Genomic DNA, 55379 nt, shown 5'->3' on the forward strand with positions numbered 1-55379 from the left:
GGGGGGGGGGCGGTGGGGGCCGCGCGCGGGGGGGGGGTGGCCGTGGGGGGCGCGGTGCGCGGGGGGGGGGGGGGGGGGGGGGGCGGGGGGCCGGGGGGGGGGGGCCCGCCCCCCCCACCCCCGCTCCTCCATCGCCGGAGGGGCTCGATCCGGCCGCGCGGTCATGGGCGGGGGCCAAGGCCAGCCGCAGGCGCCCCCGCCCACCCCGTATCGTGATCCTCACCCACCACACCCACGCCGCTCCACCGCCGCAGCGGCCCGCGCACCCCGCACCGCCCGAGGAGCCCGCACCACCATGGCCGAGCACGCCGATCGCCCCGCCTACCCCGTCGGACTGCGCCTCAACGGGCGCCGCGTAGTCGTCGTCGGCGGCGGCCAAGTCGCTCAGCGCCGCCTCCCCGCCCTCATCGCGGCCGGCGCCGACATCGTCCTCGTGTCGCCCTCCGCCACCGCCTCCGTCGAGGCGATGGCGGACGCCGGCGAGATCCGCTGGGAGCGCCGCAGGTACACCGACGGCGACCTCACCGACACCTGGTACGCGCTCATCGCGACCGACGACGACGCGGCCAACGAGGCCGCGTCCGCCGAGGCGGAGCGCACCCGCACCTGGTGCGTCCGCAGCGACGACGCCGAAGCGGCCACCGCCTGGACCCCCGCCACCGGCCGCAGCGAGGGCGTCACCGTCGCCGTGCTCACCGCGGGCGCCCACGGCCGCGACCCGCGCCACTCGGCCGCCGTCCGCGACGCGATCGTGGAGGGCCTGCGCGACGGCAGCATCGCCGCCCCGCACCACCGCACCCGCACCGCCGGCGTCGCCCTGGTCGGCGGCGGCCCCGGCGACCCGGACCTCATCACCGTCCGGGGCCGCCGCCTGCTCGCCGAGGCGGACGTCGTCATCGCCGACCGCCTCGGCCCCCGCGACCTGCTGGACGAACTGCCGCCGCACGTCGAGGTGATCGACGCCGCGAAGATTCCGTACGGCCGCTACATGGCCCAGGAGGCCATCAACAACGCGCTGATCGAGCACGCCAAGGCCGGCAAGGCGGTCGTCCGGCTCAAGGGCGGCGACCCGTTCGTCTTCGGCCGGGGCATGGAGGAAGCGCAGGCGCTCGCCGCCGAGGGCATCCCGTGCACCGTCGTGCCCGGCATCTCCAGCTCCATCTCGGTCCCCGGCGCCGCCGGCATCCCCGTCACCCACCGGGGCGTCGCCCACGAGTTCACCGTGGTCAGCGGGCACGTCGCCCCCGACGACGAACGCTCCCTGGTCGACTGGGCGGCCCTCGCCCGGCTGCGCGGCACCCTGGTGCTCCTGATGGCCGTCGACAAGATCGGCGCCATCGCCCGTACCCTCGTGGAGCACGGCCGGTCGCCCGAGACCCCCGTCGCCCTCGTCCAGGAGGGCACGACGGCCGCCCAGCGCCGCGTCGACGCCACCCTCGCGACGGTGGCCGAGCGGGTGGCCGCCGAGGACGTCCGCCCGCCCGCCGTCGTCGTCATCGGCGCCGTCGTGGAGGTCGGCGCGGACCTCGCACCGAGCGACGGGTAACCAGGCGCGGCGAGCCCCTGGACCCAGACAGTCGGCACCCCCCACCGGACAAGGCAGCAGCAGAACCGTGGCTGAACTCATCACCATCGACGCCCCCGACGACCCCCGCCTCAGCGATTACGTCAGCCTCACCGACGTGGAACTCCGGCGCCGGAAGGAGCCCGCGGAGGGCCTCTTCATCGCCGAGGGCGAGAAGGTGATCCGCCGCGCCCGGCAGGCCGGATACCGCATGCGCTCCATGCTGCTGTCGGCGAAGTGGGTCGACCAGATGCGGGACGTCATCGAGGAGAGCCCCGCCCCCGTCTACACGGTCGCCCCGGACCTCGCCGAGCGCGTCACCGGCTACCACGTGCACCGGGGCGCCCTCGCCTCCATGCAGCGCAAGCCCCTCCCGGACGCCGGCGAACTCCTCCGCACCGCCCGCCGCGTGGCCGTCATGGAGGCCGTCAACGACCACACGAACATCGGCGCGATCTTCCGCAGCGCCGCCGCCCTCGGGATGGACGCCGTCCTGCTCTCCCCGGACTGCGCCGACCCGCTGTACCGGCGCTCCGTCAAGGTCTCGATGGGCGCGGTGTTCTCCGTGCCGTACGCCCGCCTCGGCACCTGGCCGCAGGGTCTCGGGACGGTACGCGAGGCGGGGTTCACGGTGCTCGCGCTGACGCCCGCCGAGAAGGCCGTCAGCATCGAGGAGGCGGCGCCGCACCGGATGGACCGGGTCGCCCTCATGCTCGGTGCCGAGGGCGACGGCCTGTCCGCCCGCGCGCTCGCCGCCGCCGACCGGTGGGTGCGCATCCCGATGGCCCACGGTGTGGACTCGCTGAACGTCGGCGCGGCGGCCGCGGTCGCCTTCTACGCGGTGGCCACGGGCCGCCCGGAGAGCTGACTACCGCTCGATCTGGGTCTGGCTCCGGCCGTGCCCGAGGTCCACACCGAGCCCCCGGGCCGGACCCTGGCAGCCCTGCGCCGCCGCGATGCCCAGCGCCACCAGCAGCGTCACCACCACGAAGACGACGAGCCGCTGCCGCAGCAGCTTCGGGTTGGCCGGGCGCCGCCCCGTGGAGGTCGTCCGCGTCCCGGGCCGGGTGCCCGGCCTGCCGTTCGTCCCGTTGGTGCCCTGCGGCCGCCTGACCGGCCGCGCCGTCCCGCGCGGCTGCTGCTGCACCGGCCTGCCGCCTCCGGTGCGGGCGGGGGCGGAACGCGCCGCCGACGGCCGGTTCTGCGGGCGCGACCCCGGGGCCGGACCGGCCGCCCTGCGGGTCTGCTGCTCGGTGTACGGGCCGTCCAGCCGGCCCGTCGGCCGGTCCGCCTCCTGGGCCGAGCGCTGGACGGGCGGCCGGCTCTCGTGCAGCCCCTGCGCCTCGCGCGCCGCGATCTCCTTGAGCCGCATCGACAGCTGGAGCGTGCTCGGCCGCTCCTCGGGGTCCTTCGCCAGGCAGGCGCTCACCAGCGGCGCCAGCGCGTCGTGCACATCGAAGAGCTGGGGCTCCTCGTGCACCACGCGGTAGAGCATCACCTCGGAACTGCCGTGCCCGAAGGGGGAGTCCGCCATCGCCGCGTACGCCAGCGTCGCCCCGAGCGAGAACACGTCCGTCGCCGGGGTCACCGCCGCCCCGCGCACCTGCTCGGGCGCGAGGAAGCCCGGCGAGCCCACTGCCGTACCGACGTGCGTCAGCGTGGAGGCGCCCGTGGCCCAGGCGATCCCGAAGTCGATGATCCGGGGGCCCTTGGGGGAGAGGAGGATGTTCGACGGCTTCAGGTCCCGGTGGACCACCCCGGCCTCGTGCACCGCGACCAGCCCTTCGGAGAGCGCCGCCCCGATCGAGGCGACCTCGGCGGCCGACAGCGGGCCCTCCTCGGCCACCTTGTCGTGCAGCGAGGGCCCCGGGACGTACTGCGTGGCGAACCAGGGGCGGTCCGCCTCCAGGTCGGCGGCGACCAGCCGGGCCGTGCAGCCGCCCCGGATGCGCCGGGCGGCGGACACCTCGCGCGCGAACCGCGAGCGGAACTCCTGATCCTCCGCCAGGTCCGGCCGGATCACCTTGAGCGCCACGCGCTGGCCCCGCCGGTCCGAACCCAGGTAGACGACACCCATCCCGCCGGCCCCGAGCCGCCGGTGCAGCCTGAACGAGCCGACGACACGCGGGTCCTCGCGCCGGAGCCGCATCATCGCCATGTCTGCCCATCCCCGCTGCCTGGTACGCCTGACGAGGCACAGCTTACGTACCCGCCGCCCGGGGCGCTCAGAGGCCGCGCCCTCGCGGGGCATTCGATTGTCAGTGCCGGGTGGGAGACTTGAGGAGTGGTCAGGGAGCCGCGGATCCAGGCGCCCCGGCCCGTGCGAGATCTCAAAGGTCCGTCGCAGAAGGGGGATTGGATCAGTGAAGGGCGATCGAGTCGAGATAGTGGTGGACGCCGGGGACAGCACCCGGACCTACGAGGTGGTGGCCTCCCGGGCCGGCCGCCGGGTGGAGACCGCGGTCCGCCGGGGCGTGGTCGAAGTGAGTGAAGTCACCAGGAACGGGTCCGTGGTGCGCACGGCCCGCTTCATGGCGACCAGGGTCCTCGCCCTGGTCGAACAGCCGGTACCCAGGGAGGACGCCTCCGAGCGCCCCCTCCGGGAAGACCCCAACCCCGCGTAGCCCGGTCTCCACCCAGGGGAGTACGCCGACCGGGCACGGCTCATCCTCCGGGAGGCCCGGGATTCGGTACGCGGGCATGACGCCGCCCGCCCCCCGAATCCCTAATGTTGAGTCCAAGCGGCGGGCGTCGCACTCGTCCCCCGAGGTCAAACGCCCGCCGCCCCACATCAGGTCAGGAGAGGAACCATGGCTGACACGGCAGCACGGACGGTGGTCCGCACGCGGACACGCGGCTCGTACGCCGCGCCCGGCCGCCGCCACCCGCTGGTGGCGACCGCCATGGTCCTTCCCCTGGCGGCCCTGCTCGTCGTCGTCTTCGGCGGCTGGGACGCAGTGGTCACACAGGCGTCGTCCGTGGGCGTGATGCTGGGGCGCTGAGCGGCGCCCCGGGTCCGGAAGAGCGGTCCGGACCGGGACATCCGGCCAACAGCCCCGTGGGGACGGGGGTGCGGCGGACGGCAGCGTTTGTCCGGTCAGCTGGGGAGCTGACCGGACATCGCGCTGTCCGGGGCGGAACGCCTCCGGCCGCCACCCGTCCGCGTACGCCCTGCCGGGACGCGCCCGGCCCCGGAGCCGCCGGCCGCCACGGCCCCCCGGCGGCTTCCCTGCGCGTACCCTCTGCCGGGGCGTGACCGCCACAGCCCGTTCCGTGCCACCGGGGAGACCGTGACCACCGCACTCGTACGCGCGCTGGGAGACCTCGCCCACCGTGCGGCCCACCCGGCAGGCTGCGGCCCCCGCCCCTGCCCGCCTCCCGCCGTGCTCGCCGAACGCGATGACGGGATCGTCGTCCGCAGCGGCCCCGTCGTCGCCAAGGCCCACGCCGCCGACACGGATACGGCCGCTCTGTCCGCGCGGCTGCGCCTGGCGGCCGGGCCGGGCCGGGAAGACGTCCTGCTGGCGCCGCTGCCCGTGGCGCCCGGCCGCCACCTCACCGAGCTGCACGGCCGCCCCGTCACCCTCTGGCCGCACGGCGACCCGGTCGACCCCGGCGATCCCGACGCGGCTCCTTGGGAGGCGGCCGGGGCGCTCCTGGCCCGGCTGCACCGCACCGAGGCCCCCGCCGCCGGGCTTCCCGCCATGCGCGGCCCGGTCAAGGCGGCGCTCGCCGTCGACCGGATGCGCGCCGCCCGTCCCGCCGATCCGGCCGTGGAGCCGGTGCTCACCGCGTGGCGCGGGCTGCCGGGCTGGGCCCGGGGCGCGGCGGGCTCCCCGGCGGGCCGGGAAAGGCACCTCTGCCACGGAGACCTCCACCTCGGCCAGCTCGTACGCCACCCAGGCCCGCACGGCCGCTGGCTGCTCATCGACGTGGACGACGCGGGCCTCGGCGATCCGGCCTGGGACTTGGCGCGCCCTGCCGCCTGGTACGCGGCCGGGCTGCTCCCGCCGGACGTCTGGTTCCGCTTCCTGGACGCCTACCGGGCGGGCGGGGGACCCGCCGTACCCGCCGACGGCGACCCCTGGCCCGCCCTGGACGTGCCGGCCCGGGCGCTGACCGTGCAGACCGCCGCGCTCGCCTGGGCCAAGTCGGCCGCGGAGGGCCGGACTCCGGATGAGGTGGAACAGGTCGTGATCGACGCATGTGCCCGAATCGCGTCGCTCCCGCCCGAGTTGGCGGCCGAACACACGTCGTAGGGTGAACCGACCGTCGGCGGGCATGCATTCCGGCGACGGCGAACCGACGGCGAGGAGTGAGCCCGAACATGCAGTGTCCCAAGTGCCACGCACAGATGCACACGTACAACCGCAACGGCATCCAGATCGAGCAGTGCAGCGGCTGCCGGGGGATATTCCTGGACTACGGCGAGCTGGAGACGCTGACCCGCATCGAGTCGCAGTGGGCGCAGCAGGCTCCGCCGCCGGCCGCGCCGCCGCAGGCGTACCCTTCCGCCCCCGCACCCGCCTGGGGCGCTCCGCACCACGGCGGCCACCACGGTCACTACCGGCAGAAGAGCTTCGGCCGCATGCTCTTCTCCTCCTGACCGCGCCCGGCGGGCCCCGGCACCCGTGCCGGCGGCCCGCCCGCCCGCGCGAGCACGACGAAGCCCCGGTCGCCGAGACGACCGGGGCTTCGTGACAGTGCGCGATACTGGGATTGAACCAGTGACCTCTTCCGTGTCAGGGAAGCGCTCTCCCGCTGAGCTAATCGCGCAGGTGAACCTGCGTGTACTGCGTGCGCGATACTGGGATTGAACCAGTGACCTCTTCCGTGTCAGGGAAGCGCTCTCCCGCTGAGCTAATCGCGCGGGTGATCCTTGCGGACCAGTGGACGATACTGGGATTGAACCAGTGACCTCTTCCGTGTCAGGGAAGCGCTCTCCCGCTGAGCTAATCGTCCTTGGAGGTGGAGACGGGATTTGAACCCGTGTAGACGGCTTTGCAGGCCGTTGCCTCGCCTCTCGGCCACTCCACCAGGGGCGGGAGTCCGGGAAGAATCCCCCGCCTTCTGCGAGCGGACGACCAGGTTCGAACTGGCGACCTCAACCTTGGCAAGGTTGCGCTCTACCAACTGAGCTACGTCCGCTTGTCTTTCCCGGTCCGCTTGCGCGTCCCGGCGACGTGTTGAACTCTAGCGGATTCCGGGGCCAGTACAAAAACGCGTTTGTGCAGCGTGCTGAGGTGCGCTCGCCCCGGCGCGGGTCACCGTGCGCCGTCCTACACTCGCGGACGTGCACGACCTCGCTCCCATGGCCCGCTTCGGCGGCCTCGTCGCCTCCGGTCTGCGGGATGTGACCAGTGATCCCGCCGCCCTCGACTCGTCCGGCTTCTGGGCCGTCTGCGCGGGCTTCGAAGGTTCCCTGACCTGCGCCCGCTTCGACACCGTGCGCCCCGCGCCCGTGCCCGCCCCGGTCCCCGGCGCCTGGCGCGGCCCCGCCGTCGGCGACTGGACCTCCTCGCTCGACCGCGAGGCCTACACGGAAGGCGTACGGCGCATCCGCGCGCACATCGCGGCCGGCGAGGTCTACCAAGCCAACCTCTGCCGCGTGCTGACCGCGCCCCTGCCCGGCCCCGGCGCCGCCGACGTGGACGCCCTCACCGCGCTGCTGGCGCGCGGCAACCCGGCCCCGTACGCAGGAACGATTCGCCTCCCCGCGCACGGCGTCGAGATCGCGACCGCGTCCCCCGAGCTGTTCCTGCGCAGGGACGGCCGCACCGTCGAGTCCGGGCCCATCAAGGGCACCGGCCGCACCGAGGCCGACCTGCTGGAGAAGGACCACGCCGAGAACGTGATGATCGTGGACCTGGTCCGCAACGACCTGGGCCGGGTCTGCGCCACCGGATCGGTCGCCGTCCCCGACCTCTGCGCCGTCGAGAAGCACCCCGGACTCGTCCACCTCGTCTCCACCGTGCGCGGCCGCCTCGCCGACGGAGCCGGCTGGCCGGAGATCCTCACCGCCGCCTTCCCGCCCGGCTCGGTCACCGGCGCCCCCAAGTCCAGCGCGCTGCGGATCATCGGCGCACTGGAGACCGCCCCGCGCGGCCCGTACTGCGGCGGCGTCGGCTGGGTGGACGCCGACCGGAGGACCGCCTCGCTCGCCGTCGGCATCAGAACCTTCTGGACCGACCGCACGGGGCCCGCGCCCCTCCTCCGCTTCGGCACCGGTGCCGGCATCACCTGGGGCTCCGATCCGGAACGCGAGTGGGACGAGACCGAACTGAAGGCGTCCAGGCTGCTCGCGGTAGCGTCGGGCGCATACGAAGCGACCGGAAGGACCGCACCATGAGGATCTGGGTCAACGGCGAGCTGCGCCCCGCCGACGACGCCCGGGTGTCCGTGCTCGACCACGGGCTCACCGTCGGCGACGGCGTCTTCGAGACGCTCCGGGTCTCCCAGGGCCGTCCCTTCGCCGTCACCCGCCACCTCAGGGTCTCTCGTTCGGGCCAGGCCGGGCTCGCGGGCTCTGGCACCGCACCTCGCGGCGTTGTCGTCAATCACCAACGCTCCGCGTTGATTCAATCCTCCGCCTTGCGATGCACGGCACCAGAGCCCGCTCCCTGATCCGGCCTGACCCAAACGAGAGACCCTCGACCGCCTGACCCGCTCCGCCCGGGGGCTCGGCCTGCCCGCCCCCGACCTGGACGAGGTGCGCCGCGCCTGCGCCGCCGTCGTGGAGGCCAACCCGGTCGGGCTGGGCCGCCTGCGCATCACGTACACCGGTGGCATCTCGCCCCTCGGCTCCGACCGGGGCGACGCGGGCCCCGGCCTCGTCGTCGCCCTCGGCGAGGTGACGCGCCGCCCCGACACCACGGCCGTCGTCACCGTGGACTGGACCCGCAACGAGCGCTCCGCGCTCACCGGCCTGAAGACCACGTCGTACGCGGAGAACGTCGTCGCCCTCGCCCGCGCCCACGAGCAGGGCGCCTCCGAGGCGCTGTTCGCCAACACCGCCGGCCGGCTCTGCGAGGGCACCGGGTCCAACGTCTTCGTCGTCCTGGACGGGCAGCTCCACACCCCGCCCGTCGCCTCCGGCTGCCTGGCCGGCATCACCCGGGCGCTCGCGGTGGAGTGGACCGGGGCGCAGGAGACCGACCTCCCGTTCGACGTCCTGGACCGGGCCGATGAGGTCTTCCTGACCTCCACCCTCCGTGACGTGCAGGCCGTCCACCGGATCGACGGCCGGGAGCTGCCGGGCACGCCGGGACCGGTGACCGCCAAGGCGATGCGGATCTTCGAGGAGCGCGCGGCCGACGACCTCGACCCGTGACCGGGCACCGGCCCGTCCGCGTAAATGCGGATGACGGGCCGCCGCGCAGGGGATAGAAACCACCTGATGACGACGACACTGCGGCCGGCCGGGCCGATCCAGTCAGGCGCCGACGGCGCACAGCGGCGCGCGTACGACGTGTGCGACAACGGGCGCCCCGTCGGCTCCGTGGCGCTCGCCGTCGAGCCGGGCGCGGGCGGGGCGACGGGCCTGATCCGCGACCTGCGGATCGACGAGGCCGTCCGCAGGCGCGGCCGGGGCACCATCGCCGCACTGGCCTCCGAGGAGATCCTGCGCGGCTGGGGCTGCGCCCAGGTGTGCACGGAGGTGGCCGCCGGGGACACCGCGGGCCAGCGGCTGGCCGCCGCCCTCGGCTACACCGAGCGCAGCCGCAACATGGTCAAGACGCTGCCCGGTGAGCCCCCGGCCCTGCCCGACGGGCTCACCGCACACCCGATGACGCCCGAGGAGTTCGCCGCCTGGGAACGCGACGCCATCGCCGCGTACACGGAGAGCCTGGTGAGCCGGGGCGTGCCGCGCGAGGCGGCGCCGGCCGCGGCCCGCGCCTCCCACGCCCGCCACCTGCCGGACGGCCTCGCCACCGCGGGGGCGCGGCTGGACCACCTGCGCGACGGGGGCGAGACGGTCGGCCACGTCTGGGAGGCGCCGTTCGAGATGCACCCCGGCATGCACGTCGGGTACGTGTTCGACGTCGAGGTGGCGGAACGGTACCGGGGGCGCGGTTACGGGCGGGCGCTGATGCTCCAGGCGGAGCGGATCGCCCTGGCGGCGGGCGAGACGCGGATCGGCCTGCACGTCGTCACGGCCAACACCCCGGCCCTGCGGCTGTACGAATCGCTCGGTTACGAGCCGACCCGGCACAACCTGGCCAAAGCGCTGTAGGGCCGCCCCGCTTCCTCAGCCCTGCCCGGCCAGGAGCCGGTCGGCGATCGCCTCGATCCGCTCGCGCAGCCCGTCCTGGCTCTTGCCGCCGTCCAGGCGTTCGCCGCCGATCACGTACGTCGGCGTGCCGGTCACCCCGATCGCCTTGCCCTCGGCCTGGTCCGCGTCCACGATCAGCATGTGCCGGCCGTCGATGAGCGCCGTGTCGAACTCCTCCGCGTCCAGACCCAGCTCCCCGGCCACCTCGACCAGCAGCTTCTCGCCCCGGTCCGCGAGACCGGCGGTCCGTGCGAGCACCGCCTCGACGTACGGCCAGCCGCTGCCCTGGACCACGGCCTCCTCGGCGGCCTGCGCGGCGGCGTAGGCGTGCTTGTGCTTCTCCAGGGGGAAGTGCCGCAGCCGGATCTCCAGCCGGTCCCCGTACCGGGCCCGCAGGGCGCGCACATCGGTGAGGGCGTGGTGGCAGTCGGGGCACTGGAGCTCGCACCAGACGTCGAGGACGACCGGCGTTGCGGGGGTGGAATCGCTCATGGGGCCAGTCTCGCAGGGCGGGCGGCCCGTTCTCGTCCCGGCACCGCCGGTACGGCACCTGGGAAGGAGCCCGGCCCCTGAGATGTCCCTGATACGGGCCCGGGGCATGGCCGTCCGCCCGGTGCCCGGTGCAGGATGGAAGGGACGTATCCCCCTGCGCCAGGAGGCACCGATGCTTGCCGAGACCATCTGCTCCGCGGTGTCCGCGGCGGGCCTGGGCATCGCGGCCGTCACCGCGTACCGCAAGCGGTTCCTCACCGCGACGAGGATCGCCGCCTACTCGCTGGTGCCGGTCGGCCTGGTGCTGACGGGGGTCGTGAAGTGGGTGTCGGACATCGCCTTCAAGCCGAGCGTCTGGCTGGGCTTCGGCCTGCTGGGGGTGGCCTGGCTGCTCTTCATGATCACGCGTGCCGTCGAACGCCGGGGCGGCGGCAGCCGCAAGGAACGCCGGGCGGCCGCCCGGGCCGCCCGCGGCGAGGCCGTGGAACCGGCCGCTTCGGCCCCGTCGCTCGGCGCGGGCTCCTCGCCGGAGGCCACGCGTGCGCGCGGCAAGCAGGGGAAGCGGCCCGCCTCGGCCGGAGCCGGTGAGGACTTCAGCGACATCGAGGCCATTCTGAAGAAGCACGGCATCTGACTCCGGGAGCCGTCCGGCTCCGCGGGCCCCGCCGCACCACGCGGCGGGGCCCGCACCGTCTCACCAGGTGAATCGTTTCTCCTGGGATCGTCCGGGATTCCTTGACCCTGCCGGGCGGGGCCGCATAGCGTCCCGCTGGGCTGCGAACGTATGCGTTCGTGCCCCATGACACCGGGGGCGGGACGCGTGGACCGTGCGGCGGACGCCGCCCCCTTCCGCGTGCCCGAGACGGAGAAGCGATGGCCCTGTTCGACCTGCCCCTGGACCAGCTGCGGAGCTACCGGCCCGACCCCGACGAGCCGGAGGACTTCGACGCCTTCTGGCAGCTCACCCTGGACGAGGCAGCGGCCCATCCGCTGGACGCCGAGTTCGCGCCCTACGACGGCGCGCTGACCGCGGTCGACTCGTACGACGTGTCGTTCGCCGGCTGGGGCGGGCACCGGATACGCGCCTGGCTGAACGTTCCGGCGGGCGCCGAGGGCCCCCTGCCGACCGTCGTGCACTACCTCGGCTACAGCGGCGGGCGCGGGCTGCCCCACGACCACCTGGTGTGGCCCTCGGCCGGCTGGGCCGCGCTGATCGTGGACACCCGCGGCCAGGGCGCGGTCAACCACCACTCGGCGGGCGCCACTCCGGACCCGTACGGCGCCGCCAACCCGCAGGCGCCCGGCTTCATGACCAACGGCATCCTCGACCCGGAGACGTACTACTACCGCCGCGTCTACACCGACGCGGTGCGGGCCGTCGAGGTCGCCCGCAGCCACCCGGCCGTCGACCCGGCCCGCATCGTCGTGAACGGCGCCAGCCAGGGCGGCGGCATCACGCAGGCCGTGGCGGCGCTCAGCCCCGATGTGAAGGCCGCGTTCGTGGACGTGCCGTTCCTGACGCACTTCCGGCGGGCCGTCGAGATCACCGACGAGGACCCGTACCAGGAGATCGTCCGGTTCCTCGCCACCCGGCACGGCGCGGACGCCCAGGTGTTCCGCACCCTGTCGTACTTCGACGGCCTCAGCTTCGCCGCCCGCGCCACCGTGCCCGCGCTCTACTCGGTCGCCCTGATGGACGCGATCTGCCCGCCCTCCACGGTCTTCGCCGCCTACAACCGCTGGGCCGGACCCAAGGAGATCGAGATCTACCCCTGGAACGGCCACGAGGGCGGCACCGGCGTGCACCGCCAGGCGCAACTGCGGATGCTGCGCGAGCTGCGCTGAGCCGGCGGGTGCGGGGGCCGAGGCCCGAAAGCGTGACGGAACATCGGACGCCGGAGCGATTACGGATGCCCCCGTGACGGGTGAACTCCCGCCGGAGAGGGGCATGTTGGTAACGAGCACTCCCGGGACTGCGTCATGATCGTCCCGAAATGGTGGACACCTCTCGGGGCGACGCCCCCGCACCCCCTGGCGAAGAGCCGCGCGGCTGCCTCTTCGCGCTTTCCCAGCCCCCTCTGATGATCTTCCTCACGGTCATCGGCAGCCTGCTGCTGATGGCCGCGTTGCACGATCTCTTCCTGCTGTGAGCGGTCAGCCGGCCGCTTCCCGGCGGCGTGCCCGGTACGCGGCCACGTGCAGGCGGTTACCGCAGGTGCGGCTGGAGCAGTAGCGGCGGGAGCGGTTGCGCGAGAGGTCCACGAAGGCGTTCCGGCAGTCCGGCGCCTCGCACCGCCGCAGCCGCTCCGTCTCGCCCGCCACGATGATGAAGGCGAGTGCCATGCCGCAGTCGGCCGCCAGGTGGTCGGCGAGCGAGGCGTCCGGCGAGAAGTAGTGCACATGCCAGTCGTAGCCGTCGTGGGCGGTGAGCTGCGGCGTGGTGCCGGCCGCGGCCACCAGGGCGTTCACCAGTCCGGCGGCGGTGCGCGCGTCCTCGGCGGCGAAGACCTCGGCGAACCGGGCGCGCACGTCGTGCACGGCCCGCAGGTCCCGCTGGTCGAGCACGCCGATCCCGCTCACCCGGTGGCGTACGGCGAACGCGTGGAGTGCCGTGACGTCGGCGAGTCCGTCGGCCGGCGCGGCGCCCCCTTCCGGCTCGCTCTCCGGCGCGGTGTTCACCAGATCGACCACCAGGTCGAGGGCGATCCGGGTGTCGTGGGGGATCAGCACGCTTTCGCTCCCTGGCCTCCGGCGGGCGGGCGCCCGCCGATGCCGGACGACTCTACTGGCTCGCACCGGGCGCGGACCGGCACCGGTCACCGCGGTGGGTCCGCGGTCACCGGCGCCGGTGTCAGCCGTATGAGGTTGTCCGCGCGACGCCGTCTCCCCGAGTCGGACGGCGTCGTGCGGCTCTCGCCCTGGCTCAGCTCTCGGCCAGGATGTGTGAGAGCTCCGTATCGAGGTCGAAGTGACGGTGTTCGGTGCCCGGTGGAACCGCGGCGTCGGTCCGCTTCAGGAACGACTCCAGGGCCCGTGCCGGGGCCTCGAGCAGTGCTTCGCCCTCTGGGGAGCTCAGCGCGATGCAGACGACGCCCTGGCCGTGACTACGGGATGGCCAGACGCGTACGTCTCCGGTGCCGGTGGGCCGGTGCAGCCCTTCGGCAAGGAGGTCGCGGGCGAAAACCCACTCGACCGTCTCCTCCGCTCCGGTGTGGAAGGTGGCGTGCACGGCATAGGGATCGGCCGTGTCATACCGCAGGCCCGCGGGTACAGGCAGTGAGGACTCGCTCGACACAACGAGGCGCAGGTGCAGCTCGCAGCTGACCGTGGTGTTCATAAGCGCCAGGGCCTTTCGCTCAGTGTGCGCTCGGGGATTCGCACGTCGGCGAAATCGACATGCCACCTACGGTGGCGTTGTAAACCCCTCTGACCGTTTTGGGATGCTTCGGGTAGCTCGTACAGCGGTGTGTAACTTTGCGTCATGCGGCCATTCCAGTGACGCGGAGCAGTCCGGTAGGTTGGGTTCATGAACGCGGAGAGTGACGAGCGGGACGGTGCCGCCGCGGCGAAGGCACCGGCTCCCGCCGCGGGGGAAGCGCCTCGCGATGCGACGGGGGACGTCATACCGGGAGTGACCAAGGAGGACCCGGCGCTCGGCTCCAGAGCGCCCGGCTTCATCAAGGCCTCCAGAGCACTGCACCTGAGCTGGCAGGTCGGCGTCTTCGTCGTCGGCCTGGCCGTCGTGGTGGCCGGCATCATCATGCTGCCGCTGCCGGGCCCCGGCTGGCTGGTGATCTTCGGCGGCATGGCGATCTGGGCGACCGAGTTCGTCTGGGCCCAGCTGGTGCTGCGCTGGACCCGGCGCAAGGTCACCGAGGCCGCCCAGCGGGCGCTCGACCCCAAGGTCCGCCGGCGCAACATCATCCTCACGGTGACCGGACTCGTGATCATCGCGGCGCTCGTCGGGGTCTACGTGTGGAAGTTCGGGATCGTCATGCCCTGGAAGATCGACGAGTGACCCCGGGGCGCTCCCCGAGGTGGTCACGGGGCGCCGCTGACATGGGGTAATGTTTGCGGTGCGCCCGGGCGATTAGCTCAGTGGGAGAGCGCTTCGTTCACACCGAAGAGGTCACTGGTTCGAACCCAGTATCGCCCACCCGGACCGACGGCCCGGAAGCTCCAAGAGCTTCCGGGCCGTCGGCGTTCCCTCCCCCGCCTCACCGCATCCGCCCCAGCGCCTCCTTCAGCCGCCGGGCGTCCCGCAGCCGCTTCTCGTACGTCGCCCCCACCGCCAGCAGCAGCACCCCGGCCAGCGCCGGTGCCACCCACCGCGGCAGCGCCCCCGCCACCTGCACCACGTACGGCGCCAGCTCGTGCAGCGCGTCCAGCGCCAGCACCGCACCGCCCAGCACCAGCAGCGCCTGGAGCCGCAGCCGCGCCCCCGCCAGCGTGACCCCCAGGGCCGCCGCCCCCAGCAGCAGCGGACGCGCCCAGCCGGGGTCCGTCCAGGCCGCGCCCAGCGACGGCACCAGCGTCACCGCCAGCCCCGACCCGTACGCCGCCCACGACGAGGCCGACGGGTCGCGGCGCCGCCGCAGCACCCCGACCACCAGCGCCGGCACGGTCACCGGCAGGGTGTACGCCTCCGGCGCCGACACCCCCGACACCGCGAGGCGCACCCACGCCGCCAGGACGAACAGCACCGTCGCCAGGTACCCCGCGAACGGACGCCGCTCGGGGCGCAGCGCCGTCCCCGCCGCGAGCACCCCGCACAGCGCCAGCACCAGCGCCAGGAACCGCGCGTCCCCCACCGCCATGGCGACCGCCACCACACCCGTCGCCGCACCGGCCACCTCGACCGGCACCGCCACCGGGTGCCCCTTGAGCCGGGCCCCCAGCAGCGCCGTCACCGCCGGCACCGCGAGCACCGGCACAGCCGCCTCGTACACCGCGAGCCCCAGCGAGGCCCCCAGCGCCGCCATCGGCACCACCGCGCACACCACGGCCGCACAGGCCGCCGACGGCACCACCACCGGCGAGGCACCCTCCTGCCGGTCCAGGGCCACCGCGAGGACCACGAACACCGCCACGAGCAGACCGAACACCGTGTACGTGGCCACCTCCGTCGCCAGCGCCAGCAGCCCCGCGCCCACCGCACCGGCCACCCCGACCGCACCGGCCGTCACCGCCGCACCCCGCGCCCCGGCCCGCAGCCCGGCCACCGCCAGGCCGAACGCCGCCACGGCCAGGACCAGCTGCCCCGCCCGGGCCGCCGCGAAGGACAGGTCCAGCGCGGCCGGCAGCACCATCAGCCCCGCCCAGCCCAGCGCCACCGCGGCCGCCCCCGCCGCACCCCGCCACGCGGGACCGGGCGCCGGCATCCGGCCGGCCCACCCGAGCAGGCCGTCCCACCAGCGGTACGCGGCCCCGAGCGCCACGGCCACCAGCACCAGCACCACCGGAGCGGTCACCATCCCGTCCCACGGCAGGTCGCTCGCACCCACCGCACCCCGGGCCCCGCCGCGCGGAGCGCCGGACCACACCGCGCCCAGCCGCGTCACCGGGCCCGCCGTGACCACCGTCACCGGGGCCAGCGACACCAGGACCGCGCCGGCCGCCACGGCCGCCGACGCCCACCCGAGCCCCCGGGCCGCCGCGACGCCCACCGGAGCCCGCAGGGCCGTCACCAGCGCCCCGGCGCACAGCAGGTACACCAGCACCGGCCAGCCGTCCGGCACCGCCGCGGTGGGCACCCCACCCACCGCGGCCACGGCCGAGAGGCCCGCCGCCACGCCGCCGGCCGTCGCGAACGGCACCGGAGCCCGGCGCGCCCCCGCCAGGGCGAGCGCCGCACCGGCCAGCAGCAGCGCCCCCGGCGCTACCGCACCGGCGGGCCCGGCGGCCGTCAGCGACTCCACCAGCGCCACCAGCAGCCCCGCCCCGCCCGTCGCACACAGCGCGACGCACGCCACGACCCGTACCGGGGTCCGCCCGGCCTTCAGCGCCACCACGCCGTCCAGCGCGGCCGTCACCAGCAGCGCCCCCGAGAACCACAGCGCCCCGCCGTCCGCCGCCCACACCCACAGCACCAGCGGCAGCTGGGCCGGGACGACCGCCAGCGGAAGCGGCAGCCGCAGACCGCCCAGCGGCAGCCCGTAGGCCGCCCACAGCAGCGCGAGCACCGCCGCCGCCGTCCCCGCGTACGCCGCACCGTCCGCGTCCGGCAGCGCCACCGCGTACACCGCGTACGCGTCGAGCACCATCAGCACCGACGCCACCGCCGCCAGCGCCTCCGCCGTCGCGGCAAGCCCTCGGCGCAGCAGCGTCCACGGAGCGGCCAGCGCCCCGGCCGTCACCGCGGCGAGCACCGCGCTGCGCCCGCCGATGCCCATGTCGCCCCAGCTGACCAGGGTGAACGCCAGGGCGGCGACCGCGAGCAGCAGCCCGCCGAGGACCAGCAGCACGTTCTGCACGCTGCGCTTCGAGGCCGGACGCGCCGGGCCGAACCCGCCGGGGCCCGGGCCCCAGGGCGCGACCGGGCCCTGCGGCGGCCCCCAGGGAGCGGGACCGGGGGCTTCCAGAGCCCGCACCAACCAGGCGCGGCGGGTCAGCAGCTGCGCCCGGTGGGCGTCCAGCCGGGCCAGTTCACGATCGAGGAGCGCCAATTCCTCGGCGGGCGGCGGCACATGTTCCATGGACGCGAGTGTGCTGCGCGCCACGCGGCCGAACATGCGTCCGCGTACTCAGATACCCGCCTGAGTACGCGCATCCTGGGGAAGTGAACTGGAACCACTACCGATTCGTCAGCGTGTGGGAGCTTCAGGCGCCGCCCGCCGCCGTGTACGCCGAGCTCGAACGCGTCGAGCACTATCCGCGGTGGTGGCCGCAGGTCCGTGAGGCCACCCGCTCCGGCAGCGGCGCCGGCACCACCCGCGTCCGCTCCGTCCTGCCGTACGACCTCGTCATGACCGTGCGCGAACAGCGCCACGACCCGGCGCACGGCGTCCTCGAAGCCGCGCTCGGCGGCGATCTCGAAGGCTGGGTCCGCTGGACGGTCGCCCCGCACGGCTCCGGCACCCGCGTCGTCTACGAGCAGGAGGTCGAGGTCCGCCGGAGGCTGATGCGGGTCCTCGCGGTGCCCTGCCGGCCGGTGTTCCGCGCCAACCACGCCCTGATGATGCGCGCCGGGCGGCGCGGGCTCGCGGCCCGGCTGGAAGCGGTTTGAACCACGGCCGCCCCGCCCTGTATGGTTCAACCCGTTCCCGGGCGATTAGCTCAGTGGGAGAGCGCTTCGTTCACACCGAAGAGGTCACTGGTTCGAACCCAGTATCGCCCACCCCGGAGAGGCCGGTCCGTCAGCACCACCGACGGACCGGCTTCCGCTTTCTCCGGCCCGCACGCGCGTCACGCGGCGGTGCGCAGCTCCGGCCGCAGCGGCCAGGCCGGGTCCACCGTCTCCGGCGTCCCGCTCCGCGCGAACCACGCCTGGAGCCCCCGCGCCTGCGCGGCGTGCCACACCGCCTGGAGCGTGTGCAGCTCCGCCGGGCTCAGCCGTTCGAGCCGCGCCGAGAAGCGGCGCCCCACCGCCCGGACCAGCTCCAGCGAAGCCGCCGCGTCCGCCGCCGCGTCGTGCGCCCCGTCCAGCAGCACCCCGTACAGCTCGCACAGGTCCGTGAGCGTGCGCCGGCCCTTGCGGTAGCGGTCCAAGTGCTTGTCCAGCACCCGGGGATCGAGCACACACAGCGGCGCACGCTCCAGGTACGCGCCCAGCGACGACGCTCGGTGCCGCTTCAACTCCCGGTCCAGCAGCGTCAGGTCGAACGGCGCGTTCATCACGACGAGCGGCCGCCCCACCGCGCACTGCTCGGCCAGCGCCCGCGCCATCTCCTCCACCGCCGGCGCCGGCCAGCGGCCGTTGCGCCGGAGGTGGTCGTCGGTCAGCCCGTGGATCTCCGTCGCCCCCGGAGGCACCGGAACTCCCGGGTTCACCAGCCAGCGGGTGACGCGCACCGGGCCGTCCGCCCGGTCCTGGACCACCAGGGCGGCCGAGACGATCCGGTCCTCCTCGACGTCCACACCCGTCGTCTCCGTGTCGAAAGCGGCCAGCGGCCCTTCGTACCAATGAGTCATCCCCGAACTCCTCGCCCACGCACGGCAGATGGCGGGATTCCTCCGCCCGGTCCGGTGATACCCGCGCCCTTTGCCTGATACGCCGTTTGCACCCGGTCCCGTGCGGTGACAACACAAGTACCGGCGGCGGAAGTTGACCGCCCGGCATCTCTCATCCCCATCGGTACGGCCCGGAAGGCTTACGGAGCCATGGCGCTCGCGCAGCCCGAACCGAGCGGGCTGCTGCCCCAGCGGACCGCACCGCTGCGCGGCGGACTCGCCACCACCGCCTGCATGGAGACCCTCCAGGTGGGCTACCTCCACGCCGTCGCCGCGGCGGCGGGCTGCTCGCTGTCGCAGCCCTTCCCCGACAACGGCATCGACTGGCACGTCAGCCACGGTTCCCCCGGCCACCTCGTGGACGACGAGGTGACCATCAAGGTCCAGCTGAAGTGCACCTACCAGATACCGGCCCGGCCGCCCGGCCCGTCCTTCGCCTTCACCCTGGACAACGCCCACCTGGTGAAGCTCGCCCGGACGCCCGTGTCGGTGCACAAGATCCTGGTCGTGATGCTCGTGCCCCGCAGCCGGGACGACTGGCTGCGGGCCGGCCCCGACAGCCTCGACCTGCGGCACTGCTGTTACTGGACGAACCTGGCCGGCCACCCCGTGACCGGCCGCCACCGGACCACCGTGCGGCTCCTGACCTCGCGCGTCTTCGACGACCGGGCGCTCTGCGAGATCATGACCCGCGTCGGGGCGGGAGGGAGACCCTGATGCACGAGCCCGTACGCGTCCGCGGCGAGGCCGTCCCGCCCTCCTGGGACGTGCCCGACCCGGCATGCGTCGATCCCGCCGTTCTCGGCGCCCTGCTCGCCCGGCACGGCTGGCGGCGGCGCGGCCCCGGCACCGGCCCGTACAGCCGCTGGAGCCCGCCCGGCGGCACCACCAGCCTCCTCGTGCCCCGCACCAGGACCTTCCCCGACAGCGAGGACCTGCTCGGCGAGGCCCTGACCGCGCTCGCCCGCAGCGCCGACCCCTCCGCCCGCGAGATCCTGGTCGCCCTCACCGTCCCGAGCGACGAGATCCGCTGGCGCCGCGACGTCCCCGAATCCGCCGCCGGGGCCGCCGACTGGCTCGGCGCGGAGCGGCTGCACAGCGCCGCCCGCCAGATCCTGCTGGCCGGCGCGCTCGCCGTCCGGGGCCCGGCCGGCCACCACGGCGCCCGCCGCCGCAGCCGCGCCCTCGCCGCCCTCGGTCCCGTACTGACCGGCCCCGGACCCGGCGGCAGGTCGCTGACCGCCTTCCTCCCCGTCGACCCGGGCCGTCCCGTCGCCGTCCGGCTCCACCACGCCCTGCACGCCACCCGCGAGGCGGTGGACTACCAACGGGCCACCGGCGGCATGGAAGCCTTCGACAACGCCGTCGCGGCGGGCGTCAGCCGGGAGCTGACCGAGGCGGTCGTCGCCCTCGTCCGGGGCTCGGAGGGCGCCGCCATCGCCCTGGACTGGGCACCCGCCGCCGGAACCCCCGCCGGCTGTCCCGCCCGCCCCGAGCCCGTCGCGTTCTCCCCGGGCGACCTGCCCGCGCTGCGCCGGGCCGGCGCCCGCTACCTCCGCGACGAGCCCGCCGTCACCGTACGGATCACCGGGGCCGTCGTCCGGCTGCGGCGGTCCGGGCCGCGCGGACCGGGGATCGTGCGGCTGCGGGTGCTGGCCGGGGCCGAGGTGCCGCACGTCCGGATCGAGCTGGACGAGGAGGCGTACCGGATCGCGGGCCAGGCCCACCTGGTGGGGCTGCCGGTCCGGGTGGAGGGACGGCTGGAGAGCCGAGGCGGCTTCCGGCGGCTGACCGGGGCCTCGCAGGTCGTCCCGGTCCAGGTGGACGACGAGGAGCGGGACCGGCTGATGAAGTCGCTCCAGGAGAACGTGGACTTCTTCGAGGAGGCGTGCACGGGGGAGTAGGGCCTTTCGCAATGGGGGCCCTCGGCTCGGTACGATTCCCATGGCGTACGCAATACGAGTGCGGGCGCATCCCCCTGAGTCAGGAGAGACCGGTGTCAGACGTCCGTGTGACCATCCAACGCGATTCCGAGCGGGAAGAGCGCGTGGTGACGACGGGCACTACGGCTGCCGAGCTCTTCCCCGGCGAGCGCACCATCGTCGCGGCCCGCGTGGGCGGTGAGCTGAAGGACCTCGCGTACGCGCTCAAGGACGGCGAGACCGTCGAGCCCGTGGAGATCTCCTCCGAGGACGGCCTCAACATCCTGCGCCACTCCACCGCGCACGTCATGGCCCAGGCCGTGCAGGAGCTGCACCCCGAGGCCAAGCTCGGCATCGGCCCGCCGGTCAAGGACGGCTTCTACTACGACTTCGACGTCGAGAAGCCGTTCACGCCCGAGGACCTCAAGGCCATCGAGAAGCGGATGCAGGAGATCCAGAAGCGGGGCCAGAAGTTCTCCCGCCGGGTCGTGACGGACGAGGCCGCCCGCGAGGAGCTGGCCGACGAGCCGTACAAGCTGGAGCTCATCGGCATCAAGGGCTCCGCCTCCTCGGACGACGGCGCGGACGTCGAGGTGGGCGGCGGCGAGCTGACCATGTACGACAACCTCGACCCGAAGACCGGCGAGCTGTGCTGGCGCGACCTCTGCCGTGGACCGCACCTGCCGACCACCCGGTTCATCCCGGCCTTCAAGCTGATGCGGAACGCTGCCGCGTACTGGCGGGGCAGTGAGAAGAACCCGATGCTCCAGCGCATCTACGGCACCGCCTGGCCGACCAAGGACGAGCTGAAGGCGCACCTGGAGTTCCTGGAGGAGGCCGCCAAGCGGGACCACCGCAAGCTCGGCAACGAGCTGGACCTCTTCTCCTTCCCGGACGAGATCGGCCCCGGTCTCGCGGTCTTCCATCCCAAGGGCGGCGTCATCCGCCGGGCCATGGAGGACTACTCGCGCCGCCGGCACGAGGAGGAGGGCTACGAGTTCGTCTACTCGCCGCACGCCACCAAGGGCAAGCTCTTCGAGAAGTCCGGCCACCTGGACTGGTACGCCGACGGCATGTATCCCCCCATGCAGCTCGACGACGGGGTGGACTACTACCTCAAGCCGATGAACTGCCCGATGCACAACCTGATCTTCGACGCGCGCGGCCGTTCGTACCGTGAACTGCCCCTGCGCCTCTTCGAGTTCGGCACCGTGTACCGGTACGAGAAGTCGGGCGTCGTGCACGGCCTGACCCGCTCGCGCGGCTTCACGCAGGACGACGCGCACATCTACTGCACCAAGGAGCAGATGGCGGAGGAGCTGGACCGGACGCTCACCTTCGTGCTGAACCTGCTCCGCGACTACGGGCTCACCGACTTCTACCTGGAGCTGTCCACCAAGGACCCGGAGAAGTTCGTCGGCAGCGACGAGATCTGGGAGGAGGCCACCGAGACGCTGCGGCAGGTCGCCGAGAAGCAGGGCCTGCCCCTGGTCCCGGACCCGGGCGGGGCCGCGTTCTACGGCCCGAAGATCTCCGTGCAGTGCAAGGACGCCATCGGCCGGACCTGGCAGATGTCGACCGTGCAGCTCGACTTCAACCTGCCGGAGCGGTTCGACCTGGAGTACACCGGTCCGGACGGCTCCAAGCAGCGCCCGGTCATGATCCACCGCGCCCTGTTCGGCTCCATCGAGCGCTTCTTCGCGGTGCTCCTGGAGCACTACGCGGGTGCGTTCCCGGTGTGGCTGGCCCCGGTCCAGGCGGTCGGCATCCCGATCGGCGACACCCACATCCCGTACCTCCAGGAGTTCGCCGCGGAGGCGCGGAAGAAGGGGCTGCGCGTCGACGTGGACGCGTCGTCGGACCGGATGCAGAAGAAGATCCGCAACCACCAGCGCGCCAAGGTCCCGTTCATGATCATCGTCGGCGACGACGACATGAACGCGGGCACGGTGTCGTTCCGGTACCGCGACGGGTCGCAGGAGAACGGCATCGCCCGTGACGAAGCGATCGCCAAGCTCGTTGACGTGGTGGAGCGTCGCGTGCAGGTGTGATTGTTCCCCGCGCAAGCGGGGCTGGGCCCCCGGCGAGCTATCCGCCCGCCGGGGGCTCCTTCTCGTCCTCCCGCCGGAACACCTGGATCAGCCACGACGAGAACGCGCCCGTCACCGCCCCCAGCAGCGCCAGGCCGCACGCCATCAGGCCCGCCGCGATGACCCGGCCCATCGCCGTCACCGGCACGGCATCCCCGTACCCCACCGTCGTCAGCGTCGCGCACGCCCACCAGACCGCGTCCCCGAACGTGCGGATCGAGGCGCCCGGGGCCCGGTGCTCCCAGTGGTACACGCTGAGGGCCGCCGAGAAGCCCAGGAGGACGGCGGTCATTCCGGCGTACGAGATCACCCGCGCGTACAGGCCGAGGCGCGGGCGGTCGCGCTTCTCCTGGACGGCCGTGTAGACCTGCACCATCCGCAGCGGGCGCAGCAGCGGCAGCGCCAGGACGAGGGTGTCGAGCCAGCGGACGCGGACGAAGCGGAGGCCGAGCCCGCTGAGCCTCAGGCGTACCGCGTAGTCGAGGACGAAGAGCAGCCAGGCCGCGCCGACGAGGGCGAGCGAGAGGTCGTGCCAGGGCTCGGCGTCGTACGGGGCGAGGACGCGGAACGCGTATCCGGCGAGGAAGACCAGGGCGGCGGCGAGGAGCGGGATCTCGGTGCGGCGCTCCCAGCGGGTGAGGGAGGGAGGGGGCGGGGCCGGGGTGCGCACGCTCATCGGCCCAGCATCGCGGTGCGTGAACGGGATCAGCCCCGGCGACACGCTCCGCACAGGTGAAGCAATATGCTGGCCGGCATGACGAGTGAGCCGGAACAGCAGATCGGAGTGGGGACGCCCGACGCGTTCCAGCGCCTGTGGACGCCCCACCGGATGGCGTACATCCAGGGCGAGAACAAGCCGACCGGCCCGGAGGCGGGGGACGGCTGTCCGTTCTGCGGGATTCCGGAGATGTCGGACGAGGACGGGCTCGTCGTCGCGCGCGGTGCGAAGGTGTACGCCGTGCTGAATCTGTACCCGTACAACGGGGGGCACCTGATGGTGGTGCCGTACCGGCACGTCGCGGACTACACGGAGCTGGACGGTCCGGAGACGGCGGAGCTGGCCGATTTCACGAAGCGGGCGATGACCGCGCTGCGGGCGGCCTCGGGTGCGCACGGCTTCAACATCGGGATGAACCAGGGTGCGGTGGCGGGGGCGGGCATCGCCGCGCATCTGCACCAGCATCTGGTGCCCCGGTGGGGTGGTGACGCCAACTTCATGCCGGTGGTGGGGCACACCCGGGTGCTGCCGCAGCTGCTGGCGGACACGCGGAAGATGCTGGCGGACGCCTGGCCGGCCGCCTGACCCCGCTGCTGCTCGCTGTACGGGGCGCTCCGGATTTCCTTCCGGGGCGCCCCGTTCGCGTACCCGGGCGGTTATGCGTCGTAGAGGTCGGCCTTGCCGGGGGTGGGGGCCTGGACCAGGCCGCTCAGGACCGACGAGCGGCCCGCGAAGCGCTCGGTGTCCACGCCGTGCTCCTCCAGGACCTTGATGGCGGCGTTGTGGACGACGCGCAGGACGGGCGTCGCGGCGCGCATGGCGTCGTCGGCCATGAAGCGGTGGCGCCAGGGCTTCTCGGCCCAGGCGTGGCGCAGGCCGAAGGGCTCGGGGAGGGCGATCTTGCCGCCGAGGTAGTCCAGGAGCGGCGGATACCAGGTGAAGGGGGCGCGCAGGGCGAGGCGGGTGACCTCGTGGGCGTCGACCAGGGCGAGGGTGATGTCGCGGGTCTCCCAGAACCGGACGGTCTTGTTGACGGTCCGGGTCTTCGCGGCGGGCTTGCTGGTGAAGAGGGAGTGGACGGGACCGAGGGCGTGCCCGGTGACCTCGATGCGCAGGGTCTCGTAGAGGACGGTGACGGTGATCATCATGGTGATGACCAGCTGGCCGTCCCAGAGGGTGAACTGGACGCCGAGGTAGTGGCGGTTGCCGCCGCCGAACTGCTGGTGGTTGCAGATCCGCTGTATCTCGTGGGGCTTGATCTGGTAGGTGGCGACGTCCTCGCCCTGGGGCCGGGTGACGCTGTCCGCGTTCTCCCCGATGGGGGTGACGATCCAGTGGCTGACGGAGGGGGTGGGGAAGCCGCCGGTGTTCAGCGGGCCCCGTTCCAGCAGCTTGAGCTGGTCGTGGATCACGCGGATGACGTCCCAGCTGCGGAACTGGTGGATCTCCTTGCCGGGCTCCTTGGGGACGAGGTCCTCCGCGAGCTGCCAGCTGCCCCAGCGGGTGCCCATGCCGAGGATGCCCTTGGGGCCCGCGTAGAAGACGGAGTTGGACTGCTGTTCGGCGGAGAGCTTCTCCAGGCCCTGGCGCAGGGCCTCGCGGGCGGTCTCGCTGGGGTTCTTCGGGACCGTCTCGGGGATCTTGGCGGTGACCCCGCCGCCGGAGAGCAGCCCCTCCCAGCGGGCGCGCATGTCCCGGGCGGACCTTTCGGCGATCCGTTTGGCGATGTACCAGCCGATGACCGGGGCGACGAACATCGCGCGCAGGTAGAGGCCGAGGAGTCCGGCCAGGGGGAGCTGGATCATCAGGTAGACGATGCCGATGCCGACGAGGGGGAGCAGGCCGTTGCCGAGGGTGGTGAGGAACCTGTCCTTGGTCTTGGTGAAGCCGTCGCGGAGGCGGAAGACGATGACCCACAGGAGCATGCCGGGCAGGAACAGGAAGCCGAACAGCACGGTGACGGCGGTGAGCCGGGTGTCGCGTGCCTTGCGCAGGCTGTTCGCGGAGAGGCAGTGCTCGACCACGGTCTGCGGGTCGGTGCCGAAGGACTGGATGAGGTCCTTCCGGGCGCCGCCGAGCATGCGCTCCTGTACGGCGCGGGCGAACGCCTCGCCGAGGTTGGGCTTGAAGTAGTCGGACTTGAGGAGCCCGGAACGGCCGGCCTTCACCTCGGACTTGTGCCACTCGCTGTTGGCTTTGAGGATGTCCTCCACCGGGCTGTCGCGGTACGCGGCGGAGGCGAGGGCGTTGGTCGCCACCGCCGCGCCTGCCGACCCCTGGAGCGGAATCTGCGCTCCGGGTGAGAAATCGAATCCGTTGCTGGCCACTGTCGCCCCCACTCGCCACCGAGGAACCGCTCCTGCGGCTGTTTCCCAACTGCCGTGCCCGGCACACTTTCTGAGCTGGGGTCTCAGCGTATCGTCCGGATACGTCCGCCGTCCGGTCCTGTGGACAACGGCCGGGGGAGCGGGCGCGTTCGCGTCACCCCCGCCCGGCGTGGACGCGGTCGGCGGGCCGTGCGGGCATCGGCTCGTGGCGGGCGTACGCGCGGCCGAAGCAGCCGGTGCCGTGGGTCAGGGCGCGCAGGTCCACCGCGTACCTGTCGATCTCCAGTTCGGGCACGTCGGCGCGGACGAGGGTGCGTCCGCCGCCCGCAGCCCGGCCCTGACCTCCCCGACGAAGTCGGCGTACCCGGGGGTGTCCAGGAGGTTGATCCGGTGGCCGTCCCAGTCCACGGGGATCAGGGAGAGCTGGACGGATCGGCCCTGGCGGTGGCCGACCAGCGCCACGTTGCGCAGGGCGCCGGGGTGGTGGCCGGCCGCCGGTGCCCCTCCGGCGGCTCCGGTGCGTGCGTGAGCCTTGTCGCCCATGGTCATGCCTCCCGTCGGTGGCGCACGGGCGCGCTCGGGGGCGGCGACGCCCGCGGTGTTCCGAGCTTGGCACTGCCCCGGGGGCGCGTCCACAGGGGCGTCCGGGGTGCCCGCACGGTGGTGTGCGCGCGGCGTGACTACGATGGGCGCGGAGGGTGCTGAAGGCCCTGGCCGGGCTCGCGGCGCCCGGCACGCACGTCTGCGGCGTTGCCGAAACGCCTTCATGGCTCCGCCATGGAGGCGCTCCGGCGCCGTGCAGCCGCACGCACCGGCCACCGTTCCCTGATCCGGCCAGGGCCTTCAGCACCCTCCAGCCGGTGGCCGACGGGGTCACGCGGCCCAGCTACCCCTCGGGAAGGCCATGCTGAACAAGTACGCGCGTGCCTTTTTCACGCGTGTCCTCACGCCGTTCGCCGCACTGCTCCTCCGCCTCGGCGTGAGCCCGGACGCGGTCACCCTGATCGGTACGGCCGGGGTGATGGCCGGTGCGCTGGTCTTCTTCCCGATGGGGGAGTTCTTCTGGGGCACGATCGTCATCACGATCTTCGTGTTCTCCGACCTCCTCGACGGGAACATGGCCCGCCAGGCGGGCATCTCCAGCCGGTGGGGCGCCTTCCTGGACTCCACGCTCGACCGGGTCGCCGACGGTGCGATCTTCGGCGGCTTCGCCCTCTGGTACGCGGGCAGCGGCGACGACAACATCCTGTGCGCGGTGGCGATCTTCTGCCTGGCGAGCGGCCAGGTGGTCTCGTACACCAAGGCGCGCGGTGAGTCGATCGGACTGCCGGTGGCCGTCAACGGGCTCGTGGAGCGTGCCGAGCGCCTGGTGATCTCGCTGGTGGCGGCCGGTTTCGCGGGGCTGCACAAGTTCGGGGTGCCGGGCATCCAGGTGCTGCTGCCGATCGCGCTGTGGATCGTCGCCGTGGGCAGCCTGGTGACGCTGGTCCAACGGGTCGTCACCGTGCGCCGTGAGTCCGCCGAGGCGGACGCGGCGGACGCGGCCGGGGAGTGAGCGTGGCCGGCGCCGGCGCGCGGCCCGGCGCGAAGGAGCGGCTGAGCGACGCGCTCTACGGGCTGGGCTGGGCGGCGGTCAAGACGCTGCCCGAACCGGCCGCCCGGGCCCTCTTCCGTACCCTCGCCGACCAGGTGTGGAAGCGGCGCGGCAAGAGCGTGCTGCGGCTCGAGGCCAACCTGAAGCGGGTCGTGCCGGACGCCGATCCGGCCCGGCTGGCCGCCCTGTCGCGGGCCGGCATGCGTTCGTACATGCGCTACTGGATGGAGTCGTTCCGGCTGCCGACGTGGAGTCCGGAGCGGATCAAGGCGTCGATCGACGTCACGGACGCGCACCGGCTGACGGACGGGCTGGACTCGGGGCGCGGGGTGATCCTCGCCCTGCCGCACCTGGGGAACTGGGACCTGGCCGGGGCGTGGGTCACCACGGACCTGAAGGTGCCGTTCACCACGGTCGCCGAGCGGCTGAAGCCGGAATCGCTGTACGACCGGTTCGTCGCCTACCGCGAGGGCCTGGGCATGGAGGTGCTGCCGCACACCGGCGGTGCCGCCTTCGGGACGCTGGCCCGGCGGCTGCGGTCGGGCGGTCTGGTCTGCCTGGTCGCCGACCGCGATCTGTCCTCGTCGGGCATCGAGGTGTCGTTCTTCGGCGATACGGCCCGGATGCCCGCCGGGCCGGCGCTGCTGGCCCAGCAGACCGGTGCGCTGCTGCTGCCGGTGACGCTCTCGTACGACGAGACGCCGGTGATGAAGGCGCGCATCCATCCGCCGGTCGAGGTGCCGGAGTCAGGTGACCGGGCGGGGAAGACGTCTGTGATGACACAGGCCCTGGCCGACGCGTTCGCCGTGGGCATCGCCGAGCACCCGGAGGACTGGCACATGCTGCAACGGCTCTGGCTCGCCGACCTCGAACCGCGCGCGGACCGGAGCGGAGACCCGACGTGAAGATCGGCATCGTCTGCCCGTACTCCTGGGACGTCCCGGGCGGGGTGCAGTTCCACATCCGCGACCTGGCCGAGCACCTGATCCGGCTCGGTCACGAGGTGTCCGTGCTGGCCCCGGCCGACGACGAGACTCCGCTGCCGCCGTACGTGGTCTCCGCGGGCCGGGCCGTGCCGGTGCCGTACAACGGCTCGGTGGCCCGGCTGAACTTCGGGTTCCTGTCGGCGGCCCGGGTACGGCGCTGGCTGCACGAGGGCACGTTCGACGTCATCCACATCCACGAGCCGACCTCGCCGTCGCTGGGCCTGCTGACCTGCTGGGCGGCGCAGGGCCCGATCGTCGCCACGTTCCACACGTCCAACCCGCGGTCCCGGGCGATGATCGCCGCGTACGCGATCCTCCAGGCGGCGCTGGAGAAGATCAGCGCGCGGATCGCGGTCAGCGAGTACGCCCGCCGGACCCTGGTCGAGCACTTGGGCGGCGACGCGGTGGTCATCCCGAACGGGGTGGACGTCGACTTCTTCGCGCGGGCCGAGCCCCGGCCCGAGTGGCAGGGCGGCACGATCGGCTTCATCGGCCGCATCGACGAGCCCCGCAAGGGCCTGCCCGTGCTGATGCGCGCGCTGCCCGCGATCCTCGCCGCCCGCCCGGAGACCCGGCTGCTGGTGGCCGGCCGGGGCGACGAGGAGGAGGCCGTCGCCTCGCTGCCGAAGGAGATGCGCTCGCGCGTGGAGTTCCTCGGCATGGTGAGCGACGAGGACAAGGCGCGGCTGCTGCGCAGCGTCGATCTGTACGTGGCCCCCAACACCGGGGGCGAGAGCTTCGGGATCATCCTGGTCGAGGCCATGTCGGCGGGCGCGCCGGTCCTCGCCAGCGACCTGGACGCCTTCGCGCAGGTCCTGGACCAGGGCGCGGCGGGCGAGCTGTTCGCCAACGAGAACGCGGACGCGCTGGCGGAGGCGGCGATCCGGCTGCTGGGCGACCCGGAGCGGCGGGCCGGGCTGCGCGAGCGGGGGAGCGCCCATGTGCGGCGCTTCGACTGGTCGACGGTCGGCGCGGACATCCTCGCGGTGTACGAGACGGTGACGGACGGCGCCGCCTCGGTCGCGGCCGACGAACGCACGGGGCTGCGGGCCCGGTTCGGGGCGGCCCGCGAGTAACCGGCCGGGCGAGGGGCCCGGCCCCGGTAGCCTTGCCGCCCGTGACCGTAACCCTCATCATCTGGGCCGTCGTGGTGCTCGTCGCGATCGGCCTCTACCTCAGCTGGACGGCCGGCCGCCTCGACCGGCTGCACACCCGCATCGACGCGGCCCGGGCCGCCCTCGACGCGCAACTGCTGCGCCGGGCCTCGGTCACCCAGGAGCTCGCCACCTCGGGCGTCCTCGATCCGGCCGCGTCCATCGTGCTGTACGAGGCCGCGCACGCCGCGAGGCAGTCGCCGGAGGACCACCGCGAGGTCGCCGAGAGCGAGCTGAGCACCGCCCTGCGCGCGGTGTTCGGCGAGAGCGCGCAGGTGGAGGCGGTCCGGGAGATCCCCGGCGGCCAGGAGGCGGCGTCCGAGCTGGCGGCGGCGGTGCGGCGGGTGCCGATGGCGCGCCGCTTCCACAACGACGCGGTCCGGGCGGCGCGGGCGCTGCGCCGGCACCGTACGGTGCGGTGGTTCCGGCTGGCGGGGCACGCGCCGTTCCCGCTGGCGTTCGAGATGGACGACGAGCCGCCGGTGGCCCTGGCGGACCGGCCGGGCAGCTGACGGACAGTGCCCCGTCCCCGTACGCGGGGGCGGGGGCGAAAACGATCCACCGGCCTCCTATTGGCCCTTGCTGTGGACTGGTGCCGGGGCGTTTGCTCGGGACTGCGTCATTCGGCGCGTCCGCATCCGCTCCCCCCAGTGAGGTCACCCGTGTCCACGCTTCCCAGCACCCCTCAGTCCGCCGACGCCCCGGCCACCGGCACCGCCCGCGTCAAGCGCGGCATGGCCGAGCAGCTCAAGGGCGGCGTGATCATGGACGTCGTCAACGCCGAGCAGGCGAAGATCGCCGAGGACGCGGGCGCCGTGGCCGTCATGGCCCTGGAGCGGGTGCCGGCCGACATCCGCAAGGACGGCGGCGTGGCCCGGATGTCCGACCCGAACATGATCGAGGAGATCATCGAGTCGGTGTCCATCCCGGTGATGGCCAAGTCCCGCATCGGCCACTTCGTGGAGGCGCAGGTCCTCCAGTCCCTCGGCGTCGACTACATCGACGAGTCGGAGGTCCTGACCCCGGCGGACGAGGTCAACCACAGCGACAAGTTCGCCTTCACCACCCCGTTCGTCTGCGGCGCCACCAACCTGGGCGAGGCGCTGCGCCGCATCGCCGAGGGCGCCGCCATGATCCGCTCCAAGGGCGAGGCGGGCACCGGCAACGTCGTGGAGGCCGTCCGCCACCTGCGCCAGATCAAGAACGAGATCGCCCGGCTGCGCGGCTACGACAACAACGAGCTGTACGCCGCCGCCAAGGACCTGCGCGCCCCCTACGAGCTGGTCAAGGAGGTCGCGGAGCTGGGCAAGCTGCCCGTCGTCCTGTTCTCCGCGGGCGGCGTCGCCACCCCGGCCGACGCGGCCCTGATGCGCCAGCTCGGTGCCGAGGGGGTCTTCGTCGGCTCCGGGATCTTCAAGTCCGGCGACCCGGCCAAGCGTGCCGCCGCCATCGTGAAGGCCACCACCTTCTACGACGACCCGAAGATCATCGCGGACGCCTCCCGGAACCTGGGCGAGGCCATGGTCGGCATCAACTGCGACACGCTGCCCGAGGCCGAGCGCTACGCCAACCGCGGCTGGTAGTCACCGATGAACGACACCCCTGTGATCGGAGTCCTGGCCCTCCAGGGCGACGTACGGGAACACCTGATCGCCCTGGCCTCGGCGGACGCCCTGGCCAGGCCGGTCCGGCGTCCCGAGGAACTGGCCGAGGTGGACGGCCTGGTCCTGCCCGGCGGCGAGTCCACCACCATGTCCAAGCTGGCCGCCCTGTTCGGCATGCTGGACCCCCTGCGCGAGCGGATCGCGGCCGGGATGCCGGTGTACGGCACCTGCGCCGGGATGATCCTGCTCGCCGACAAGATCCTCGATCCCCGGTCCGGCCAGGAGACGCTGGGCGGCATCGACATGATCGTGCGCCGTAACGCTTTCGGGCGGCAGAACGAGTCCTTCGAGGCGGCCGTCGACGTCGCCGGGATCGACGGCGGACCGGTCGAGGGCGTCTTCATCCGGGCCCCCTGGGTCGAGTCGGTGGGCGCCGGCGCGAGGGTGATCGCCGAGCACGGCGGTCACATCGTGGCCGTACGGCAGGACAACGCCCTCGCCACGTCGTTCCACCCGGAACTGACCGGCGATCACCGGCTCCACGCGTACTTCACCGAGATGGTGCGCGCGGCCGGGTGACTCGATCCCGGTAGGATCTCTCGGGTTCGTACGGAATTTGGTGACGCGAAGGAGAAGGCAGATGTCCGGCCACTCTAAATGGGCTACGACGAAGCACAAGAAGGCCGTGATTGACGCCAAGCGCGGCAAGCTCTTCGCGAAGCTGATCAAGAACATCGAGGTCGCGGCCCGCACCGGCGGTGTGGACCCCGAGGGCAACCCGACCCTCGTGGACGCGATCCAGAAGGCGAAGAAGAGTTCGGTCCCGAACAAGAACATCGACTCCGCGGTCAAGCGCGGTGGCGGTCTCGAAGCGGGCGGCGTCGACTACCAGACGATCATGTACGAGGGTTACGGCCCCAACGGTGTCGCGGTGCTCATCGAGTGCCTCACCGACAACCGCAACCGTGCCGCGTCCGACGTCCGGGTCGCCATGACCCGCAACGGCGGCTCGATGGCCGACCCGGGTTCCGTCTCGTACCTCTTCAACCGCAAGGGCGTCGTCATCGTCCCCAAGGGCGAGCTGACCGAGGACGACGTGCTCGGCGCCGTCCTCGAAGCGGGCGCCGAGGAGGTCAACGACCTCGGCGACACCTTCGAGGTCGTCAGCGAGGCCACCGACATGGTCGCGGTCCGCACCGCGCTCCAGGAGGCGGGCATCGACTACGACTCGGCCGAGGCCAACTTCCTGCCCACCATGCAGGTCGACCTGGACGAGGAGGGCGCCCGCAAGATCTTCAAGCTGATCGACGCCCTGGAGGACAGCGACGACGTGCAGAACGTCTTCGCCAACTTCGACGTCAGCGACGAGGTCATGGCGAAGGTCGACGCCTGAACCGCGTGTGACACAGCCGTTGCGGACGGGCCGGCGGGGGACACACCCCGCCGGCCCGCCGCATTGTCGGTGCCGACCGATAGCCTGCTGAACCAGTGGAACAGTTGACCGATCGGCAGGGAGGGGCGACCGTGCGCGTGCTCGGCGTGGACCCGGGACTGACCCGGTGCGGGGTCGGCGTCGTCGAGGGCGTCGCGGGCCGCCCGCTCACCATGCTCGGCGTGGGCGTCGTGCGCACCCCGGCCGACGCGGAGCTCGGCCACCGCCTGGTGGCCGTCGAGCGCGGCATCGAGGATTGGCTGGACGAGCACCGCCCCGACTGCGTCGCGGTGGAGCGGGTCTTCGCCCAGCACAACGTGCGTACGGTGATGGGCACCGCCCAGGCCAGCGCGATCGCCATGCTCTGCGCCGCCCGGCGCGGCCTCCCGGTCGCCCTGCACACGCCCAGCGAGGTCAAGGCCGCCGTCTCCGGCAGCGGACGCGCCGACAAGGCGCAGGTGGGAGCCATGGTGACCCGGCTCCTGCGGCTGGACGCCCCGCCGAAGCCGGCCGACGCCGCGGACGCCCTGGCGCTCGCCATCTGCCACATCTGGCGCGCCCCGGCCGTCAACCGGCTCCAGCAGGCGCACGCCGCGGCCGCCGCCCGCACCCCGCGCGTCCCGCGCACCGCAGCCGTACCCGTCCGGAAGGTCCCCCGATGATCGCCTTCGTCACCGGCCCCGTCGCCGCGCTCGCCCCGACCACGGCCGTCATCGAGGTCGGCGGCATCGGCATGGCCGTCCAGTGCGCCCCCAACACGCTGGCCGCCCTGCGCGTCGGCCAGGAGGCCAGGCTCGCCACCTCACTCGTCGTCCGCGAGGACTCGCTGACCCTCTACGGCTTCGCCGACGACGACGAGCGGCAGGTCTTCGAACTGCTCCAGACCGCCAGCGGCGTCGGCCCCCGGCTCGCCCAGGCCATGCTGGCCACGCACACCCCGGACGCCCTGCGGCTCGCCGTGGCCACCGGTGACGAGAAGGCGCTCACCGCGGTCTCCGGCATCGGCAAGAAGGGCGCCCAGAAGCTCCTGCTGGAACTGAAGGACCGGCTCGGCGAACCGGTCGGCGCCCACGCCCCCGGCCAGGGCATCGGCACCCCCGTCTCCGCCTCCTGGCGCGACCAGCTCCAGGCCGCCCTGATCGGCCTCGGCTACGCCACCCGCGAGGCCGACGAGGCGGTCGCCGCCGTCGCTCCCCAGGCCGAGGAAGCCCTCGCCGCCGGGGGCCGGGCGCCCGTGCCGCAGCTGCTGCGCGCCGCCCTCCAGACCCTCAACCGGGCGCGCTGAGCGGCACGGGCCACCCTTCTCCGCCCGGCCGGCCACCCCCGGCAGGGACACCGATACAGCCGAGGTTGATAGACGAGATGAACTGGGACGACACCGGCGCCGGTACGGACGACCGGCTCGACGAGCGGCTGGTCGACGCCGGCGCGGACGGCGACGACACCGCGGTCGAGGCCGCGCTGCGCCCCAAGGACCTGGACGAGTTCGTCGGCCAGGAGAAGGTCCGCGAACAGCTCGACCTGGTCCTCAAGGCCGCCCGCGCCCGCGGTGCCACCGCCGACCACGTCCTGCTCTCCGGCGCCCCCGGCCTGGGCAAGACCACCCTCTCCATGATCATCGCGGCGGAGATGAACGCCCCGATCCGGATCACCTCGGGACCGGCCATCCAGCACGCCGGCGACCTCGCGGCGATCCTCTCCTCGCTCCAGGAGGGCGAGGTGCTGTTCCTGGACGAGATCCACCGCATGTCCCGGCCCGCCGAGGAGATGCTGTACATGGCCATGGAGGACTTCCGGGTCGACGTCATCGTCGGCAAGGGCCCCGGCGCCACCGCGATCCCGCTGGAGCTTCCCCCCTTCACGCTGGTCGGCGCCACCACCCGGGCCGGGCTGCTGCCGCCCCCGCTGCGCGACCGCTTCGGCTTCACCGGGCACATGGAGTTCTACGCCCCCGCCGAGCTGGAACGGGTGATCCACCGCTCCGCCCGCCTGCTCGACGTCGAGCTGGACGCCGAGGGCGCCGCCGAGATCGCCGGGCGCTCCCGGGGCACGCCCCGCATCGCGAACCGGCTGCTGCGGCGCGTACGGGACTACGCCCAGGTCAAGGCCGACGGCCGGATCGACCGCGAGGTCGCCTCGGCGGCCCTCGGGGTGTACGAGGTCGACGCCCGGGGCCTGGACCGGCTGGACCGGGCGGTGCTCGGGGCGCTGCTCAAGCTCTTCGGCGGCGGCCCGGTGGGCCTGTCCACGCTCGCGGTCGCCGTGGGGGAGGAGCGCGAGACCGTCGAGGAGGTCGCCGAGCCCTTCCTCGTACGGGAAGGGCTGCTGGCCAGGACGCCGCGCGGACGGGTCGCCACCCCGGCCGCCTGGGCCCATCTGGGACTGGTTCCGCCGCAGCACGGCGTAACGGGACAACAGGGCCTGTTCGGGGCGTGATGCGTCACAGGTTGACCGGAAGCGGAACCACGGTGCCATGCTGGGCGTTGTTCCATCGATGCGGACTCGCTTAGACTCCGCCGATGCCGCCCGTAAAGGGTCGGTGTACCCACCCCCGTAGACCAGGCCGTTCTCCAGTGCGGTCGTGCGAAGGAAATTCGTCCCGTGAATCCCGTGACTCTCCTCCCCTTCATCGTGCTCATCGGGGCCATGTTCCTGATGACGCGGTCCGCCAAGAAGAAGCAGGCGGCGGCTGCGGCCATGCGCAACGAGATGCAGCCCGGCACCGGCGTCCGCACGATCGGGGGCATGTACGCCACCGTCAAGGAGCTTCACGACGACACGGTCCTCCTTGAGGTCGCCCCCGGCGTCCACGCCGTGTACGCGAAGAACGCGATCGGTGCCGTCCTGGACGACGCGGAGTACAACCGCATCGTCCACGGCGACGACCCGGAGCTCGACGTCGACGGCGCGGTCGTGCCCGACGACGCCTCCTCGCTGACCGAGGCCGACGACGCCAAGACCGACCTGGTCAAGAAGACCGACTCGGACGACGACGCCGAGGCCGCGGACGACAAGAAGTCCGACGGCGAGGCCGACGCGAAGTAGCACACCGCTACCCGGGGATGCCGTGAGCCCGCAGGCGTCCGGCACCCCGGTGTGTGTGCCTTCGCGGGGGCGGGTCCCCACTTAACTTCGTGGCCGCTTGGGCGCATACCCGGCGCGGGGCGGTTGGACAGGGAGAAACGACAAGGTGGCAGCACCGAAGAAGGGCCGAGGCGCGGCCGGTGGTCAGGGGAAGCCAGGGCGTTCCCTGGCGCTGATCCTGATCGCCATGGTCGCCCTCACGGGCGGGATGTTCCTGGCCGACCAGCCGACGCCGCGACTCGGCATCGACCTGGCCGGCGGCACCTCCATCACGCTGGAGGCCAAGGCCGAGCCGGGCCAGGAACAGGCGATCAACAAGACCAACATGGACACCGCGGTCGAGATCATGAACCGCCGCGTCAACGGTCTTGGGGTCAGCGAGGCCGAGGTCCAGACCCAGGGCAACAGCAACATCATCGTCAACATCCCCAAGGGCACGAACTCCGCCCAGGCCAGGGAGCAGGTCGGCACCACCGCCAAGCTGTACTTCCGGCCGGTGCTGACCGTCGCCCCGGGAACGCCCACTCCCGAGCCCAGCGCCTCGCCCTCCGGCAAGGCCAGCACCTCGCCCTCGCCGAAGGCGTCCGCCTCCGAGAAGGCGACGGACGGCGACAAGGCCGCCGACCCCTCCTCGACGCCGACCGCGTCCGCCACCACTCAGGGCCGCGCGGTCACCGGAGCCCTGAAGGCCGACTCCTCGCCGTCGCCGAAGGCCAGTGACAAGCCCAAGGCCGACGCGTCCGCGTCCGCCGAGGACCAGGCGGCCGCCGCCAAGCTGCAGAAGCAGTTCGAGTCGCTCGACTGCTCCAGCAAGGCGTCCCGCTCCAAGGCCGCCCAGGGCAGCAAGGCCGGCGACACCGTCGTGGCCTGCAGCCAGGAGGGCGACATGAAGTACGTCCTCGGCCCGGCCGAGGTGTCCGGCACCGAGGTCGACAGCGCCAAGGCCGCCTTCGACCAGCAGCGCGGCATGTGGATCGTCCAGATGGAGTTCTCCGGCAAGGGCTCCAAGCAGTTCCAGACGATCACCAAGAAGCTCTCCACGCAGCAGGAGCCGCAGAACCAGTTCGCCATCGCGCTGGACGGCGAGGTCGTCTCCGCCCCCCGCGTCAGCGAGCAGCTGAGCGGCAGCGCCGAGATCTCCGGCAGCTTCAACCAGGACAGCGCCGAGGCCCTGGCCAACCAGCTCTCCTACGGTGCGCTGCCGCTCTCCTTCAAGGAGCAGAGCGTCACCACCGTCACCGCCGCGCTCGGTGGCGAGCAGCTGCGGGCCGGGCTCATCGCCGGCGCCATCGGCCTCGCCCTCGTGGTCGTCTACCTGGTGGCCTACTACCGCGGCCTGGCGTTCATCGCCCTGCTCAGCCTCCTGGTCTCCGGCATCCTCAGCTACACGATCATGTCGCTGCTTGGCCCCGCCATCGGCTTCGCGCTGAACCTGCCCGCCGTCTGCGGTGCCATCGTGGCCATCGGTATCACCGCCGACTCCTTCATCGTGTACTTCGAACGCGTACGGGACGAGATCCGCGAGGGCCGTACGCTGCGCCCCGCCGTGGAACGCGGCTGGCCGCGCGCCCGGCGCACCATCCTGGTCTCCGACTTCGTGTCGTTCCTCGCCGCCGCCGTGCTCTTCGTGGTGACCGTCGGCAAGGTCCAGGGCTTCGCGTTCACGCTGGGTCTCACCACCCTGCTCGACGTCGTCGTGGTGTTCTTCTTCACCAAGCCGCTCATGACGATCATGGCCCGCAAGAAGTTCTTCGCCGGCGGCCACCCGTGGTCCGGCCTGGACCCGAAGCGCCTCGGCGCCAAGCCGCCGCTGCGCCGCTCCCGCCGTGTCAACGCCCCCACCGAACCGAAGGAGGCGTGAGATGTCGCGACTCGGGAATCTCGGCGCCCGTCTCTACCGAGGCGAGGTCGGCTACGACTTCATCGGCAAGCGCAAGATCTGGTACGGCGTCTCCGTCCTGATCACCATCACGGCCATCCTCGGCCTGGTGGTCAGCGGCCTGAACATGGGCATCGAGTTCAAGGGCGGTGCGGTCTTCACCACCCCGAAGACGAGCGTGTCCGTCTCCGAGGCGGAGGACCTGGCCACGGAGGCCTCCGGGCACCAGGCCATCGTCCAGAAGCTCGGCAGCGGCGGTCTGCGCATCCAGATCACCGAGGTCGACACCAAGAAGTCCGACGAGATCCAGGACAAGCTCGCCAAGGACCTCGACGTCCCGCGCGAGAAGATCGCGGCCGACCTCGTCGGTCCCAGCTGGGGCGAGCAGATCGCCAACAAGGCGTGGACCGGCCTCGGCGTCTTCATGATCCTGGTCGTCATCTACCTGGCCATCGCCTTCGAGTGGCGGATGGCGGTGGCGGCCCTCATCGCGCTGATCCACGACATCACCATCACGGTCGGTGTCTACGCCCTGGTCGGCTTCGAGGTCACCCCGGGCACCGTGATCGGTCTGCTGACCATCCTCGGTTACTCCCTCTACGACACGGTCGTCGTCTTCGACAGCCTCAAGGAGGGCACGAAGGGGATCACCAAGCAGACCCGGTGGACGTACAGCGACGTCGCCAACCGCTCCATCAACAGCACGCTGGTCCGCTCGATCAACACCACCGTCGTCGCCCTGCTGCCGGTCGCCGGTCTGCTGTTCATCGGCGGCGGCGTCCTCGGCGCCGGCATGCTGAACGACATCTCGCTCGCCCTCTTCGTCGGCCTCGCGGCCGGTGCGTACTCCTCGATCTTCATCGCCACCCCGCTGGTCGCCGACCTCAAGGAAGGCGAGCCGCAGATGAAGGCGCTGAAGAAGCGGGTCCTCGCCAAGCGCGCGGCCGCCGCCGCCAAGGGCGAGGCCACCGAGGCCGAGCAGGCCGAGCTGGACGGGGCCGACCACGAGGACACCGCCCCCGCCGGGGCGGTCGTCGGTCAGCGCCGGGAGCCCAGGGGCCACGGCCGTACCCCGGGGAAGCACTGATGACCAGCACCACCGACAGCACCAGGGAGCTCCTGCTCAGCCGCATCCGTGACGTGGCGGACTACCCGAAGCCGGGCGTGATGTTCAAGGACATCACCCCGCTGCTCGCGGACCCGGTCGCCTTCACGGCCCTCACCGACGCCCTCGCGGAACTGTGCCTGCGGCACGGCGCCACGAAGATCGTCGGCCTGGAGGCCCGCGGCTTCATCCTGGCCGCCCCCGTCGCGGTCCGGGCCGGACTCGGCTTCGTACCGGTCCGCAAGGCCGGGAAGCTGCCCGGGGCCACGCTCAGCCAGGCGTACGAGCTGGAGTACGGCACCGCCGAGATCGAGATCCACGCGGAGGACCTGTCCGCCGACGACCGGATCATGGTCATCGACGACGTGCTCGCCACCGGAGGCACCGCCGACGCGTCCCTGGAGCTCATCCGGCGGGCCGGCGCCCAGGTCGCCGGGGTCGCCGTCCTCATGGAGCTGGGCTTCCTGGCCGGCCGGGCCCGCCTGGCCGACAGCCTGCGCGGGGCCCCGCTGGAGGCCCTGATCACGGTCTGAGGACCTGCCGCACCGACACCGACGGGCACCCGGGAACAACCGGGTGCCCGTCGGCGTTGTGGGGGCTCTCACGGTCCCCGGGGGAGGACCGGCCGCCGGGTCGTTACGATGGCCCTTCCGGGTGTGTCCGGATTCGCACGAGGAGCGCTCTTGCCAGACGAGGCCCAGCCAGTCGCCGCCCCGCAGCCCGACGAGCCCGCGGCGGCCTCCGCCACGCCCGCGAAGCAGCAGCCCGCGGAGAAGCCGAAGCCTCCGGCGCCCCAGCCCGGCACGGGCCCGGCGCCCGCCGAGGCCAACGGCCCCGCGCCTGCTTCGCCGGTCCAGCCGGCCGCGCCCGCCCCGACCGCCCCCAAGCCCCCCGCGAAGCCCGCCGCCGGGTCCACCTCGCCCACCGGCCCGGCCTCCCGCTCCGGCGGTTCCTCCAACCGCGTCCGGGCCCGGCTCGCCCGCCTCGGCGTGCAGCGCTCCAGCCCGTACAACCCGGTCCTCGAACCGCTGCTGCGGATCGTCCGCGGCAACGACGCCAAGACCGAGACCGCCACGCTGCGCCAGATCGAGCGGGCCTACCAGGTCGCCGAGCGCTGGCACCGCGGCCAGAAGCGCAAGAGCGGCGACCCGTACATCACGCACCCGCTCGCCGTCACCACGATCCTCGCCGAACTGGGCATGGACCCGGCCACCCTGATGGCCGGGCTGCTGCACGACACGGTCGAGGACACCGAGTACGGCCTGGACACCCTGCGCCGCGACTTCGGCGACCAGGTCGCCCTGCTGGTCGACGGCGTCACCAAGCTGGACAAGGTGAAGTTCGGTGAGGCGGCGCAGGCCGAGACCGTGCGCAAGATGGTCGTCGCTATGGCGAAGGACCCGCGCGTCCTGGTCATCAAGCTCGCCGACCGGCTGCACAACATGCGCACCATGCGGTACCTCAAGCGGGAGAAGCAGGAGAAGAAGGCCCGCGAGACGCTGGAGATCTACGCCCCGCTTGCCCACCGCCTGGGCATGAACACCATCAAATGGGAGCTGGAGGACCTCGCCTTCGCGATCCTCTACCCGAAGATGTACGACGAGATCGTGCGGCTGGTGGCCGAGCGCGCGCCCAAGCGCGACGAATACCTCGCCGTCGTCACCGACGAGGTCCAGGCGGACCTGCGCGCCGCCCGCATCAAGGCCACCGTCACCGGACGGCCCAAGCACTACTACAGCGTCTACCAGAAGATGATCGTGCGGGGCCGCGACTTCGCCGAGATCTACGACCTGGTGGGCATCCGGGTCCTCGTGGACACCGTCCGCGACTGCTACGCGGCGCTGGGCACCGTGCACGCGCGATGGAATCCGGTCCCCGGCCGGTTCAAGGACTACATCGCGATGCCCAAGTTCAACATGTACCAGTCACTGCACACCACGGTGATCGGCCCCAGCGGCAAGCCCGTCGAGCTCCAGATCCGCACGTTCGACATGCACCGCCGCGCCGAGTACGGCATCGCCGCGCACTGGAAGTACAAGCAGGAGGCCGTCGCGGGCGCCTCCAAGGTGCGCACCGACGTCCCCAAGAACAGCGGGCGCGGCCAGGACACCGTGAACGACATGGCGTGGCTCCGCCAGCTCCTGGACTGGCAGAAGGAGACCGAGGACCCCAGCGAGTTCCTGGAGTCGCTGCGCTTCGACCTCTCGCGCAACGAGGTCTTCGTCTTCACGCCCAAGGGCGACGTCATAGCGCTGCCGGCCGGGGCCACCCCGGTCGACTTCGCGTACGCCGTCCACACGGAGGTCGGCCACCGCACGATAGGAGCACGGGTCAACGGCCGGCTCGTGCCGCTGGAGTCCACGCTCGACAACGGCGACCTGGTGGAGGTCTTCACCTCGAAGGCGGCCGGTGCCGGGCCCTCCCGCGACTGGCTGGGCTTCGTCAAGTCGCCCCGGGCCCGCAACAAGATCCGCGCCTGGTTCTCCAAGGAGCGCCGCGACGAGGCGATCGAGCAGGGCAAGGACGCCATCGCGCGGGCCATGCGCAAGCAGAACCTGCCGATCCAGCGCATCCTCACCGGTGACTCGCTGGTCACCCTGGCCCATGAGATGCGCTACCCCGACATCTCGTCCCTGTACGCCGCGATCGGCGAGGGCCACGTCGCCGCGGCGGGCGTCGTGCAGAAGCTGGTGCAGGCCCTCGGCGGCGAGGACGCGGCCAACGAGGACCTGGAGGAGAGCACCCCGCCCTCCCGCAGCCGCACCAAGCGCCGCTCCAACGCCGATCCCGGGGTCGTCGTCAAGGGCGTCGACGACGTGTGGGTCAAGCTCGCCCGCTGTTGTACCCCCGTGCCCGGCGACCCGATCATCGGCTTCGTCACCCGGGGCAGCGGCGTCTCCGTGCACCGCGCCGACTGCGTGAACGTCGACTCGCTCTCCCAGCAGCCGGAACGGATTCTGGACGTCGAGTGGGCGCCCACCCAGTCCTCGGTCTTCCTGGTCGCCATCCAGGTCGAGGCCCTGGACCGCTCCCGGCTCCTGTCGGACGTCACCCGGGTCCTCTCCGACCAGCACGTCAACATCCTGTCCGCGGCCGTGCAGACCTCCCGCGACCGGGTGGCCACCTCGCGCTTCACCTTCGAGATGGGCGACCCGAAGCACCTCGGCCACGTCCTGAAGGCGGTACGGGGCGTGGAGGGCGTCTACGACGTCTACCGGGTGACCTCGGCCCGCCGGCCGTAGCCCGCGCCCATGAGAGAGGGCCCCTTCCGCACGTGCGGAAGGGGCCCTCTCTCATGGCGCACGGAGCACGGGAGCCGGATCAGCCGCCGAACTCCTCCAGGCCCTTGAGCGCCTGGTCGAGCAGCGCCTGCCGGCCCTCCAGCTCACGGGCCAGCTTGTCGGCACGGGCGTTGTTGCCCGAGGCACGGGCGGCGTCGATCTGGCCGCGCAGCTTGTCCACGGCGGCCTGGAGCTGACCGGTCAGACCCGCGGCGCGGGCCCGCGCCTCCGGGTTCGTCCGGCGCCACTCGGCCTCCTCGGCCTCCTGGAGCGCCCGCTCCACCGCCTGCATCCGCCCCTCGACCTTCGGGCGGGCGTCACGCGGTACGTGGCCGATGGCCTCCCAGCGCTCGTTGATGCCCCGGAACGCGGCCCTGGCCGCCTTCAGGTCCCGCACCGGCAGCAGCTTCTCGGCCTCGTCGGCGAGCTCCTCCTTCAGCTTGAGGTTCTCGCCCTGCTCCGCGTCGCGCTCCGCGAAGACCTCGCCACGGGCGGCGAAGAAGACGTCCTGGGCACCGCGGAAACGGTTCCACAGCTCGTCCTCGGCCTCGCGCTGGGCGCGGCCCGCCGCCTTCCACTGGGTCATCAGGTCGCGGTACCGGGCGGCCGTCGCCCCCCAGTCCGTGGACCCGGAGAGCGCCTCGGCCTCCACGACCAGCTTCTCCTTGACCTTGCGGGCCTCCTCGCGCTGGGCGTCCAGCGAGGCGAAGTGGGCCTTGCGGCGCTTGGAGAACGCCGAGCGGGCGTGCGAGAAGCGGTGCCACAGCTCGTCGTCGGACTTGCGGTCGAGCCTGGGCAGGCCCTTCCACGTGTCGACGAGGGCGCGCAGCCGCTCGCCCGCGGAGCGCCACTGCTCGCTCTGCGCCAGCTCCTCGGCCTCGGCGACCAGGGCCTCCTTGGCGTGCTTCGCCTCGTCGGCCTGCTTCGCCTTCTGGGCCTTGCGCTCCTCGCGCCGCGAATCGACCGTCGCGACGAGCGCGTCCAGCCGCTTGCGCAGCGCGTCCAGGTCGCCGACGGCGTGGTGCTCGTCGACCTGGGTGCGCAGGTGCTCGATGGCGGTCGTCGCGTCCTTCGCGGACAGATCGGTGGTCTTCACCCGCCGTTCGAGGAGGCCGATCTCGACCACAATGCCCTCGTACTTGCGCTCGAAGTAGGCCAGGGCCTCCGCCGGTGAACCGGCCTGCCACGATCCGACGACCTGCTCGCCGTCGGCTGTACGCACGTACACGGTGCCCGTCTCATCGACACGGCCCCACGGGTCGCTGCTCACAGCGCCTCCTCCACCTGATGCCCGTGAGGGGGTCGCCCCCCCTGGCATCGTCCACAGTTTCCTGGGGCGGGCACCGCCCGCCCTGCACGACGCCAATCTAGGCGACGGGCCGCCCGGCTGTCCGCACTCAGCACGGCTGGATTTATTCGCCGCCCGGCGGGCCCGCCCCCGGAATCACACCTTGTCGACGGTCAGCTTCGAGATGTTCACGGCCTTCTTCGGCGCACCGTCGGGGCCGCCGCCCTCCACCCCGGCCTTGCCGACGGCCGCCACGGTCTTCAGCGACTTCGCGTCCATCGTGCCGAACGGCGTGTACGTGGGCGGCAGCTTGCTGTCCTTGTAGACCAGGAAGAACTGGCTCCCGCCGGTGTGCGCCTGACCGGTGTTGGCCATCGCCACCGTGCCCGCCGGGTACGTCACCGAGCCGTCCGCGCCCGCCTTGCCCAGGGCGGTCAGGTTCTCGTCGGGGATCGTGTAGCCCGGACCGCCCGTGCCGTCGCCCTTGGGGTCGCCGCACTGGAGGACGTAGATGTTCTCCGTGGTCAGCCGGTGGCACTTGGTGCCGTCGAAGAACTTCTTGTCGGCCAGCGACTTGAAGGAGTTCGTCGTGTGCGGGGTCTTCGACGCGTCCATGGTGAACGCGATGTCGCCCTGGCTCGTCTTGAGCGACATCGTGTACTCGGCCTTCTTGTCGATCTTCATCGCCGGCTCGGGCTTCGCCTCCTCCGTGGGGGAGGGCGACGCCTCGGCGGACGGGCTCTGGCTCGCCGCCGCGTCCGTCTTGTCCTTGTCGTCGTCCCCGCTGGTGGCGAGGTACGTCGCGCCGCCGATGACCGCCACCACGGCGACGGCCGAGGTGATGGCGAGCGTCAGCCGCCTCGTGCGGCGCCGGGCGTCCTCCCGGCGCCGCTGCTGCCGCTCGTACTTCTCCCGGGCGAGCTGCCGCCGCCGCTGATCGCTGGTGACCACCGGGTGTCTCCTTGTACGTCGTGTGTTCGGGCCTGGGTCGCCCCGTACGGTATATGGGTTAGCTGTGGAATGAGGAGCGCCGGTAGGCTCTGAACTGCTGTGACCTCACGGTCGCTCTTCCGCGCAGGACTACCGATTGAGGACGATCGTGCTGATTGCCGGGTTCCCCGCCGGGGCCTGGGGGACCAACTGTTACCTGGTCGCCCCCGCCGCGGGTGAGGAGTGCGTGATCATCGACCCGGGCCACCAGGCCGCCGCCGGAGTCGAGGAGACGCTGAGGAAGCATCGGCTCAAGCCCGTCGCCGTCGTCCTCACGCACGGCCACATCGACCACGTCGCCTCGGTCGTCCCGGTGTGCGGCGCACACGACGTCCCCGCCTGGATCCACCCCGAGGACCGCTACATGATGAGCGACCCGGAGAAGGCCCTCGGCCGCTCCATCGGGATGCCGCTCATGGGTGAGCTGACGGTGGGCGAGCCGGACGACGTCCAGGAGCTGACCGACGGCGCCCGGCTGAGCCTCGCGGGCATGGAGTTCGGCGTCTCGCACGCGCCCGGCCATACCAAGGGGTCGGTGACGTTCAGGATGCCCGAGACCCCGGAGGTCCCCCCGGTCCTCTTCTCGGGCGACCTGCTCTTCGCCGGCTCCGTCGGACGCACCGACCTGCCCGGCGGCGACCACGCCGAGCTCCTCGAGTCGCTGGCCCGCGTGTGCCTGCCGCTCGACGACTCGACCGTGGTGCTGTCCGGCCACGGCCCCCAGACGACCATCGGCCGCGAGCGCGCCACCAACCCGTTTCTGACCGGGATGACCGGTGCGGACGCGCCCCGACGAGGAATGTAACGAGAGCGGAATCGTGAGCACCTTCAAGGCCCCCAAGGGCACGTACGACCTGACCCCGCCGGACTCCGCGAAGTTCCTGGCGGTGCGCGAGGCGATCGCCGCCCCGCTGAAGAACTCCGGCTACGGCTACATCGAGACCCCCGGCTTCGAGGACGTGGCCCTCTTCTCCCGCGGTGTCGGCGAGTCCACGGACATCGTCACCAAGGAGATGTACACCCTCACCACCAAGGGCGGCTCCCAGCTCGCCCTGCGCCCCGAGGGCACCGCGTCGGTGCTCCGCGCGGCCCTGGAGGCCAACCTCCACAAGCTGGGCAACCTGCCGGTCAAGCTCTGGTACTCCGGCTCGTACTACCGCTACGAGCGTCCGCAGAAGGGCCGCTACCGCCACTTCTCGCAGGTCGGGGCCGAGGCCATCGGCGCCGAGGACCCGGCGCTCGACGCCGAGCTGATCATCCTCGCCGACCAGGCGTACCGCGCGCTGGGCCTGCGCGAGTTCCGCATCCTGCTGAACTCGCTGGGCGACAAGGAGTGCCGTCCCGTCTACCGGGACGCGCTCCAGGGCTTCCTGCGCGAGCTGGACCTGGACGAGGAGACCCGCCGGCGCATCGAGATCAACCCGCTGCGCGTCCTCGACGACAAGCGCCCCGAGGTCCAGAAGCAGCTGACCGGCGCCCCGGTGCTGCGCGACTTCCTGTGCGACGCGTGCAAGGCGTACCACGAGCAGGTCCGCGACCTGCTCAACGAGGCCGGTGTGATCTACGAGGACGACGAGAAGCTGGTCCGCGGCCTCGACTACTACACGCGCACGACGTTCGAGTTCGTGCACGACGGTCTCGGCTCGCAGTCCGCGGTGGGCGGCGGCGGCCGTTACGACGGGCTCTCCGAGATGATCGGCGGCCCGGCGCTCCCGTCGGTGGGCTGGGCGCTCGGCGTGGACCGCACGGTCCTCGCCCTGGAGGCCGAGGGCATCGAGCTGGACCTGCCCTCCGCCACCAGCGTCTTCGCGGTCCCGCTCGGCGAGGAGGCGCGCCGGGTCCTGTTCGGAGTCGTCACCCGGCTGCGCCGGGAGGGCGTGGCCGCGGACTTCGCGTTCGGCGGCCGGGGGCTGAAGGGCGCGATGAAGAGCGCCAACCGCTCGGCCGCCCGGTTCACGATCGTGGCCGGCGAGCGCGACCTGGCCGAGGGCCACGTGCAGCTCAAGGACATGGAGTCCGGCGAGCAGACGCCGGTCCCCGTCTCCGACGTGGTCGAGACGGTCCGCGCCCGCCTGGCGTGAGGCGTGCCGGGGGCGGGCGGTGCGCTCGCCCCCTCGCGCGTCAACGCGGTGACCGCGGATTCATCCCGCACGGTGATTCCGTCCATGCGGGATGTGACGCCGGCGGGAGGGCCGGGCGGGGCGCGACGGCCTCTCCCCGGGCTGCGGGGACCGGGATCCGCTTCCGGCCGGCCTGCCGCGTCGGGCCCGTCTTTTATGCGCATCGAACGGAAGAGCGGCCGAGTCGTACGGCACAATGACCCTGCCCCAGCAGGCTACTCAGTGACGGAAACGGCGATATGACGACTGCAGCGGTTGACCATCCCTCCTCCGACCAGGACGAGAGGGGCGGGAAGCGGACGATCGGCGGCAGCCGGGCGCTGGCCATCCTGCTCATGATCACGGGCGCCGCCGGAACGCTCGCCGCATGGGTCATCACGCTCGACAAGCTCAAGATGATGGAGGACCCCTCCTTCGTCCCCGGCTGCAGCCTCAACCCCGTGGTCGCCTGCGGCAACATCATGAAGAGCGAGCAGGCGTCCGCCTTCGGCTTCCCGAACCCGTGGCTCGGCATGGTCACCTACCCGGTCATCATCGGGATCGGCCTGGCCCTGCTCGCCGGAGCCCGCTTCCGCCCCTGGTACTGGCTCGGCATGAACGCGGGCACGCTGTTCGGTGTCGGCTTCTGCACCTGGCTCCAGTACCAGTCGCTGTACAACATCAACTCGCTGTGCCTGTGGTGCTGCCTGGCCTGGGTCGCCACCATCTTCATGTTCTGCTACGTCACGACGCACAACATCCGGCACGGGATCATCCCCGCGCCCTCCTGGCTGCGCAACGGCCTCACCGAGTTCCACTGGGTGCCGCCGGTGCTGTGGATCGGCATCATCGGCATGCTGGTCCTGACCCGCTGGTGGGACTTCTGGACCAGCTGACCCGGCCCGCCCCCGCGGCTCCGGGCCGGGCCACCGGCCCGGCCGCGTTGTCAGTGCGGTGACATAGGCTTCGAGACGTGGAGCCCGACCTTTTCACCGCCGCTGCCGAAGACCGCCAGGAGAAGGACCCGTCCAGCAGCCCGCTGGCCGTCCGGATGCGTCCGCGTACGCTGGACGAGGTCGTCGGCCAGCAGCATCTCCTCAAGCCGGGCTCGCCCCTGCGCCGTCTGGTCGGCGAGAGCGGCGGCGGACCGGCCGGCCCCTCCTCGGTCATCCTCTGGGGCCCGCCCGGCATCGGCAAGACCACCCTCGCGTACGTGGTCAGCAAGGCGACGAACAAGCGGTTCGTGGAGCTCTCCGCGATCACCGCGGGCGTCAAGGAAGTGCGCGCCGTCATCGAGGGCGCCCGCCGCGCCACCGGGGGCTACGGCAAGGAGACCGTCCTCTTCCTGGACGAGATCCACCGATTCTCCAAGGCCCAGCAGGACTCCCTGCTCCCCGCCGTCGAGAACCGCTGGGTCACCCTGATCGCCGCGACCACGGAGAATCCGTACTTCTCCGTCATCTCCCCGCTCCTCTCGCGTTCGCTGCTGCTGACGCTGGAGCCCCTGACCGACGACGACCTGCGCGGTCTGCTGCGCCGCGCCCTCACCGACGAGCGCGGTCTCGCCGGCGCGGTGACCCTCCCGGAGGAGGCCGAGGAGCACCTGCTGCGCATCGCCGGGGGTGATGCCCGCCGTGCGCTGACCGCCCTGGAGGCCGCCGCCGGGGCCGCGCTGTCCAAGCAGGAGGAGGAGATCACGCTCCTCACCCTGGAGGAGACCGTCGACCGGGCGGCCGTGAAGTACGACCGCGACGGCGACCAGCACTACGACGTGGCCAGCGCCCTGATCAAGTCCATCCGGGGCTCCGACGTGGACGCGGCCCTGCATTACCTGGCCCGCATGATCGAGGCGGGGGAGGACCCGAGGTTCATCGCCCGGCGGCTGATGATCTCGGCCAGCGAGGACATCGGCCTCGCCGACCCGACGGCGCTGCCCACCGCGGTCGCGGCCGCCCAGGCGGTGGCCCTGATCGGCTTCCCCGAGGCGGCGCTCACCCTCAGCCACGCCACCATCGCCCTGGCCCTCGCCCCCAAGTCCAACGCGGCGACGCTGGCGATCTCCGCCGCCCGCGAGGACATCCGCAAGGGGCTGGCCGGCCCGGTCCCGGCCCATCTCCGCGACGGCCACTACAAGGGCGCGGCCAAGCTGGGCCACGCCCAGGGCTACGTCTACCCGCACGACGTGCCCGGCGGCATCGCCGCCCAGCAGTACGCGCCGGACGCGGTGAGCGACAAGCAGTACTACCGCCCCACCCGCTACGGCGCCGAGGCGCGGTACGCGGACGTGGTGGACCGGGTCAGGGAGCGGCTGGGCCGGACGGACGGCGAGGACGGGACGGGCCCCCCGGCCTGAAGGGCCGGGCGCGTGCTCCTCAGCGGACGGCGGCCGCGAAGAGCGTGTGCATGGCGTGGCTGAGTTCCACCACGTCCCGCACCGGCCGGGGGAACTCGAAGCGCGCGTCGAAGCAGTTGCCGCCCCGCTCCCGGAAGCGCACCCGCAGCCCGAGCCGGTCCAGGGCCAGGGGCACCACGTCCGGCCGGTGCTCGGCGCAGGTGCACACGGCCCGCTCGCCGAGGAGTCCGCACAGCCCCGCCAGCTCCTCGCCGTGTGCCGCGTACAGATGCTGGAGCAGGTCCGTCTCGTGCGCGGCCAGCGGGTCGGGGGAGGCGTCCCGGAAGGCGTCCGCCTCGACGCCCTCCGTTCCCCAGAGGTCGTCGATGTGCGCCTCGTCCGTCTCCAGGCGCAGCATCGTGCGGCCGGGTCCCGCCATCCCGGGGACGGCGGTCAGCCAGCCGCTGACGCGGGCCCGGCCCCGGATACGGTGGGGGACCGCGACCGGAGCGACGTCCGTGATCTCCAGCACGGCCCGCAGCTCGTCGTCCTGGGCGTGCGTCGCGGCCCGCACGGCCGGGGAGTCCGCGGGGAATTCGAGGAACAGGTCGCCGTCCGGGCCGACGCCCCGGGACAGCGGCATGAGCTGGTCCGAGCCCGCCGCTTCGAGCCCGGGAACGAGCAGTACCGCGGAGCAGGTACTCTGTACGAGAGTTCGTGTGCGCTCGGCTGCTGACGGCATCCGTGTGATTTCAAGCCCGCTGGGACGCGGCTGACCACGATCTGATCGGTCCTCCGTCATCTCGACGCCCTCAGGCGCGTCGATGCTGTCTGTGCTGTCCGTGACGTGTGTGGTGTTCCCAGGGCGAGACATGCGATCTCCTTGAGTAAGGTGAGCCTAACCTAACCTACAACGGAGGTCTGGAGAACGTGCCTAATCAGTCGCGTCCCAAGGTCAAGAAGAGCCGCGCGCTCGGCATCGCGCTGACGCCGAAGGCGGTCAAGTACTTCGAGGCCCGCCCCTACCCGCCGGGCGAGCACGGCCGCGGCCGCAAGCAGAACTCGGACTACAAGGTCCGTCTGCTCGAGAAGCAGCGTCTGCGCGCGCAGTACGACATCAGCGAGCGCCAGATGGCGCGTGCCTACGACCGCGCCAAGAAGGCCGAGGGCAAGACGGGCGAGGCGCTGGTCGTCGAGCTCGAGCGCCGTCTCGACGCGCTGGTCCTGCGTTCGGGCATCGCCCGGACCATCTACCAGGCCCGCCAGATGGTCGTCCACGGCCACATCGAGGTCAACGGCGGCAAGGTCGACAAGCCGTCGTTCCGCGTCCGCCCGGACGACGTCGTCCAGGTCCGCGAGCGCAGCCGCTCCAAGGTCCCCTTCCAGGTGGCCCGTGAGGGTGGTTACGACACCGATGGCGAGACCCCGCGCTACCTGCAGGTGAACCTGAAGGCCCTGGCCTTCCGCCTTGACCGGGACCCGAACCGCAAGGAAATCCCCGTGATCTGCGACGAGCAGCTCGTCGTCGAGTACTACGCCCGCTGATCCAGGCGTAGCCGCTCGTCACCGGCGCTCCGGCCCGCCCCTTCCCGGTCTCCGGGGAGGCGGCGGGCCTTCGCGTTCTCCCGTGCCAGGAGGGCCCGGGCCACCGCCGCGTCCGGTGTCAGCTCCCCGCCCGCCCCGAGCGCCGCCGCGTACCGCGTCCGGCCCAGTTCCCGCAGCGCCAGTTCCTCGCAGCGGGCCCTCGGCGCCCCGTAGTACGCCGAGCCGAACAGCGGCAGCCCCACCGAGGGCCAGATCCGGTCGGCGGCCCCCTGGAGCAGTGCCGCCTCGGCCGCGTCCCCCTCGGTGACCATGACCAGGGCCAGCAGTTCGAGGACGAGGACCGTGCCGAGCAGGTCGTGGAAGCCGTGGCTGATCGCCAGCGATTCGAGGAGCAGCCGCCGGGCCCGCTCCGGGTCGCCCCGCTCCAGGGCGGCGTAGGCCAGTACGTACAGCGCGTAGCTCAGGGCCCACCGCTCGCCGTGGTCCTCGCAGATGTCCCGGACCTCCTCGCAGATCGCGACGGCCCGCTCCGCGTCCCCCAGGAAGCCGGTGGCCATGGCCAGTTCGACCTGGGCCATCAGGACGTTGCTGTTCAGCTCGCCCATCTCCCGGTAGCGGCCGAGCGCGTCGTCCAGGAGACCCCGGGCGCGCTCCACGTCATCGGTGACCAGGGCCAGGCAGCCGGTGCGGTGCACGGCGTACGCGGCGGCGGTGGCGTCACCCGCCGCCTCGGCCTCCTCCCGGCATTCCGTCAGCGCGGCGATCGCCCCGACCGGGTCCCCCTGGAGGACCGCGACGTACCCCAGCACCCACAGGGCCTTCAGCCGCGAGGAGTCGTACGGGGTCTCCTCCTCCAGCACGTGCTCCAGCCAGTGCCGGCCCTCCGAGAGGCGCCCGCAGCCGACCCACAGGAACCACAGCGTGCCCGCCAGGTACTGCGCCAGGTGTGCTTCCTGCGGGCTCTCCAGCGAGCACTCCATGGCCCGGCGCAGATTCGGCAGCTCGCTCTCGGCCCGGGCCGCGACCTCCGCCTGCCGGGGACTGAACCAGTCCAGCTCGCACCAGGTCGCGAGACCCAGGAACCAGTCGCGGTGCCGCCGGCGCAGCCGGTCGGTGTCCCCGGTGGCGGCCAGCCACTCGGCGCCGTACTCGCGCACGGTGTCCAGCATCCGGTAGCGGGTGCCGACGGGGGAGTCCTCGCGCAGCACCACGGACTGGGCCAGCAGCCCGGACAGCACGTCGAGCACCGAGTCGGCGGGCAGGTCGGGCCCGCTGCAGATGTACTCGACGGCCTCCAGGTCGAACTGCCCGGCGAAGACCGAGAGCCGGGCCCACAGCAGCCGCTGCGGCGGGGCACACAGCTCATGGCTCCAGCCGATGGCCGTCCGCAGCGTCTGGTGCCGCTCCAGCGCGCCCCGGCTGCCCCCGGTCAGCAGCCGGAAGCGGTCGTCCAGCCGTTGCAGCACCTGCTCGGTCGACAGGGCCCGCAGCCGTCCCGCCGCCAGCTCCAGGGCCAGCGGGATGCCGTCGAGCCGGCGGCACAGCTCCCGGGCGTGGTCGCGGTCGCGGTCGGTCAGCCGGAAGTCGGGGCGGACCCCGGCGGCCCGTTCGGCGAACAGCCGGAGCGCGTCCTCGTCGGTCATGGTCGCGAGCGGGTGGACGGCCTCGCCCGCCAGCTCCAGCGGCAGCCGGCCCGCCGCGAGGACTCGCAGCCGCGGGGCGCGGCGCAGCAGTTCCCGTACCAGCGCGGCGCAGTCGTCCACCAGGTGTTCGAAGCCGTCGACCACCAGGAGGAGGCTGCGGTTGGCGCAGTGCTCGATGACGGCGGCGCGGGGCGGCCGGGTGGTGTGGTCGGTGAGCCCCAGGGCCTCGGCCACGGCGTGGTCCAGCAGCCCGGCGTCGTGGACGGCGGACAGCTCCACCAGCCAGACCCCGTCGCAGTACCGTTTCTCCATCAGCGCCGCCGCTCTGGTGACCAGCCGGGTCTTGCCGACCCCGCCCACCCCGGTCACGGTGACGAGCCGGGACTCCTCGAGGGAGCGGGCGAGAGCGGCCAGCTCGCTCTCCCGTCCCACGAAGTCGTTCAGCTCGGCGGGCAGATTGCCCGGATGCGGGTGTGCGGCGGTGTCGTCGGCGGCGGCCGGGGTACCGGAGTCGTCGGCGGGCGGAGAAGGGCGCTGAGTGCGTCGCATGAGACACGCAGAGTACTGGCTTGAAAGCGCTCCGTACAATCTCGTCGTGCGAATCCCGGCCTTCCGCCCGGTCATGCGGTACGGGGCGTGAGCCCCGGCGCGATAGGCTCGGGGGAAGGTGACCGGCCACCCCGACGGCCCTCGCCGCAGAGCAAGAGAACAAGACAGAGACAGACGACAAGCCAGAGAGCGCGGTGCACTGTGTCCGGTGGTGAGGTGGCCGGGATGCTGGTGGCCGTCTTCTGGGCGATCCTGGTTTCGTTCCTCGCCGTCGTGCTGGTGAGGCTCGCCCAGACGCTCAGGGCGACCACCAAACTCGTGGCGGACGTGACCGAACAGGCCGTCCCCCTGCTCGCGGACGCCTCCGCGACCGTACGCTCCGCGCAGACCCAGCTCGACAAGGTCGACGCCATCGCGACGGACGTGCAGGAAGTCACCTCCAACGCCTCCGCGCTCTCCACCACGGTCGCCTCCACCTTCGGCGGGCCCCTGGTCAAGGTCGCCGCGTTCGGCTACGGGGTCCGGCAGGCCATCGGCCGCCGGTCCGCCCCCGAACCGGAGGCGCGGACCCGGCGCTCGGTGATCGTCGGCCGGACCGTCCCCTCCGCGCGCGGCAGGAAGCGCGGCGGCCGAAATTCCCGCGGATCGAAGGACTGACGCAGCGATGTTCCGCCGTACGTTCTGGTTCACCGCCGGCGCAGCCGCCGGCGTGTGGGCCACCACCAAGGTCAACCGGAAGATCAAGCAGCTGACCCCCGAAAGCCTCGCGGCGCAGGCCGCGGACAAGGCGATCGTGGCCGGTCACAAGCTCAAGGACTTCGCGCTGGACGTCCGCGAGGGCATGGTCAGGCGCGAGGCCGAACTCGGCGAGGCGCTGGGCCTCGAAGCGGCGGACCCCCGGGAACTGCCGCCGGCCCGCCGCCCGGCCGTCGAGGCGGCCGACGCGGACCCCGCCATGTACCGCACGCTCCCCTACCACTCGTACAACCGGAATGAGGACCACTGATGGAGTCGGCAGAAATTCGTCGCCGCTGGCTGAGCTTCTACGAGGAGCGCGGTCACACCGTTGTCCCTTCGGCGTCGCTCATCGCGGACGACCCGACTCTGCTGCTGGTCCCCGCCGGCATGGTGCCGTTCAAGCCCTACTTCCTCGGTGAGGTCAAGCCGCCCGCGCCGCGCGTCACCAGCGTGCAGAAGTGCGTGCGCACGCCGGACATCGAGGAGGTCGGCAAGACCACCCGGCACGGCACCTTCTTCCAGATGTGCGGCAACTTCTCGTTCGGCGACTACTTCAAGGAAGGCGCCATCGCGTACGCCTGGGAGCTGCTGACCAGCTCCGTGGCGGACGGCGGCTTCGGGCTCGACCCCGAGCGCCTCTGGATCACCGTCTACCTGGACGACGACGAGGCCGAGGCCATCTGGCGCGACAAGATCGGCGTCCCGGCCGAGCGCATCCAGCGCCTGGGCAAGAAGGACAACTTCTGGTCCATGGGCGTCCCCGGCCCGTGCGGCCCGTGCTCCGAGATCAACTACGACCGCGGCCCCGAGTTCGGCGTCGAGGGCGGCCCGGCCGTCAACGACGAGCGGTACGTGGAGATCTGGAACCTGGTCTTCATGCAGTACGAGCGCGGCGCCGGCGAGGGCAAGGACGACTTCCCGATCCTCGGCGACCTGCCCTCCAAGAACATCGACACCGGTCTCGGCCTGGAACGCCTCGCGATGATCCTGCAGGGCGTGCAGAACATGTACGAGACGGACACCCTGCGCGTCGTCATGGACCGCGCCACCGAGCTGACCGGGGTGCGCTACGGCGCCGCCGAGTCCACCGACGTCTCGCTGCGCGTGGTCGCCGACCACATCCGCACCTCCGTCATGCTCATCGGCGACGGCGTCACCCCCGGCAACGAGGGCCGCGGCTACGTGCTGCGCCGCATCATGCGCCGCGCCATCCGCAACATGCGCCTGATGGGCGCCACCGGCTCCGTCGTCCGCGAGCTGGTCGACGTCGTGGTCGACACGATGGGGCAGCAGTACCCGGAGCTGATCACCGACCGCAAGCGCATCGAGACCGTCGCGCTCGCGGAGGAGGCCGCCTTCCTCAAGGCCCTCAAGGGCGGCACCAACATCCTGGAGACCGCCGTCACCGAGACCAAGGCCGCGGGCGGCACGGTCCTCGCCGGGGACAAGGCGTTCCTGCTCCACGACACCTGGGGCTTCCCGATCGACCTGACCCTGGAGATGGCCGCCGAGCAGGGGCTCTCCGTGGACGAGGACGGCTTCCGCCGGCTCATGCAGGAGCAGCGGGCCAAGGCCAAGGCCGACGCCAAGGCCAAGAAGACCGGCCACGCCGACCTCTCCGCCTACCGCGAGGTCGCCGACACCTCCGGCGTCACCGAGTTCACCGGCTACACCATGACCGAGGGCGAGTCGACGATCGTCGGCCTCCTCGTGGACGGTGTCCCCTCGCCCGCCGCCACCGAGGGCGACGAGGTCGAGGTCGTCCTCGACCGCACCCCGTTCTACGCCGAGGGCGGCGGCCAGCTCGCCGACCAGGGCCGCATCCGGCTCGACAGCGGCGCCGTGATCGTGGTCCGCGACGTCCAGCAGCCGGTCCCGGGCGTCTCCGTGCACAAGGGCTCCGTCCAGGTCGGCGAGGTCACGGTCGGCGCGTCCGCGTACGCGGCCATCGACTCCACCCGCCGCCGCGCCATCGCCCGCGCCCACAGCGCCACGCACCTCACGCACCAGGCGCTGCGCGACGCGCTCGGCCCCACGGCCGCCCAGGCCGGTTCGGAGAACTCCCCGGGCCGCTTCCGCTTCGACTTCGGTTCGCCGGCCGCCGTTCCCGGCACGGTCCTCACCGACGTCGAGCAGAAGATCAACGAGGTCCTGGCCCGCGAGCTCGACGTGCAGGCCGAGGTCATGTCGATCGACGAGGCGAAGAAGCAGGGCGCCATCGCCGAGTTCGGCGAGAAGTACGGCGAGCGGGTCCGGGTCGTCACCATCGGGGACTTCTCCAAGGAGCTCTGCGGCGGTACGCACGTCCACAACACCGCCCAGCTCGGCCTGGTCAAGCTGCTCGGTGAGTCCTCCATCGGTTCCGGCGTGCGCCGCATCGAGGCCCTGGTCGGCGTCGACGCGTACAACTTCCTGGCCAGGGAGCACACGGTCGTCGCCCAGCTCCAGGAGCTGGTCAAGGGCCGCTCCGAGGAACTCCCGGAGAAGATCGCGGGCATGCTCGGCAAGCTGAAGGACGCCGA

At 72.4% G+C, this 55379-nt stretch carries 53 protein-coding genes, 7 tRNA genes and 3 pseudogenes (1 of these 63 running past the window's edge); 44 read left to right on the plus strand and 19 right to left on the minus strand.

Annotated features, from left to right (window positions below; translation table 11 throughout):
- Nucleotides 1–295: 295 nt before the first annotated feature.
- Nucleotides 296–1546: a uroporphyrinogen-III C-methyltransferase gene (cobA, locus tag ACFUJY_RS09910; RefSeq protein WP_383297099.1), complete on the plus strand. Its 1251-nt coding sequence runs from the start codon at nt 296–298 to the stop codon at nt 1544–1546.
- A gap of 67 nt (nt 1547–1613) precedes the next feature.
- The gene (locus ACFUJY_RS09915) at nt 1614–2432 is read left to right on the plus strand and encodes a TrmH family RNA methyltransferase (RefSeq protein ID WP_383297102.1); all 819 of its coding nucleotides are present in this window, start codon (nt 1614–1616) and stop codon (nt 2430–2432) included.
- On the opposite strand, the gene ACFUJY_RS09920 is transcribed toward ACFUJY_RS09915, so the two are convergent.
- Nucleotides 2433–3722, minus strand: a complete 1290-nt coding sequence (locus ACFUJY_RS09920) for a serine/threonine-protein kinase (RefSeq protein WP_383297105.1) — start codon at nt 3720–3722, stop codon at nt 2433–2435.
- Nucleotides 3723–3927: 205 nt separating this feature from the next.
- On the opposite strand from ACFUJY_RS09920, the gene ACFUJY_RS09925 reads away from it, so the two are divergent.
- The 4 genes from ACFUJY_RS09925 to ACFUJY_RS09940 all read left to right on the plus strand — a co-directional run bounded on the left by ACFUJY_RS09925 (nt 3928) and on the right by ACFUJY_RS09940 (nt 6170).
- Nucleotides 3928–4188 (plus strand): hypothetical protein, encoded by a 261-nt coding sequence (locus tag ACFUJY_RS09925; RefSeq protein WP_383297108.1) that lies wholly within the window; start codon nt 3928–3930, stop codon nt 4186–4188.
- A 186-nt stretch (nt 4189–4374) separates the two neighbouring features.
- On the plus strand, nt 4375–4566 hold the full coding sequence (locus ACFUJY_RS09930; protein WP_383297111.1) for a hypothetical protein: 192 nt from the start codon (nt 4375–4377) through the stop codon (nt 4564–4566).
- 288 nt (nt 4567–4854) lie between these two features.
- Nucleotides 4855–5823 carry a phosphotransferase family protein gene (locus ACFUJY_RS09935; RefSeq protein ID WP_383297114.1) on the plus strand — a complete coding sequence of 323 codons (969 nt, stop codon included), beginning with the start codon at nt 4855–4857 and terminating at the stop codon, nt 5821–5823.
- 68 nt (nt 5824–5891) lie between these two features.
- On the plus strand, nt 5892–6170 hold the full coding sequence (locus ACFUJY_RS09940) for a zf-TFIIB domain-containing protein (RefSeq protein WP_365684203.1): 279 nt from the start codon (nt 5892–5894) through the stop codon (nt 6168–6170).
- A 98-nt stretch (nt 6171–6268) separates the two neighbouring features.
- Here ACFUJY_RS09940 and ACFUJY_RS09945 read toward each other — a convergent pair.
- The 5 genes from ACFUJY_RS09945 to ACFUJY_RS09965 all read right to left on the minus strand — a co-directional run bounded on the left by ACFUJY_RS09945 (nt 6269) and on the right by ACFUJY_RS09965 (nt 6712).
- Nucleotides 6269–6340, minus strand: a tRNA-Val gene (locus ACFUJY_RS09945).
- A 22-nt stretch (nt 6341–6362) separates the two neighbouring features.
- Nucleotides 6363–6434, minus strand: a tRNA-Val gene (locus ACFUJY_RS09950).
- 20 nt (nt 6435–6454) lie between these two features.
- Nucleotides 6455–6526: transfer RNA gene (locus ACFUJY_RS09955), tRNA-Val, on the minus strand.
- Nucleotide 6527: 1 nt separating this feature from the next.
- Nucleotides 6528–6601, minus strand: a tRNA-Cys gene (locus ACFUJY_RS09960).
- Nucleotides 6602–6639: 38 nt separating this feature from the next.
- Nucleotides 6640–6712, minus strand: a tRNA-Gly gene (locus ACFUJY_RS09965).
- A gap of 163 nt (nt 6713–6875) precedes the next feature.
- Between ACFUJY_RS09965 and ACFUJY_RS09970 the strand changes: the two genes are divergently transcribed.
- From ACFUJY_RS09970 to ACFUJY_RS09985, 4 genes and pseudogenes are all read left to right on the plus strand, one after another.
- Nucleotides 6876–7913: a chorismate-binding protein gene (locus tag ACFUJY_RS09970; protein WP_383297469.1), complete on the plus strand. Its 1038-nt coding sequence runs from the start codon at nt 6876–6878 to the stop codon at nt 7911–7913.
- Nucleotides 7910–8050 (plus strand): annotated as a pseudogene (locus ACFUJY_RS09975) (4-amino-4-deoxychorismate lyase); the annotation flags it as partial. The gene ACFUJY_RS09970 and the pseudogene ACFUJY_RS09975, both read left to right, overlap by 4 nt.
- A gap of 163 nt (nt 8051–8213) precedes the next feature.
- Nucleotides 8214–8894: pseudogene (locus ACFUJY_RS09980) on the plus strand (aminotransferase class IV); the annotation flags it as partial.
- A gap of 66 nt (nt 8895–8960) precedes the next feature.
- On the plus strand, nt 8961–9797 hold the full coding sequence (locus ACFUJY_RS09985) for a GNAT family N-acetyltransferase (protein ID WP_383297118.1): 837 nt from the start codon (nt 8961–8963) through the stop codon (nt 9795–9797).
- A gap of 15 nt (nt 9798–9812) precedes the next feature.
- Here the strand turns inward: ACFUJY_RS09985 and ACFUJY_RS09990 are convergent, their stop codons facing one another.
- On the minus strand, nt 9813–10328 hold the full coding sequence (locus tag ACFUJY_RS09990) for a DsbA family protein (protein WP_383297121.1): 516 nt from the start codon (nt 10326–10328) through the stop codon (nt 9813–9815).
- Between the two features lie 172 nt (nt 10329–10500).
- Between ACFUJY_RS09990 and ACFUJY_RS09995 the strand changes: the two genes are divergently transcribed.
- From ACFUJY_RS09995 to ACFUJY_RS10005, 3 genes are all read left to right on the plus strand, one after another.
- Nucleotides 10501–10962 (plus strand): hypothetical protein, encoded by a 462-nt coding sequence (locus ACFUJY_RS09995; RefSeq protein WP_383297122.1) that lies wholly within the window; start codon nt 10501–10503, stop codon nt 10960–10962.
- A gap of 239 nt (nt 10963–11201) precedes the next feature.
- Nucleotides 11202–12173 (plus strand): acetylxylan esterase, encoded by a 972-nt coding sequence (locus ACFUJY_RS10000; protein WP_383297124.1) that lies wholly within the window; start codon nt 11202–11204, stop codon nt 12171–12173.
- Nucleotides 12174–12322: 149 nt separating this feature from the next.
- Entirely contained in the window at nt 12323–12478 is a 156-nt protein-coding gene (locus ACFUJY_RS10005) for a hypothetical protein (RefSeq protein WP_202542324.1), read from the plus strand.
- A gap of 4 nt (nt 12479–12482) precedes the next feature.
- On the opposite strand, the gene ACFUJY_RS10010 is transcribed toward ACFUJY_RS10005, so the two are convergent.
- Nucleotides 12483–13058, minus strand: coding sequence for a CGNR zinc finger domain-containing protein (locus tag ACFUJY_RS10010; RefSeq protein WP_383297128.1), 576 nt, complete (start codon nt 13056–13058; stop codon nt 12483–12485).
- Between the two features lie 193 nt (nt 13059–13251).
- A complete protein-coding gene (locus ACFUJY_RS10015) occupies nt 13252–13665 on the minus strand; it encodes an SsgA family sporulation/cell division regulator (protein WP_003959770.1) in 414 nt (137 codons plus the stop codon).
- Between the two features lie 189 nt (nt 13666–13854).
- Here ACFUJY_RS10015 and ACFUJY_RS10020 point away from each other — a divergent pair, with 189 nt between their 5' ends.
- Both ACFUJY_RS10020 and ACFUJY_RS10025 read left to right on the plus strand, forming a co-directional pair.
- Nucleotides 13855–14346 carry a TIGR02611 family protein gene (locus ACFUJY_RS10020; protein WP_383297131.1) on the plus strand — a complete coding sequence of 164 codons (492 nt, stop codon included), beginning with the start codon at nt 13855–13857 and terminating at the stop codon, nt 14344–14346.
- Between the two features lie 66 nt (nt 14347–14412).
- A tRNA-Val gene (locus ACFUJY_RS10025) sits at nt 14413–14484 on the plus strand.
- 61 nt (nt 14485–14545) lie between these two features.
- Here ACFUJY_RS10025 and ACFUJY_RS10030 read toward each other — a convergent pair.
- Nucleotides 14546–17023, minus strand: a complete 2478-nt coding sequence (locus ACFUJY_RS10030; protein WP_383297134.1) for an SCO7613 C-terminal domain-containing membrane protein — start codon at nt 17021–17023, stop codon at nt 14546–14548.
- Between the two features lie 83 nt (nt 17024–17106).
- Between ACFUJY_RS10030 and ACFUJY_RS10035 the strand changes: the two genes are divergently transcribed.
- Together ACFUJY_RS10035 and ACFUJY_RS10040 are read left to right on the plus strand one after the other, a co-directional pair.
- Nucleotides 17107–17553: an SRPBCC family protein gene (locus tag ACFUJY_RS10035; protein WP_383297137.1), complete on the plus strand. Its 447-nt coding sequence runs from the start codon at nt 17107–17109 to the stop codon at nt 17551–17553.
- Nucleotides 17554–17592: 39 nt separating this feature from the next.
- Nucleotides 17593–17664, plus strand: a tRNA-Val gene (locus ACFUJY_RS10040).
- A 68-nt stretch (nt 17665–17732) separates the two neighbouring features.
- Here the strand turns inward: ACFUJY_RS10040 and ACFUJY_RS10045 are convergent.
- Nucleotides 17733–18458, minus strand: coding sequence for a 3'-5' exonuclease (locus tag ACFUJY_RS10045; RefSeq protein ID WP_383297140.1), 726 nt, complete (start codon nt 18456–18458; stop codon nt 17733–17735).
- A 189-nt stretch (nt 18459–18647) separates the two neighbouring features.
- Here ACFUJY_RS10045 and ACFUJY_RS10050 point away from each other — a divergent pair, with 189 nt between their 5' ends.
- The 3 genes from ACFUJY_RS10050 to thrS all read left to right on the plus strand — a co-directional run bounded on the left by ACFUJY_RS10050 (nt 18648) and on the right by thrS (nt 22470).
- A complete protein-coding gene (locus tag ACFUJY_RS10050) occupies nt 18648–19214 on the plus strand; it encodes a DUF4365 domain-containing protein (protein ID WP_383297143.1) in 567 nt (188 codons plus the stop codon).
- A complete protein-coding gene (locus ACFUJY_RS10055; RefSeq protein WP_383297146.1) occupies nt 19214–20401 on the plus strand; it encodes a hypothetical protein in 1188 nt (395 codons plus the stop codon). Before ACFUJY_RS10050 ends, ACFUJY_RS10055 begins: the two co-directional genes overlap by 1 nt.
- Nucleotides 20402–20493: 92 nt before the next feature.
- On the plus strand, nt 20494–22470 hold the full coding sequence (thrS, locus tag ACFUJY_RS10060; RefSeq protein ID WP_383297149.1) for a threonine--tRNA ligase: 1977 nt from the start codon (nt 20494–20496) through the stop codon (nt 22468–22470).
- 37 nt (nt 22471–22507) lie between these two features.
- Here thrS and ACFUJY_RS10065 read toward each other — a convergent pair whose 3' ends face one another.
- The gene (locus ACFUJY_RS10065) at nt 22508–23185 is read right to left on the minus strand and encodes a potassium channel family protein (protein ID WP_383297152.1); all 678 of its coding nucleotides are present in this window, start codon (nt 23183–23185) and stop codon (nt 22508–22510) included.
- 66 nt (nt 23186–23251) lie between these two features.
- On the opposite strand from ACFUJY_RS10065, the gene ACFUJY_RS10070 reads away from it, so the two are divergent.
- On the plus strand, nt 23252–23812 hold the full coding sequence (locus ACFUJY_RS10070; protein WP_164402450.1) for an HIT domain-containing protein: 561 nt from the start codon (nt 23252–23254) through the stop codon (nt 23810–23812).
- Nucleotides 23813–23883: 71 nt separating this feature from the next.
- Here the strand turns inward: ACFUJY_RS10070 and ACFUJY_RS10075 are convergent, their stop codons facing one another.
- The 3 genes and pseudogenes from ACFUJY_RS10075 to ACFUJY_RS10085 form a co-directional block, all read right to left on the minus strand.
- Nucleotides 23884–25554, minus strand: a complete 1671-nt coding sequence (locus ACFUJY_RS10075; RefSeq protein ID WP_383297155.1) for a hypothetical protein — start codon at nt 25552–25554, stop codon at nt 23884–23886.
- A 154-nt stretch (nt 25555–25708) separates the two neighbouring features.
- The gene (locus ACFUJY_RS10080) at nt 25709–25849 is read right to left on the minus strand and encodes a hypothetical protein (protein ID WP_383297158.1); all 141 of its coding nucleotides are present in this window, start codon (nt 25847–25849) and stop codon (nt 25709–25711) included.
- A gap of 17 nt (nt 25850–25866) precedes the next feature.
- Nucleotides 25867–26097, minus strand: a pseudogene (locus tag ACFUJY_RS10085) (GTP-binding protein); the annotation flags it as partial.
- A gap of 361 nt (nt 26098–26458) precedes the next feature.
- On the opposite strand from ACFUJY_RS10085, the gene pgsA reads away from it, so the two are divergent.
- The 15 genes from pgsA to ACFUJY_RS10160 all read left to right on the plus strand — a co-directional run bounded on the left by pgsA (nt 26459) and on the right by ACFUJY_RS10160 (nt 41634).
- Complete coding sequence (gene pgsA, locus ACFUJY_RS10090) at nt 26459–27109, plus strand: phosphatidylinositol phosphate synthase (RefSeq protein WP_383297161.1); 651 nt, start codon at nt 26459–26461, stop codon at nt 27107–27109.
- Complete coding sequence (locus ACFUJY_RS10095; protein WP_383297164.1) at nt 27106–28053, plus strand: phosphatidylinositol mannoside acyltransferase; 948 nt, start codon at nt 27106–27108, stop codon at nt 28051–28053. The genes pgsA and ACFUJY_RS10095 overlap by 4 nt, the downstream gene beginning before the upstream one ends.
- On the plus strand, nt 28050–29210 hold the full coding sequence (locus tag ACFUJY_RS10100) for a glycosyltransferase family 4 protein (RefSeq protein ID WP_383297166.1): 1161 nt from the start codon (nt 28050–28052) through the stop codon (nt 29208–29210). Before ACFUJY_RS10095 ends, ACFUJY_RS10100 begins: the two co-directional genes overlap by 4 nt.
- A gap of 41 nt (nt 29211–29251) precedes the next feature.
- Nucleotides 29252–29800 (plus strand): membrane protein, encoded by a 549-nt coding sequence (locus ACFUJY_RS10105; RefSeq protein WP_018103869.1) that lies wholly within the window; start codon nt 29252–29254, stop codon nt 29798–29800.
- Nucleotides 29801–29950: 150 nt separating this feature from the next.
- Nucleotides 29951–30871: a pyridoxal 5'-phosphate synthase lyase subunit PdxS gene (gene pdxS, locus ACFUJY_RS10110; RefSeq protein WP_018103870.1), complete on the plus strand. Its 921-nt coding sequence runs from the start codon at nt 29951–29953 to the stop codon at nt 30869–30871.
- Nucleotides 30872–30877: 6 nt separating this feature from the next.
- Entirely contained in the window at nt 30878–31471 is a 594-nt protein-coding gene (pdxT, locus tag ACFUJY_RS10115) for a pyridoxal 5'-phosphate synthase glutaminase subunit PdxT (protein WP_383297170.1), read from the plus strand.
- A 61-nt stretch (nt 31472–31532) separates the two neighbouring features.
- Nucleotides 31533–32285 (plus strand): YebC/PmpR family DNA-binding transcriptional regulator, encoded by a 753-nt coding sequence (locus ACFUJY_RS10120; protein WP_365684162.1) that lies wholly within the window; start codon nt 31533–31535, stop codon nt 32283–32285.
- Between the two features lie 131 nt (nt 32286–32416).
- The gene (gene ruvC / locus ACFUJY_RS10125; RefSeq protein WP_383297173.1) at nt 32417–32986 is read left to right on the plus strand and encodes a crossover junction endodeoxyribonuclease RuvC; all 570 of its coding nucleotides are present in this window, start codon (nt 32417–32419) and stop codon (nt 32984–32986) included.
- Nucleotides 32983–33609 carry a Holliday junction branch migration protein RuvA gene (gene ruvA / locus ACFUJY_RS10130; protein ID WP_383297176.1) on the plus strand — a complete coding sequence of 209 codons (627 nt, stop codon included), beginning with the start codon at nt 32983–32985 and terminating at the stop codon, nt 33607–33609. Before ruvC ends, ruvA begins: the two co-directional genes overlap by 4 nt.
- 77 nt (nt 33610–33686) lie before the next feature.
- Nucleotides 33687–34760, plus strand: coding sequence for a Holliday junction branch migration DNA helicase RuvB (ruvB, locus tag ACFUJY_RS10135; RefSeq protein WP_365684158.1), 1074 nt, complete (start codon nt 33687–33689; stop codon nt 34758–34760).
- Between the two features lie 165 nt (nt 34761–34925).
- Nucleotides 34926–35369: a preprotein translocase subunit YajC gene (gene yajC, locus ACFUJY_RS10140; protein ID WP_383297179.1), complete on the plus strand. Its 444-nt coding sequence runs from the start codon at nt 34926–34928 to the stop codon at nt 35367–35369.
- Nucleotides 35370–35514: 145 nt separating this feature from the next.
- Complete coding sequence (secD, locus tag ACFUJY_RS10145; RefSeq protein ID WP_383297182.1) at nt 35515–37269, plus strand: protein translocase subunit SecD; 1755 nt, start codon at nt 35515–35517, stop codon at nt 37267–37269.
- A gap of 1 nt (nt 37270) precedes the next feature.
- A complete protein-coding gene (gene secF / locus ACFUJY_RS10150; RefSeq protein ID WP_383297185.1) occupies nt 37271–38374 on the plus strand; it encodes a protein translocase subunit SecF in 1104 nt (367 codons plus the stop codon).
- Entirely contained in the window at nt 38374–38925 is a 552-nt protein-coding gene (locus ACFUJY_RS10155; RefSeq protein WP_073967794.1) for an adenine phosphoribosyltransferase, read from the plus strand. Before secF ends, ACFUJY_RS10155 begins: the two co-directional genes overlap by 1 nt.
- Before the next feature lie 150 nt (nt 38926–39075).
- Nucleotides 39076–41634, plus strand: coding sequence for a RelA/SpoT family protein (locus tag ACFUJY_RS10160; RefSeq protein WP_383297188.1), 2559 nt, complete (start codon nt 39076–39078; stop codon nt 41632–41634).
- A 79-nt stretch (nt 41635–41713) separates the two neighbouring features.
- Here ACFUJY_RS10160 and ACFUJY_RS10165 read toward each other — a convergent pair whose 3' ends face one another.
- Both ACFUJY_RS10165 and ACFUJY_RS10170 read right to left on the minus strand, forming a co-directional pair.
- On the minus strand, nt 41714–42943 hold the full coding sequence (locus ACFUJY_RS10165; protein ID WP_383297191.1) for a DUF349 domain-containing protein: 1230 nt from the start codon (nt 42941–42943) through the stop codon (nt 41714–41716).
- Nucleotides 42944–43117: 174 nt separating this feature from the next.
- A complete protein-coding gene (locus ACFUJY_RS10170; RefSeq protein WP_383297193.1) occupies nt 43118–43912 on the minus strand; it encodes a peptidylprolyl isomerase in 795 nt (264 codons plus the stop codon).
- A 148-nt stretch (nt 43913–44060) separates the two neighbouring features.
- On the opposite strand from ACFUJY_RS10170, the gene ACFUJY_RS10175 reads away from it, so the two are divergent.
- The 4 genes from ACFUJY_RS10175 (at nt 44061) to ACFUJY_RS10190 (ending at nt 48403) form a co-directional block, all read left to right on the plus strand.
- On the plus strand, nt 44061–44756 hold the full coding sequence (locus tag ACFUJY_RS10175; protein WP_383297195.1) for an MBL fold metallo-hydrolase: 696 nt from the start codon (nt 44061–44063) through the stop codon (nt 44754–44756).
- A 13-nt stretch (nt 44757–44769) separates the two neighbouring features.
- Complete coding sequence (gene hisS / locus ACFUJY_RS10180; RefSeq protein WP_383297198.1) at nt 44770–46032, plus strand: histidine--tRNA ligase; 1263 nt, start codon at nt 44770–44772, stop codon at nt 46030–46032.
- Nucleotides 46033–46310: 278 nt separating this feature from the next.
- Nucleotides 46311–46946, plus strand: coding sequence for a vitamin K epoxide reductase family protein (locus ACFUJY_RS10185; protein WP_383297201.1), 636 nt, complete (start codon nt 46311–46313; stop codon nt 46944–46946).
- 77 nt (nt 46947–47023) lie between these two features.
- Nucleotides 47024–48403 (plus strand): replication-associated recombination protein A, encoded by a 1380-nt coding sequence (locus ACFUJY_RS10190; protein WP_383297204.1) that lies wholly within the window; start codon nt 47024–47026, stop codon nt 48401–48403.
- 19 nt (nt 48404–48422) lie between these two features.
- Here the strand turns inward: ACFUJY_RS10190 and ACFUJY_RS10195 are convergent, their stop codons facing one another.
- Nucleotides 48423–49124: a DUF2470 domain-containing protein gene (locus ACFUJY_RS10195; protein ID WP_383297206.1), complete on the minus strand. Its 702-nt coding sequence runs from the start codon at nt 49122–49124 to the stop codon at nt 48423–48425.
- A 188-nt stretch (nt 49125–49312) separates the two neighbouring features.
- Here ACFUJY_RS10195 and rpsD point away from each other — a divergent pair, with 188 nt between their 5' ends.
- A complete protein-coding gene (gene rpsD, locus ACFUJY_RS10200) occupies nt 49313–49927 on the plus strand; it encodes a 30S ribosomal protein S4 (RefSeq protein ID WP_018524225.1) in 615 nt (204 codons plus the stop codon).
- Here rpsD and ACFUJY_RS10205 read toward each other — a convergent pair.
- Entirely contained in the window at nt 49915–52119 is a 2205-nt protein-coding gene (locus ACFUJY_RS10205; protein WP_383297210.1) for an ATP-binding protein, read from the minus strand. The two genes, rpsD and ACFUJY_RS10205, sit on opposite strands and share 13 nt — an antisense overlap.
- 216 nt (nt 52120–52335) lie before the next feature.
- On the opposite strand from ACFUJY_RS10205, the gene ACFUJY_RS10210 reads away from it, so the two are divergent.
- The 3 genes in view from ACFUJY_RS10210 to alaS are tightly spaced (at most 7 nt apart) and all read left to right on the plus strand, a layout consistent with a single transcriptional unit that may run on beyond the window.
- Nucleotides 52336–52776 carry a DUF948 domain-containing protein gene (locus ACFUJY_RS10210; protein ID WP_383297471.1) on the plus strand — a complete coding sequence of 147 codons (441 nt, stop codon included), beginning with the start codon at nt 52336–52338 and terminating at the stop codon, nt 52774–52776.
- A 7-nt stretch (nt 52777–52783) separates the two neighbouring features.
- Nucleotides 52784–53125, plus strand: coding sequence for a DUF6167 family protein (locus ACFUJY_RS10215; RefSeq protein ID WP_383297213.1), 342 nt, complete (start codon nt 52784–52786; stop codon nt 53123–53125).
- Nucleotides 53125–55379 carry the 5' portion of an alanine--tRNA ligase gene (gene alaS / locus ACFUJY_RS10220; protein ID WP_383297215.1) on the plus strand. It continues 415 nt past the right edge of the window, so 2255 of the gene's 2670 nt are visible here — the first part of the coding sequence; its start codon is at nt 53125–53127; its stop codon lies beyond the right edge, outside the window. The genes ACFUJY_RS10215 and alaS overlap by 1 nt, the downstream gene beginning before the upstream one ends.

The organism is Streptomyces sp. NPDC057249 (assembly GCF_042669245.1).
Classification (GTDB): Bacteria; Actinomycetota; Actinomycetes; order Streptomycetales; family Streptomycetaceae; genus Streptomyces.

Coding starts and splice junctions, on each gene's coding strand:
- cobA (WP_383297099.1), top strand. CDS start 296: ATGGCCGAGCACGCCGATCGCCCCGCCTACCCCGTCGGACTGCGCCTC.
- ACFUJY_RS09920 (WP_383297105.1), bottom strand. CDS start 3,722: ATGGCGATGATGCGGCTCCGGCGCGAGGACCCGCGTGTCGTCGGCTCG.
- ACFUJY_RS09930 (WP_383297111.1), top strand. CDS start 4,375: ATGGCTGACACGGCAGCACGGACGGTGGTCCGCACGCGGACACGCGGC.
- ACFUJY_RS09940 (WP_365684203.1), top strand. CDS start 5,892: ATGCAGTGTCCCAAGTGCCACGCACAGATGCACACGTACAACCGCAAC.
- ACFUJY_RS09970 (WP_383297469.1), top strand. CDS start 6,876: ATGGCCCGCTTCGGCGGCCTCGTCGCCTCCGGTCTGCGGGATGTGACC.
- ACFUJY_RS09985 (WP_383297118.1), top strand. CDS start 8,961: ATGACGACGACACTGCGGCCGGCCGGGCCGATCCAGTCAGGCGCCGAC.
- ACFUJY_RS09990 (WP_383297121.1), bottom strand. CDS start 10,328: ATGAGCGATTCCACCCCCGCAACGCCGGTCGTCCTCGACGTCTGGTGC.
- ACFUJY_RS09995 (WP_383297122.1), top strand. CDS start 10,501: ATGCTTGCCGAGACCATCTGCTCCGCGGTGTCCGCGGCGGGCCTGGGC.
- ACFUJY_RS10000 (WP_383297124.1), top strand. CDS start 11,202: ATGGCCCTGTTCGACCTGCCCCTGGACCAGCTGCGGAGCTACCGGCCC.
- ACFUJY_RS10005 (WP_202542324.1), top strand. CDS start 12,323: ATGGTGGACACCTCTCGGGGCGACGCCCCCGCACCCCCTGGCGAAGAG.
- ACFUJY_RS10015 (WP_003959770.1), bottom strand. CDS start 13,665: ATGAACACCACGGTCAGCTGCGAGCTGCACCTGCGCCTCGTTGTGTCG.
- ACFUJY_RS10020 (WP_383297131.1), top strand. CDS start 13,855: ATGAACGCGGAGAGTGACGAGCGGGACGGTGCCGCCGCGGCGAAGGCA.
- ACFUJY_RS10030 (WP_383297134.1), bottom strand. CDS start 17,023: ATGGAACATGTGCCGCCGCCCGCCGAGGAATTGGCGCTCCTCGATCGT.
- ACFUJY_RS10045 (WP_383297140.1), bottom strand. CDS start 18,458: ATGACTCATTGGTACGAAGGGCCGCTGGCCGCTTTCGACACGGAGACG.
- ACFUJY_RS10050 (WP_383297143.1), top strand. CDS start 18,648: ATGGCGCTCGCGCAGCCCGAACCGAGCGGGCTGCTGCCCCAGCGGACC.
- ACFUJY_RS10055 (WP_383297146.1), top strand. CDS start 19,214: ATGCACGAGCCCGTACGCGTCCGCGGCGAGGCCGTCCCGCCCTCCTGG.
- ACFUJY_RS10065 (WP_383297152.1), bottom strand. CDS start 23,185: ATGAGCGTGCGCACCCCGGCCCCGCCCCCTCCCTCCCTCACCCGCTGG.
- ACFUJY_RS10070 (WP_164402450.1), top strand. CDS start 23,252: ATGCTGGCCGGCATGACGAGTGAGCCGGAACAGCAGATCGGAGTGGGG.
- pgsA (WP_383297161.1), top strand. CDS start 26,459: ATGCTGAACAAGTACGCGCGTGCCTTTTTCACGCGTGTCCTCACGCCG.
- pdxT (WP_383297170.1), top strand. CDS start 30,878: ATGAACGACACCCCTGTGATCGGAGTCCTGGCCCTCCAGGGCGACGTA.
- ACFUJY_RS10120 (WP_365684162.1), top strand. CDS start 31,533: ATGTCCGGCCACTCTAAATGGGCTACGACGAAGCACAAGAAGGCCGTG.
- ruvA (WP_383297176.1), top strand. CDS start 32,983: ATGATCGCCTTCGTCACCGGCCCCGTCGCCGCGCTCGCCCCGACCACG.
- ruvB (WP_365684158.1), top strand. CDS start 33,687: ATGAACTGGGACGACACCGGCGCCGGTACGGACGACCGGCTCGACGAG.
- secF (WP_383297185.1), top strand. CDS start 37,271: ATGTCGCGACTCGGGAATCTCGGCGCCCGTCTCTACCGAGGCGAGGTC.
- ACFUJY_RS10155 (WP_073967794.1), top strand. CDS start 38,374: ATGACCAGCACCACCGACAGCACCAGGGAGCTCCTGCTCAGCCGCATC.
- ACFUJY_RS10185 (WP_383297201.1), top strand. CDS start 46,311: ATGACGACTGCAGCGGTTGACCATCCCTCCTCCGACCAGGACGAGAGG.
- ACFUJY_RS10195 (WP_383297206.1), bottom strand. CDS start 49,124: ATGCCGTCAGCAGCCGAGCGCACACGAACTCTCGTACAGAGTACCTGC.
- ACFUJY_RS10205 (WP_383297210.1), bottom strand. CDS start 52,119: ATGCGACGCACTCAGCGCCCTTCTCCGCCCGCCGACGACTCCGGTACC.
- ACFUJY_RS10215 (WP_383297213.1), top strand. CDS start 52,784: ATGTTCCGCCGTACGTTCTGGTTCACCGCCGGCGCAGCCGCCGGCGTG.